The organism is Tissierella praeacuta (genome assembly GCF_040396155.1).
Lineage (GTDB): Bacteria > Bacillota > Clostridia > Tissierellales > Tissierellaceae > Tissierella > Tissierella praeacuta_A.
This window is the reverse complement of record NZ_JBEBOY010000011.1, coordinates 57672-98066: the sequence shown is the minus strand read 5'-3', so window position 1 is coordinate 98066 and position 40395 is coordinate 57672. Positions and strand designations below refer to the sequence as shown.

Below are 40395 nucleotides of genomic sequence, written 5' to 3'. Positions count from 1 at the left end.
TCTCTTTTCCAAGAGTTGTCAACTGTTTTTTTGAACTTTTTTCAAATCTTTATTTCCTATCAAATCTTCTATTATATAAGCTAAAAAACAAGTAAAAAATTCTAACACTGACAATATATAACTATATATCATTTTTATATCTTTGTCAATAATTATTTTCTCATTTTATAATATAAAATATATAGTATATTGTTTAAATCAATAGTTGAACTTTGCTTCATAGATATTTTATATTGTAATTTTTTTTATATCTTTGTTAGAATAATTGTAGATTTATATGTATTATTTGTTACAATAGAGTTGGAGTAATAATTTAAAAGAGGTGATGGAATGGATTTTAGGCAATTAGAAACATTTGTTGAAGTCACAAAACTAAAGAGTTTTTCTAAAGCAGCTGAAAAGCTTTTTATTACTCAGCCTACTGTGACTAATCATATTCAAAATTTAGAGAAAGAGCTTGGTACTATATTGATAAATAGATTTGGAAAGAAAATCACATTAACAGACGCAGGTAATTTATTATATAAATATGCTATAAACATATTAAACTCCTGCGAAATGGCAAAATTTGATTTAGCTTCCTATCAGGGTAAGATACAGGGACACTTACATATCTATTCAAGTTCTGTTCCTAGAAAGTATTTACTTCCTATTATAATCAAAAACTTTTTAAATACTTACCCTGATGTATCATTTACTATAGGAGATAAAGATTCTAAAAAAGTTATACGGGGAATATTAGATGGAGAAACTGATTTTGGTATTCTAGGTGCAAAATTTCCTTCAAACAATATAAAGTATATTGATTTAATGGAGGATAGGTTAGTTTTAGTTACTCCTGACTCTCCAGATTTTCCTGGAGATAATTTTTCTTATATTAGCAAGGATATATTATTTAAAGAAAAAATCATATTTAGAGAAGAAGGATCTGGTACTAGATCTTTGGTTGAAAATATACTTGAGAAATCTAAGCTTCCTATGAACAAATTAAATATAGCTGCTTATGTAGAAGATACGGAAGCAATTAAAGAATTGGTTTCTCTTGGTATAGGCGTTAGTTTCTTATCTGAAAAGGCTGTAAAAACTGATATAGCACTTGGTAAGTACAAAGTTTTCTATGTTGAAGACTTGGATTTTATTAGAAAGTTTTACTTTGCTTTCCATAAAAATAGACAACTCTCTCCACTTAGTGAAGCTTTTAAAAATTATGTTTTAGAATTTATAAAAGACCAGAAGATTTAGTTCATCTGGTCTTTATAATTTTTTTATATTGTTTTTATATGCAAATATTGCTGCTTGAACTCTATCATTCAAATCAAGCTTTTTAAATATATTTGATACATGATTTTTTACAGTTTTTTCACTTATATATAAACTATCCGCAATATCTTTATTATTTAAACCCTCAGCTATTAAAATAAGTACTTCATACTCTCGCTTTGTAAGTGAATTAATTTTCTCAATGCTAACATTAAAATATTCATCGCAGTTGGAGGATTTACTGACTAATTCTGCAACACTTGATTGTATATATTTTTCCCCCCTTGCAACACTATGAATCCCTCTAATTAAACTATCTGCACTTGAATCCTTCAGCATATATCCATTTGCACCTAGTTTCAATGTATTTAAAATGTATTCTTTGTCTTCATGTATAGTAAGAATAATAACCTTTGATTTTATACCCATGTCCTTAAATTTCTTTAGAGTTTCTATTCCATTTAATTTAGGCATATTTATATCTAATAATATTATATCTGGATTTAATTCCATTGCCATAGTAAATGCCTCTTCACCATCGCCTGCTTGTCCAATGACCTCTATATCCTTTTCTAATTCTAATATTTGTTTTATTCCTTCTCTTATCAATGCATGGTCATCAGCAATTACAACCCTAATAATTTTTTCCTTCATTATCTAGTCCTCCCCATCTAAAGGTATGAATAAGCTTATTTTAGTTCCTAAATTTAAAGAAGATGTTATGTGGAGGCTTCCATTTAATAATTCGACTCTTTCTTTTATATTCATTAATCCAAATCCGCCTGACACTACATTTGGTCTCTGTCTATAATCTTCTATATCAAATCCTATCCCATCATCCTTGATAGAGACATTAACTTTAGATAGGCATTTTTCAATTATAATGGAAGCAGATTTCGCTTTCGCATGCTTTCTAATATTACTCAAAGATTCTTGAATAATTCTGAAAATAGCTATTTGTATAACCGGCTCTAAATCATCAAATTTTCCACTTGTCTTAAGAATCACATCTATTCCAGTGTCTTCTTCAAATAAAGATATATATCTTTCCAATGTTGGAATAAGTCCCAGATCATCTAAAGACATAGGCCTTAAATCATATATTATCTTTCTAACATCTTTTAAAGTCCACCTAATTACCTCTTTTAAGTTATGAATTTCATTTTTTGATCTATCTTTATCTATGTCTAAGAGTTTTTCGCATAATTCAGCCTTTACTATAACATTTGCTAAGGATTGCGCTGGTCCATCATGAATATCTCTGGCCAATCTACTTCTTTCTTCTTCTTGAGCTTCTAAGATTTTAATATTCAAATAATGTTTCTTACTTAATTCATCTACAGTTACTGCAATATTTCCTGCATTGCCCATTAAATATTCTACAGCAACAGCTATTTGTTTATTAATATTTTCTGCTTTATTATATACTTCGTAAGAGTTCTTTAATCTCATTTCGATTTCTTTTCTTCTCTCTATAAGATTTTTTTCCTCTTCTCTCTTTAATAAAAGCTCTATCCTAATTCCATTAGCTAAGTCATAAGCATCTCTCATATCATTTTCATCAAACAATTGAAAATTCTTGTTCTTATGAGATAAATTCATACGACTTTTTTTATCGAGTTCCTCTAATCTCTCCACTTGGTTGAACACAGCTTTAATCTTAATTTGTAGAGATTTATGCTCATCTTCTAATCTTTTATATTCTGATCTTAAATGATTGACAATCTCAAACACTTCATCTTTAGTTCCATTTATGGCATCAATAGTAGATTCTAATATTTCATTTAATCTTTGTATACTCATTTGCTTTGATTCCATACTGTACTAAACCTCTAGGTTCTGTATTTCCTCTATCTCATCCTCTGATAAAATCTTTTTAAGATCTATTAGAATCAAAAGTCTTTTTTCATCTAATTTTCCAACACCTGTTATATATTTCTTATCCACCCCACTAATAAATGAAGGAGCTGGATCTATTTGCTCATCATTTACCCTAACAGTTTGAGATGCTTCATCTACTATAAAGCCAATTTCTTTTTCATCTAAATTGATAACTATAATTCTAGTGTCTTTTGTTACCTCAAATTCTCCTAATAATAATCTTTTTTTTAAGTTAATAATAGGGATAACATTTCCCCTATAATTTATAACACCTTCAATAAATGATGGTGTATTAGGTAAAGAAATAGATTCCTCATAGGAGCCAATCTCCTTTACATTCATTATATCAATACCAAATTCACCTTTACCCAATTTAAAAACCACATATTGATTTTCAGCCACTAATTATACCTCCCTTTATTTTATAAATGTATTTTTCTTGAATTGTATTTATATCGTCGATAGATATAAAATACTATTTAAAACTTATCCACTCATTAAATCCACTATTATCTATCATATACTTTTTTGACTAAAGAGTCCATATTTTTCATGCCGTTTCAATAATGATTTGAGATTAAATTGAATCTAATAATTAGTATATTACAATATTTTCCATATTCATATAGTCTTTTAGAATTGAATTTAAAAGAAAAAGACCCCTAACTTGTAATTATAATTGCAAGTTAAAGGTCTTGATAGCTTAATTTAATTTAAACAATAATCTTTTTATCCCTATATACGATTTTTCCGTTTTTAACTACTGTATCCACATGGTTTACTCCAAAGTGATATAGAATATATTCTAAATTTGGTGCATCGAAAACTACTATATCACCTTTTTTTCCTATTTCTAAACTGCCAATTTTCTTCTCTAATCCAAGAGCTGCAGCTCCATTAATAGTTACACCAGTTATTACTTCCTCTGGAGTTAATTTCATAATTAAGGATGCAAAACTCATTATAAGTTGTAAGTTTTCCGTTGGACAGCTGCCTGGATTATAGTCTGTAGATAAAGATACTGGTACTCCTTTCTCTATCATATATCTAGCCCTAGCAAATTTCCCAGTTTGTAAGTTAAAACTAGTACCTGGAAGCAAATTTGCTATAACACCTTTTTCAGCCATTTTTTCAATTCCTATATCACTGGCAGCTATCAAATGATCTGCTGTAATACAGCCTATTTCAGCTGCCAATTCTGCTCCACCTAAAGGCTCAATTTCGTCAGCATGTAATTTAGGCTCCATGTCATATTCCCTAGCAGCAAGTAAAATTTTTCTAGATTGTTCTATAGTAAATACTCCTTCTTCACAAAATACATCGCAGAACTTTGCTAATTTTCTTTTAGCTACTTCTGGAAGCATATCTCTAATAATAATTTCTACAAAATCATCTGGATTATCTTTATAATCTTTAGGTATAGCATGAGCTGCCATAAATGTTGAAACAATATCAATAGGATGATTGTCATTTAATTTATCAGCGACTTCCAATTGTTTTAATTCAGTGCCAAAATCCTCTATTCCATATCCACTCTTTGATTCTACTGTTGTTACTCCAAATCCAAGCATAGTATCTAAACTTTTCTTTGCCTTATTATATAGTTGCTCAAATGTTGCCTCTCTAGTTGATTTAACTGTAGAATGAATGCCTCCACCTGCTGCCAATATATCTAAATAAGGTACTCCCTTTAACCTCATAGCTAACTCATTTTCTCGTGAACCACCATGGACTAAATGAGTATGAGAGTCTACTAATCCTGGAGTTACTGTCTTACCAGTGCCATCTAAAACCACTGTATTTTCATCTAATATAATATCTGATGGCAGTTCTCCCTCACCTACATAAATTATCTTCTCACCATTTAAGGCTAGTGTCCCATTTTTTATTATGCCGATGTCTTTTAAAGATTCCTTAACTCTAGGTTTATTATCTCCTTTTAAGGTTATTAAATTATCTATATTTTTTATAACTAATGTAGCTTTCATTATATCACCTTATTCCATCATTCTTTTTTCTAAAATCTGACTATGGTCAAAATTCTCTACTCTTAAATAATAGTCTGCTACATCTATCATTGCTGCCATAGGCAATAATCCTATTATTTCACTACCTATAACATTTACTCCATATCTTCTAGCTTCTCTCTCTATTGTATCAAACACTCTAAACAGTGGAGTTTTAGTGTAATCTACCATGTTCATAGTAACTTGAACTATTCCTCTTTCTTTTATTTCTATACCAAGTGCCTTACAATATTTAAATCCTCCACTACTTGCTCTTACAGATTTCGCAATATTTTTAGCCACACTAATATCATCTGTTCCTAAATTTACATTAAATGCTACTAAAGGCATTCTAGCTCCAACTGCTGTTACTCCTGCCTTTTCGTTTAATTCTACTGGTCCGAAATCTGGAGTCCATTCTTTTCCCTTTAATTTAGCTGCCATTCCTTCATATTGTCCACGTCTTACATCAGCTAGATTCTCACGACTTAAAGATGCCGCTGATTTCTCATATAAATATACTGATATATTAAGTTCTTCTCCTATTTTCTTACCCAATTTTTTTGATAGTTCAACACATTCTTCCATTGTAACATCTGATATTGGAATCAATGGTATAACATCTGTTGCACCCATTCTAGGATGTTCTCCTGTATGATTTCTCATATCTACTAATTGTGATGCCATTTTACATGCATTAAAAGCTGCTTCGATTACCTTTTCAGGTTCACCTATAAAAGTAACAACTGTACGATTATGATCCTTGTCCATAGAATAATCTAATAGTTTTACATCTTCAACCACTCTAACTTCTTCAACTATTTTCTCAATAATTGATTTATCTCTTCCTTCACTAAAATTAGGTACACATTGAATAATTCTAGCCATATATATCCCCCTATAATTATTTTTTCAATTTATCTTCAACTAATTTTTTAACTAAATCATCATCTGCTACATATGGAATCGTAATATGGTCAGTATCTTTAAACTTATTGTTATATTCGATACAAGTAGATATTGAGTTTTCATTTCTAGCCCATGCTCTTCTTGCTACTCCACCCATTACATCCCATGGCATTGAGGTTTTAAGAATATTATCTACTCTTTCAGAACCATCTAACACCATTCCGAAACCACCATTAATAGATTTACCTATGCCTACTCCTCCACCATTATGAAGCGCAATAAGACTCATACCTCTAGCTGCATTACCAGCAAAACATTGTGTAGCCATATCTGCCATAATATTGCTACCATCTTTAATATTAGCAGTCTCTCTAAATGGTGAATCTGTACCTCCAGTATCGTGATGGTCTCTACCTAACATTATAGGACCTACCTCTTTGTTTCTTACCATTTCATTAAATTTTAATGCTATTTCCGTTCTACCTAATGCATCTTGGTATAAAATTCTAGCTTGAGTACCTACTACAAGTCCATTAGCCTCTGCATCCCTTATCCAAATATAATTATCCCTATCTTGACCTCTTCTATTTGGATCTATACAATCCATAGCTGCCTTATCTGTTTTAATTAAATCTTCCTGTTTTCCACTTAAGCAAACCCATCTAAAAGGTCCATATCCATAATCAAATAACATAGGTCCCATAATATCCTCTACATAAGATGGGAATATAAATCCTTCTGATTCGTCTATTCCATTTTTAGAAATATCCTTTGCTCCTGCATCATAAACAGCTTTCATAAAGCTATTTCCATAATCAAAGAAATAAGTTCCTCTTTCTACTAATTTTCTAATTAATTCAAAATGATGTATTAAAGATTCATTTACTCGTTTAATAAATCCTTGCTTATCTTTTTCTATCATTTCAGTTCTTTCTTCAAAGCTTAATCCCTGTGGACAATATCCTCCATCATAAGGAGCATGACATGAAGTCTGATCTGATAATAATTCAATTTTAATATTATTATTTACTGCATATTCTAGTAAGTCTACAATATTACCGTGGTATGCAATTGCTACTGCTTCTTTTTTAGCCATTGCTTCATCTGTATATTCAAATAGTTCTTTTAGATCATCAAAGCATTTATCTATCCACCCTTGATCTAATCTAGTTTTTATCCTGGAAAAATCTACTTCCGCTATAATTCCTACTCCGTTAGCTATCTTACTTGCTTTACCTTGCGCTCCACTCATACCGCCTAACCCGGAACTTACAAATAAATGTCCTCTTAAATCACCTTCACTCTTTATTCCAAGTTTCATCCTTCCTGCATTTAAAATCGTATTATATGTTCCATGAACAATTCCTTGAGGTCCAATATACATCCAGCCACCCGCTGTCATTTGTCCATAGTTTGCAACTCCCATAGCTTGTGCCTTTATCCAATGTTCTTGATCATCAAAAGCACCTACCATAAGTGCATTAGTAATAATTACTCTAGGACTTGTAAGGGATGATCTAAATAACCCAACTGGATGACCTGATGCTACTACTAAAGTTTGATCATCTGTTAATTCCTCCAAGTATTTTTTAATCAGTCTATATTGCATCCAGTTCTGACAAACTTGACCTGTTTCTCCATAAGTAACTAGTTCATATGGATATAATGCCACATCGAAATCAAGATTATTATCAATCATTACTTGAAATGCTTTTCCTTCTATACATTTACTTTTATATTCGTCAATTGATCTTCCTTTAATTCTACCTTCTGGTCTATATCTATATCCATAAATCCTTCCATGAGTAAATAATTCGTCTAGAAACTCTGGTGCCAATTTCTCATGCAGTTCTTCAGGTATATACCTTAGGGCATTTTTAAGTGCAATTTCTATTTCTCTTTGAGATAGGTTTAATTCTCGCTTTGGAGCTCTTCTTATGCCAGCTTCAAATTTAGGTGCTGGTGGCAATTCATTTCCCAGCTTAATAGTCATAGCTTCAGAAATTTGAAAATTCTTATTCATAAAATCTCCCCCTTATAGTAATATTCCTATTTCCTCTTCAATCTTATTTACTATTTTCTCAGATTTAATTATATCCTCACATTTATTAATATCTAAATACATCACTCTATCATCTTCGATAAATTCAACATTATCTCTTATTATATTGTAAGCTATTTTGCTTCCCTTCCCTAATCCTTTATTACCTCTTAAATCAATTGCTTGGCAAGCAGCTAAAATTTCCATAGCAATAACTTTTCTAACATTTCCCATTATTTCTCTAGCTTTTCTTGCTGCAATAGTCCCCATGGATACATGGTCTTCTTGATTAGCAGATGACGGTATAGAATCTACACTAGCTGGATGTGCTAATACTTTATTTTCTGATACTAAGGATGCTGCTGAATACTGAACTATCATAAATCCTGAATTAAGTCCTCCTTTATTCACCAAGAATGCAGGTAAACCGTTACTTAATGAAGGATTCACTAATCTCTCAAGTCTTCTTTCAGATAAGTTAGCTAATTCAGATAATCCTATGCCTAAAAAATCGAAGCTTAAAGCCATTGGCTGCCCATGGAAATTTCCACCTGAAATAACTTCTTCCTCATTAACAAAAATTAAAGGATTATCAGTTGCAGAATTCATTTCAATTTCAATTTTTTCTTTTACATATTTAAAACAATCTTTACTTCCACCATGTATTTGAGGTATACACCTTAGTGAATAAGCATCTTGTACCCTAATTTCTCCCTGTCTAGTAGTCATTGAACTGTCTTCTAATAATGCTAGTAGGTTCTTACCTGTATTAATTTGGCCTTCATGAGCTCTTACATTATGAACTCTAGAATCAAAGGCATCAGTTATTCCATTTAAGGCTTCAATTGTTAACGATGCAGCAATATCAGCTGTTTTACTAAGCATCATAGCATCATATATTGTTAACGCACCTACTGAAGTCATAACCTGAGTTCCATTAATTAATGCTAATCCTTCTTTAGAAGTTAGTTCAATAGTTGGGATATTTGCTTTTTCCATTGCTTCTTTCCCTGACATTCTTTTTCCTTGATATATAGCTTCTCCTTCTCCTATCATAACCAACACCATATGAGACAATGGCGCTAAGTCACCGCTAGAACCTAATGAGCCTTTTTCTGGAATAATCGGATGAACTTTTTTATTTAACATTTCAACTAAAGTATTTAAGGTAGATAGTCTTATTCCTGAAAAGCCCTTAGATAGAGCATTTGCTCTAAGGAGCATAATACCTCTAACTATATCTTCATCTAAAGGATTACCTACTCCACAGGAGTGACTCATTATAAGATTTCTTTGCAATATCTTTGTTTCCTCACCAGTTATAACTACATCACTAAATTTTCCAAATCCAGTAGTTATACCATAAACAACCTTATTTTCATCTACAAACTTATCTACTAATGCTCTAGCTTTTTTTACTTTTGACACTGCCTCTTGACATAATTCAACTTCTGCGCCTAACCTAGTTACTTTTATAAATTCATCTAAAGTTAAACTGTTACCGTCAATAAATACTTTTTCCATAAACAGCCCTCCATTCAATTTCATTAATATATTCCATTACTTAATTAAAGTGTATTTAAAAAACCACAGAATTATCTGTGGTTTTTAAATTTAATAAATTTTCTTAAAGTGTATAAACTTTTAGACATAATCTCCCCTACTTTTTCAAATTATGGAAATTTTTCTAAACCTTTTATCTATTATATCATATTATAAAATAAAATAGTAAACATTTTTATTTATAATTATGACTATAAATATATTTCTGAAATCTTTAGAGAAATTAAAACTATTAGAAGCAAATCCTTTATTTTTTTAGAGAATTGCTTATCCATAGACTTTCCTAGTATTTTTATAATTCATCTTTCATAGCTTCGTATAAAGCCTTTAATCCTAGATTTAACTTATTTTTATCCTCATCACTAAAATCACTTAATTTGCCCAATAAAAAACCAATCCGTTTATTAAGTACCTTCTCCAAAATATCATAGCCCTTAGGCAACACTTCTACCCTTACAACTCTCTTATCTTTTTCATCCTTTTTTCTTACTACCAAATCGGCTTTTTCCATTCTATCTATAAGATCTGTAATAGTACTACATGCAAGGGCCATCTTTTGGCTAAGTTCTCCAATAGTCATATCTCCATAATGTATCAGAATCTGTAAAGCTGAAAACTGTGGCACAGTAATATTGAAATCAGACAATATTTCCCTACCTTTTATCCTTATAATATAATCTACCTTCCTTAGGTGTTTTTCTATATTCGCTACATTTTCACAGCTTACATTTTCATCCATTAAAATCCTCCTCTTTGTCTTACAAAGATTATAGTCTAACTTATACTATAATCCTAAATGCTTTTGGTACAATCTCAAAAGTTGCAGGAAGTTTACCTCCATATTCTCCATCTATATCAATAGGTACATCCTGCTTAGTAGTTAATTTTACCCGCCTTGATTTAAAATATAAAACATTTTGATGATTAACATGATCTCCACTAAATATATTGATAAATATATTTGCTAAATCTTGTACACCTGATTTTTTTATAATTACTATATCTAATAATCCATCCTCAACATCTGCCTTTGGTGCTAATTTCTTAAATCCTCCAATTGAAGAACTATTTGATATTATAAATAACAATACTTCCTCATCTAAAGAATATTCTTCACTTTCTATATTTAATTCTATAGGCTCAAAATTTTGAAGAGTTATTTCTTTTAATCCTTCTTTCAATCCTTCTATATAATAGGCCATTCTCCCTAATACCATTTTAGTCTCTGGTAAAACCTGATATCCTACATTTGATAAAATTCCGCCTGCTGCCACATTTACAAAATACTCATCATTGACTTTACCCAAATCTACATCTACGAACTTTTCTTCTTTAATCATATTATAAAAGTCTGTAATGTTTTTAGGAATCTTCATATAATTAGCAAAATCATTTACAGTTCCTGAAGACAAAATAGCCACTGGCACTTTTCTTTCGCTTTTTACCATGCCTTTTGCTACTTCGTTAACCGTACCATCACCACCACTGACAATTATAATATCCCAATCTCCCTTACATGCTTTCATAGTTTCATACATAGCGTCATCTTTTTTTCGTGTAATAAATTTATTTACTAGATATCCATCATCTAATAATAATTTACACAAACGGTCTACTCTTCTTTCTGTAGATTGTCGTCCAGAAGACGGATTATAAATTACTTTTACTTTCTTCACAAATATCAACCTTTCATTAAACATAGTAATTATATTATGCAACCTCAACATTAAGACGATTAATTATATTTTATTATAACAATAATTCAATAATTTTAAAACCATTTTAAGCTTAAATCTAAAATCTAAAGGATTATAAAAAATAAGAACCCTTCATTTGGATTCTTATTTTTTCTTTATAATATTTCTAATTGCTTCTATTATATCCACAACTAGTTTTATATAATTATCTATATTTTTTACATTATATTGAAAAGCATAGGCCGTTTCAGAGATACTATCAGAAACTACATCAAATGTCTCAGATACCTTATGGGTTGTACTATCAATAGAATCTGTGATAGAGTCTACTTTTCCAGATATATCATTTATATTACTAACTAAATTATTTATTTCTGGAGTTAAATCTTTTAAAGCCATATCAGTACTTTTAGTAATGGAAGAAATATTTTCACTTATTGATGGCAGCTGCTTAAATGTACCATCTATATTTTCTTTATTGGATTCCATGATAAAATTAATCTGAGTTATTAATTTACTTATATTCCTTAAAACCAAAATCAAGTACGTTAGTCCACCAATTCCAAGTAAAAAAAGTATTAGTTTAAATAAATCCTGAACTGTAAGGGTAGCAGTCATTACTACACCTCCTTAATAGGACTCATCTTCGTCTTTATCTATATCCTCTTCTTCCTTGGATTCTTTCTCGTCTTTTAATTCTTCAATTTCTATCTCAATCTCGTCAACTATATCATCTTTTTTCTCTTTTATTCCATTATATACATTTTTTATCTCTGACTTCACTTTCTCTTGGAAGCCTTTTGTTGCCTCAATCTGTTCATTTACTGTGTTCCTAACATTTTCAGCTACATCCTTTGATTTTTGGGATATATCTTCTCTTGTTTCTTTCCCTGATTTTGGAGCAAATAATATACCAGCAACAGCTCCTATAGCCGTACCAATGGCTGTACCAACTGCAAGGTTCTTCGCGTTTTCAGTCTTTCTTGCTTTTTCAACTCTTCTTCTTTTTTCTTCCATAAACTTATTTATCATGTCTAAACTCCCCTTTACATTTTTATAATTCTAATATTGAATTTTTACCCCAAAACACATTTTATAATCAATATATCTTAAATATATCCAAATAATGGTTAATTGAACTTAAAACTTATCTTTTAATATCTTTTGCAACTCTGAAGCTTGATATCCACACTCTTCTGCAAACTTTTTAAAAATATCAGCTACTTCACTATCATTTACTTTCTTTGAATGTACTTCGTAGTCTCTTACCATTTCCTGTGAATCTAATATCATCTTTTTTACAATTTCCTTTGTAGTTAGTTCCAACACAATCCCTCCTATTAAAATCTATAATATTATATATAAGTAATTGTCCCACAGTCTTATAAAATTTATACTTTATTTATGACGAATATTTTATTTAATTTCTCCTTTTTATATAATCTATTTACATAAAAAAGATTTCATGTATTCTCCTTTACTATTTAGCAGATTTCTAGTAAAATATCTTAAACAATAATTTTTTAGGAGTGTTAAATAAATGTATGATTTTCATCTTCATAGCGAATATTCCATTGATTCAAAAACATCTATGGAAGATATGGTATTAGCAGCAATTGATAAAAATATGAAGTCTATATGCTTTACCGACCATGTTGACTTTGACTCTACATCACAGAGAATTGATTTTGTATTTAGAACTTCTGATTATTTTAAAAATATCAGACAAGTAAAATATAAATACATAAAAGATATTGAGGTACTAGCTGGAGTAGAGATTGGAATTCAACCTCATTTAATTGAACGATACAATAAATTTATAGAAGATAACAATTTTGATTTTGTATTAATGTCAATCCATTCAGTAAATAAATTAGATATACATGCTGATAATTTTACAAAGGGAATTGCACCTATAACTGCCCTAGAGGAATATTATAAAGACATGTCTTACTGTGTAAAACATTTTAGTAATTTTGATGTTTTAAGCCATATTGATTATATAGATAGATACTTTGAAGACCATACTTCTATACCGAGGTATGATGATTATTATCTTCTTGTAGAATGTATTTTAAAGCTTTTAATTGATAATGGTAAAGGTATTGAAATAAACACCGCTGGAATGAGATACGGATTGGGTTATTTCCATCCTAAAATTCAAATTTTAAAACTATATAAAGAATTAGGTGGCGAAATAATAACTATAGGCTCAGATTCTCATACACCTGAAAATATAGGATATGAATATAGAACTGTAGAAAAAATGTTAAAAGAATTAGGTTTTAAATATATTCATATATTTAAAGAAAGAAAAAAATATCCTATAAATATTATCTAAAAAACCCTCTTAAGTATATACTTAAGAGGGTTTTTGCCCGCAATGCCGTCAACTCAGCTAATTCATACCCGCCTTATTAAAAGGGGGGTTTCCTGTTAACATTTTCTAACTTCCCCTCAAGGAGGCATGTTATACGATGTTAAACGCAGACTCCCATGTCTGTTATGTCGGTTGAATTATCAAAGGCAACGCGCACCGCAGAATTTTTTTCTATATTCATTATACATCTTTTTATATGATTTTTCAAGTAAACCTAAGATTTTATTATTTATTACGATGCTTGGCATAATATACTATTAATTTCTTCTTCATATAACACTTCTTTTTCCATAAGTTTTTCTGATATAGCATTTAATTCATTCCTATGATTATTCAATAGATTAATAGTATCTAAATAAAGATCATTTAATATATCTTTAGCCCTATTTAACAATGTCCCATCATCAATATTTTTACTAGATAAAACATTGTAGTTTAATAAACCTACTATCTCATCCATACCAAATATACCAATCATTGATAAAGTCATATCTGTAGCTTTCTCCAAATCTGAAGAAGCTCCGGTTGTTATTTGCTCTTTACCATATATTATTTCCTCTGCTGCTCTTCCCCCAAGGGAAATCATTATATTAGATAATATATCTTTTTTCGTTTGATACATTTTATCCGGAGGAATATTTAAACTAAATCCTCCCATACCTTTTGTGCTAGGTATTATGCTTACTTTAGTTACCCTATTTTCTTTTGCTATTAATTTAGCCACTAGAGCATGTCCTGCCTCATGATATGCAGTTATTTCTTTATCCTTATGATCTATTCCAGATCTGTCCTTCTTCTCATCTCCTACTAAAACTGAATAGTATGCCCTATTTACATGGTCCATGGAGATTTCTTTTGACTTCTCTTTTACTGCAATAATAGCAGATTCATTCATTAAATTTTCAAGCTTAGCACCACTAAAATAAATGGTTTCTAATGCAACTTTTTTCAAATCTACATCTTTAGAAATAGGCTTATTTTTACTGTGTAGTTTAAGTATCTCATACCTTCCATTTACATCTGGCAGACAAACTTCCACCTGTCTATCAAATCTTCCTGGTCTAAGTAATGCCTCATCTAATATATCTATTCTATTTGTAGCTGCCACTACAATAATTCCTTCATTGTCTTTAAAACCAGACATCTCAGTCAAAAGTGCATTTAATGTCCTATCCCCTTCTTCACTACCGGAAGGATTGTTACCTGATTTTCTCTTTTTTCCAAGGGAATCAATCTCATCAATAAATATAACAGACTTCCCTGCTTCTTTAGCCTTTTTAAATAATTCCCTTATACGGCTAGCTCCAAGTCCTGCATATACTTGTACAAAATCCGAACCTGATACAGCATAAAATGGAACATCAGCCTCCCCAGCCATCGCCTTTGCTAGAAGTGTTTTTCCTGTACCTGGATCACCATATAAAAGTACTCCTCTAGGTAATCTAGCGCCGAATTTATTATATATTTCTGGATTTTTTATAAAATCTACCATATCCATTAAAGATTCTTTTGCTTCTTCATTGCCAGCAACATCATCAAAAGTGATTCTTTTAGAAGAAGACTCAGTATCCATTCTTGACATATTATTCATTTCTTTTTCTGCTTGCTTAGACATATTTTTATTTAAGTAAAATAAAGTAAATCCCATAGCAGAAATCAATAATAATATAGGTACTGCCTGATTTAAACTTCCATTTTTTTCTACTACTTTTACATCATATAATAATAATTCTTCCTTAAAATTTTCCGTTCTTGGATTATCAGTAATCGCAATCTCACCATTTCTAAGTTTTACTTTTATCTTTCCATTATTTGATAACTCTACTTCTTCCACCAAATTCTTATGCACATGAGTTAAAAATAAAGTATAAGGTATCTCCTCCACCTTATTCCTATTTCTCATATAAACCAATCCTGTAGATAATATAACAATAGAAATCGCTATAGATAAAATAAACTTCATCTTCTTATTTATAATCATAAGATCTCTCCTTTAGTTTACATAATATCTATTAAATTATAACATCATCTTGTCCATATGTCCATTTCCTAGATTTGTAAATAAAAAATAGACTTCAAATATACATCTGAAGTCCACTTTTAATTTCCGTAACTTAATTCTTCTCTATCCTTTAATAATAAATCTGCACAATAATTTATAATATCACTTCTTTTTATAATTCCTATAAATATTCCTTGGTCATCTACAACTGGAACAAAGTTCTGATTTTTTGCAAGCAAAATTAAATCTTCCATATTTGCACTTATTGATACTGTATTGCTCTGTGTATGTCTATAAACATCTTTTATTGGTATATTATTTGTGCCTTCAATTGTAAGTCCACTAGTATTTTTAAGTTTCCAAAGTAAATCGCCTTCAGTAATAGCACCAACGTATTTACCCTCTTTATCAATAAGTGGTATTGCCGTATATCTGTGGTGCTCCATTTTCTCTAAGGCCTGTCTCATAGTTGCGTTTATTACTTCATATACAATTTCACTTTTGGGTGTTAGAAAAAATGCTATATTCATATTAATTCCTTTCTTACTAAAATATTTATCATTACTTTCATTCACTATTTTATAACCTATATATACAATAGTCAAGTTAAGGTTGCATATAGATGAACTTTAAGGGGGTATGTTTCCAATGGTAATCCTTCTAACAAACTTTTCAATGCAACAAAAGATAGACTATATTTTTCATCTGGAATAAGTCATGTAGCCTCCCAGTAATTTGCATGATTTTCATCTGCCCATTTAATCCATGTTTCTATATCCAAATCTTCGATGCATTTTAGGTTGTTGAAACAATCAATTCTAATATTTATATATTAAAACATAGGCATTAAGATTGTATCTTAATGCCTATGTTTTTTCTTATTTTAAATTTTCAAATAAAAGTTTATGTCGTATTAATACATAAATTTCATTCTTCTTAGCTTGTGTTTCGATTTACAATTGATGATTTATTTATCGATTAGCATATACAATTTACTATTTAATCATGACCCTACTTTTTTATTAAAACCTAATAAATCCATTTGTAACATAAAAATATCATTTGCAGTTAGGTTATTGAGGCTACCTAACATAAATTGAGATTCACCGGCAGATTTAACGCTATCTCTACGAACATCTCCTCCTGCAATTATTGTAGGCACTCCATCACCAGTATGATCTCTTACTTCACAAGGTGTTGAATGGTCAGCTGTAAATGTAATATAACATTTGTTAAGGTCAATTTTCTTTAAGATATATCCAATAGCATTATCTACTTTTTCAATCATCTCTTTTTTTGCATGAGGAAGATTATCATGTCCTGCTAAATCTGTAGCTTTAACATGAATTCCAACCCAATCATATTTCTTTTCATTGAGAAGTTCAATTGCCATGTCAGCCTTGCCTATAAGATTGGTATCAAAACTTCCTGTAAAACTCTCATGACTAAAATAGTCAATATCTGCAAGTTTAGCAATACCGCCAACTGTTAAATCACCTGCAACAAAAGCAGCTTTTAGATTATAAAGTTCCTTAATAGATGGTATAAATTTCTTTTGCCCTGCACCTCTAGTTATCACAACATTTGCCATATTTAATCCTTCAGCTTGACGTCTTATATTCATAGGATGATCCTTTAAAATTTCATAAGATCGTTGTGTAAACTCCCATAAATTTCTTGCAGTCTTTTCCGCTTCAATGCTATCATCTAATGGATTTGGAATGACAAGTTTTCTTCCTTCTTCTGCAGTACCTGGATCAGTGCAAACTATTTTATCATTTAATCCATTACTTCTAAGAACAATTGCAACTCTATGCTCAGTAAGTTCTTTAGCAAATACCTGTGTGCCATCTGATAGTGTTAAACTATTAATAGCAGATGCTAGTTCTTTTGTTCCTTCTCTAATTCTACCAGCACGTCTGTCTATAACAGTGTAATCCTCAGCAACAGTTGCAAAATTACCTCTAAAAGCTATATCCCCTGGTAACAATTCCATCCCACCACTAAATGCTTCAATCGGACCTCTTCCAGAATATACTTCGTCACTGTCATATCCAAATATATGAAGATGACCAACATCAGTACCAACTCTTATGCCTGGGGATATTGGATATACATTTCCACACATACCATGGGAAACAAGAAAATCTAAATTTGGAGTGTTAGCACTCTCAAGGGGAGTAAGCCCATTTAATTCAGGATTAGGACGATCTCCTAGTCCATCCATTATAATTAATAAACCTTGTTTTTTTCTCATCTGCCCATCTCCTATCTTGAAATCTTAGTTTTTTTCTGTTCTTCCAACTCTTTAGCTTTTTTAAGCATATCCCTATTTTTATATAGGAAGAATACTGATATTAGAATTACAGCTATCCAAAGGATAATATTAAAAGCATTATTAGGTTTTATAATGTTAATGGAAAGCTTTACATCTTTACCTACTGAAAGCTTTTCAAATTCAAAAGCTCCATATTTTGTATTAGCTATAGAAAATATATTATAAGGTTCTTCTGGATCATATCCTACAATATTATATAGTTCATAATTTTCTGGAATAGCCATTTCTAAATCATATTTTCCAATTTCTACAGGTGTATTATTTACCATATTAAATGTAACCATCTTCACATTACCTGGAAATGTACCTTTTTGCTTAGACTCAGCTAATTCAAAAGTATTTTCTTGAGTTTGAGTTATAACAAACTCAACATTACTTTCCCTTTCTTTGAATCTCACAACATGATATTTAAGACTTCCATTTTCAACCACTTCAAAATTACCTGTAAGACTACCAGCTTTTACATCAATATTTGTAATTTCCGCATCTTTATATTTAGGAATAACCAATTCACCATTACTATTTGTAATACCTATAATTGTAGTAGTAATAATGCCATTATCTTCACTTGGAATAACAACATCTTTAATAGAATTTAATTCACCCACATTATCTGCATAAACAATTGTTGAAAATGACATCATTAAAACTAGTAAAAAAATCAATTTTTTCATATTATTTGCCTCCTTACACTATTCCGATTACTTTAAACCATGTGAATGATGCAACTAACATGATTCCGCACTTTGCAAGTAATACAAATATTCCATAAGACATTTGTTCAAGAACTGTAAAATTCCCTGTACTGTAATATAGTACATTAACCTTGCTATGAGGTGGTAATGTAATTGTATCAGCTATCATAAAGGATGCTGGAAGAGCCAAAGATACTGGATTAACCCCTGCAACTTTAGCAATGGCAACAATGGTTGGAATTAATATTATTGTTCTAACAGTTTTACTTGTAAATACAAAATGTGAGAAACTTGCTATAAATATTACAATGGCATAAAGGGTGAAAAAACTTAAATTTTCTACACTTAAACTTTTAAATATTGAGTTTAATGCCCAAGATGCAACTCCTGATGAGTCAAGAGCCAATCCACCAGCATAAGCTCCACAACTAAATACTAATAAATCCCATTTTATATTTGCTTCTTTCCACTCTAAAATACCTATATGAGGTAAGAAAAAAAGAATTGCTGAAGCAATAGCTACCATAACAAGACTTAGTTGGAATCCAAACAATTTAATGTGAACACTATCAATAGCCCACAATACGATAGTAATTGCAAATATAATTAAGGCCTTAATTTCAGCTTGATTCATCTTACCTAGACTTTTATATTCACTTTCAAGAGCTGCTGTTTTTTCAGCTGATGCTGATTTATTGTCAGTTTTAAACATTAATTTACCAATAAGATATGATGCAACTAATGTGGCTATAGTAATTGGTGCGCAAGCTATAAACCAATCCATCCACGAAATATCTGTACCTGTAAGATCTTTGATAAAACTAATAGCAAGGATTTGTGATGATGTTGCTGTTACAATAGCAGCAGTAGATAAATTATTGGATTGAATTCCTTGGAGAGCCAAAAGTTTACCAAAGTTTCTATCATTAATATTTTCATTATTTATTTCAAATACATCAATTATTAACATAACAATTGGTAATAACATAGCTGCTCTTGCTGTAGTAGAAGGAACAACAAAAGAAACTAAAAAATTAGTAATCATTAATACAATAAGTACTGAATTAGTGCTTTTCCCCAACTTTGTAATAAGAAATAAAGCAAGTCTTCTAGCAAGTCCACTTTTTTCCATGCCGGACGCAATTACAAATGCTGCAATCATTAACCATATAACTTCATAACCAAATACTCCTAAAACTTTTGATTCTGTCCATGCCCCTGTAACTGGTAAAAGGACTAGAACAATAAGTGAAGTTATGTAGTTTGGAATTCCATTTGAAATCCAAAGAATTAATGCAAATGCAAAGATGCCCATTGCCATCTTTCCAGTATAAGTTAACTCTGACGGTGTATTCATAGTCCAAATAAGTGCTAAGACAATTAGTGCAATTGGTACGCCAAAGTAAGCCATTCTTATCTCAAATGGACTTTTAATCTTTTTAACTTTAACACTTGTGCTCATAATTACTCTCTCCTTTACTAAGATATAATTCTCTCAAAAGTTAACTATTTGATGATTAAATCTTATCAGGAATATTAATAAATAGCCAATCACAATTAATTATTATAATAATAAATATAATTTATAATTTAAAAATAATATCATTTTCATAATATATATTTATGATTTACTTCAAAACATGAGTACAAATACATTAATCATTCATTTTATATTAAATATGATATATAATAAGATAAATAGTATTTATCAATAAATAAACTTGAAATATTGTTTTTGGAAATGTTAATATTATAATAAGGAGGAGAAAAATGGATTTAGATACTCTTCAGACATTTTTGCTTATTACAAAAAATAATAGCTTTACAAAAACCTCAGAAGAATTATTTTGCACACAAGCTGCAATTTCCATGAGAATTCGACGATTGGAGAATAATCTTGACTGTACTTTATTCGATCGGAGCTCTAAAAGTGCTAAGTTAACAAAAGAGGGTCAACTATTTTTGCCCTATGCCCAGCAGATAGTCAATACATATGCCAATGCTAAAGAACATTTGCTTCAATCAAAGTTAATGGAGCAATCGGAGATATCTTTTACTTCGTCTCATACACCTGGAATATATTTATTGCCTAATATAATATTTAAATTTCGTCAAAAGTACCCTTATATTACACTTATTAATAATGTTCAATACACAAAAAATGTAATCGGCAGTGTCCTAGATAAAACCTATTCTCTCGGAATAATATCTCAGCCATATTTTTCAGACACTCAAGATATAATATGCGAGCATATATTGGACGACCCCCTTGTAGTAGTTGTAAATAACAAACATCCATGGGCTACAAAGAAAAGGATATTTATCCATGAAATAAAAAAAGAAGTTTTTCTAATATCTAACCCCCATACCTCAATAATTTCCTACTTAGAGAAAATAGGAAATTATAAATTTGATCCCCAAAAAATATGTGTAGTTGGAAATATTGAAGCAATAAAACAAAGTATATATGATAATTTAGGAATTTCAGTTTTATCAGAAAGTGCAGTAAAACAGGAAATTAAATTAAATTTGCTTAGTCAAATTGAAATAGCTGATGATATAAAACTGATGCGTCATATATACTATTTAAAACGTAAAGATGAAAAGCTACCATTTTCAACAGAGTTATTTATTAAATTTGCAAACGAATTTATAGATTTAAAAAATAAAGATTCATTGGATTTAAACTAGGAGATTAATATATATTCCTAGTAAACATGAAAAAAAGAATTACATAAAGGAGTTGTAACAAATGACTATAGAAAGTGTAAAAAAACATATAGAAGAATCAAAACTAAAACTTGAAGTTATTGAAATGAATACTAGTACCGCAACAGTAGAATTAGCAGCCAAGGCCCTTGGAGTTGAACCAGCTAGAATAGCTAAAACTATGGCCTTGAGACTTAAAGATAGAGATATATTGATTGTGGCTAAGGGAGATGTAAAAATAGATAACAGGAAGTTTAAGGATTATTTTTCTGAGAAGGCTAAATTTATTAGTTCCGAAGATTTAGGGGCATCCACCGGACATCCTGTAGGAGGCGTATGTCCATTTGGGCTAATAAAACCCTTGGATATCTACTTAGATACATCATTAAAAGTATTTGACTATGTATATCCAGCAGGTGGAGAAATTAATACCTGTATAAGAATTGATGTAGATTATCTAGAAGAAGTTACAAAGGGAACTTGGATTGATGTTTGTAAATAATATAATGAAAAAAGGCTATGTTCTTCGATATCGAAGAACATAGCCTTTTTTTTCAATTAGCAAATCAAACTAGATAGAAAGCCTTTTATTTTATTAAACTCAATCTTTTATCTTCTTTAAATGATTTTCTAGAAGGATTTCCCTCAACTCTAAAAATTGTACCTTCTGTTAAATCATAGATTGATGACCAAACAGTATCAAGTCCTTGTTTACGGTCATATTGACACATAAATCCCATCTTTCCAGACAAAAGATTTTTTGTGAAATCTAAGGAATAATCTTGGTCATTTTTAAATGCATTTATTAAGGTTTCATATCGCTCATGAGAACGTGCATCGTCAGCACCATCAAATTGGTATTCCTTCATTTCCTCAGACACAAAATGATTAGTTGTAAAAACATAGTCCTTTCCCTGCTTAGGTTTCAATACAATAACTTTATCACAATTACATTCCACAATTGCAATATTTCCATCCTTATCTGCCAATGTAATTGTTTGCGGGGAAGCTATGGGAATTTCCTTTAATGCTGAAATAGCTTCATCTGTTGTTTTACATTTCTCTAAAATATATCTAACAAGAATTCCTGCATTAATTCCCGGCTTTATTTTTATAGGGTAAATAAAAGTCAAACCAACTGCTAATCTATGTTCATTTATACCATCTTCCATCTCTGTCCATGCAGTTGTATTGCCAATAAATGAGTAAACATTGTTAAGCCTATAATAGGCACTATCACATAATTTTTCTATACTAACAGCAAAATCACTATTTCGAGCAAAAATAGTCTTTCCCTTATGATTAAAAGCTAAACAAGAACATTTATTATCAAATACAAAGCAATACATAGTAAAAAGAAAATTTGCTATATCCATATAATCAATTTGTAATCCCTCTGCCATACCCTTTATTTCCTCAATTATTTCTGGATAAAACTTTTCGTAAATAGGCAGACATTTTGCTGCAAATTCTTTTCTCTCATAACTTATAGGTATGTTATTCATAGGATTTACTCCATTTTTATGCAATATATTTCCATAACGCAGTCCTGCTTCATAGTGACTACCTTTCCATCTTGAATGATACATAATTTCACTCTCCTATTTAAAATTTGAGAGTCAACGTTAACTCATACTATAAGCCTAATTGAATAAAATTTTTATGTCAAGAACTATATTAATATTGTTTTGTATTATTAATTACAGAAGAATAATATAAGCTTCATAGACTTAATAAAATTTTTTTAGTTAATTCAAAACTCCAATATTCTTCTATTAATATGTAATAGAATTGTGTTTTGCCAGCATATAAGTAATATATGATGAAAAAGAAATAAAAAATAAAAAATTAAATAATACTCTTAATATAGAAAAACTTGCCATGTAAAAAAGGCAAGCTTTATATTCATTATCACCTTATACAATTTATAAAACAAGTTCTAACTAATAGCTTCCATAGGTTGATAAAACTCTTGGGCATATTCGTTAAGTATACGGACTGTGTTTCTCATATCACTCTCTGTTGTATATGGATTAATTGCACAAATCCTTAAAACTTTTTTGCCATTTAACTCAGTAGTAAAGACCCCAGCATAGCCGTCATCAATAATAGCTTGAGATATTTTCTGATTTATTTCATCTGTTTGCTCTTCTGTTAATCCATATGGAGCAAAGCGAAAATTTACAATAGCAAGCTGTGCATGAGAGATGATTTCCCAATTTTTCCTTTTATTTAATTCATTTTCAGCCCACTCCGCAAGTTGAAATCCATGTTCTATTGCAGCACTAATAGCATCTGAGCCCATTACTTGAAGAGTTAGCCATAATTTCAGACCACGGGCTGGTCGTGTAAGTTCAATTCCCATATCTCCAAAGTTCACCTGATCTCCTTTGGCCTCTATATCTTTAAGATATTCTGGATTAGCATGGAAACTATTGAGCAAGTTTAATCTATCTTTTACTAAAACCATACCACAACTATAGGTTTGAAATAGCCACTTATGTGCATCCCAACTAACGCTATCTGCTAATTCAATGCCTTTAAGAAGATGCTTATATTTCTTTGTCAACAATACAGAGGCTCCATATGCCCCATCTACATGCATCCATATGCCGTAACTATTACATAAAGAAGCGATTTCTTGTAATGGATCAACACTACCTGTGTTAGTGGTTCCGGCACTTCCAATTACAACAAAAGGAACTAACCCATTGGATATATCAGATTCAATGGCAACTTTTAATTCTTTTATATCCATACGGAATTTGTTATCAGTGGGTATTTTCCTTATTCTAGCATTTGGAATCCCTATAATACGCAAACCCTTTGCTACAGAACTATGAGTTTGATCTGAAACATATGCTACACCTAAATGTTGAGTTTCCTCTTTTAATATCGTATCACGAGCAGCAGTTAATGCTGTCATATTTGCCATAGAACCTCCAGATACAAAAAGTCCTCCTGACTTCTCATCATAACCTACTTGAGCACATAGCCAACTAATCAATTCTTGTTCAATACAACTTGCTGCAGAGCTTGTTGCCCAGCTTGCGGCATGAATATTATAAGCTGATGTTATAACATCACCAAGCCAAGATAGCATAGATGCAGGTCCTGGAACAAATCCAAAAAACCTTGGATGATTTGAATCAGCTCTGTATTTGTAAATATCCTCCATCATTTCGGTTACTACCATATCTACAGAACGTCCCTTAGTTGGTATGTCTATCTCTCTGAGTTTTTCAACTTGACCTTCATTGGCTTTATTCATAATTTTTTTAGCCGCTAATCCTTGTTTTTCTGAGCAAAATATCTGAACAAAGTCTTCTACTGCATGCTGAACTTCATTATTTAATGTACTTTCTCGTCTATTCATCATATCGTCACCCTATTTTAACTAATATAGTTTGGAAATATCCAGTTAAAAGCTTGACATTTCTCATTACCTATAGTACCATATGGCTATGTATTTGTAAAATTCATAGTTTTCATAATATATATTAAAAATACTAATAGGTGATGAATATGGAGATAAGAAATATTGCAACTTTTTTAAAGATGGCGGCAACACTGAATTTTTCAAAGGCAGCAGAACAGCTTGGGTACTCTCAGTCCACCGTTACAATTCAAATACAGCAACTGGAAAGAGAACTTGGAACACAACTTTTTGAAAGAATCGGCAAACAAGTAAATTTAACGGAACAAGGAAAAGCTTTTGTTTTTCATGCCAATAAGATCATGAGAGTTATTAACTCTGCAAAGACTTTTGCCTCAAATGCTGATATCCCTACTGGCTCACTTCGCATCGGAGGTGTAGAATCTCTCTGTACAGCTATACTTCCCGACTTATTGCTGAAATTCCATAACCTTTGTCCACAGGTAGAGACTGTTATAAAAACTGCTACTACAAACGAATTAATAGAAATGATTAAATATAATGATATTGACCTACTCTTTACTTTGGATCAAAAAATATATGGTTCAGAGTGGATACGGGTTCTACAGCAAGATGAGGACATTGTTTTTGTGGCATCAAAAAATCACTCCTTTACATACGAAGAAAACACATATGGAGAAAAAATTAACCTACAAGCCCTTCTAAAAGAACCCTTTATATTGACAGAAAAAGGTGGAAGTTATCGCTATGAACTAGAAAAATTGTTAGCTGAAAAGGATATGGATATCAATCCTATATTAGAAATAGGAAATACTGAAACTATAATACACCTTCTAGAGAAAGGAATGGGCATTTCCTTTTTACCTTTATTTTCTGTAAAGAAAGCTATAAAACAAGGAACTTTATCTTTGATTCAAACAAATATCCCTAATATTCAAATGTGCAGTCAATTACTATATCATAAGGACAAATGGGTGACTCCTCAGATGCAGTTATTTATTTCAATAGTTCAAGACTTTTATAATATACCTATCTATGGCGGCTAGAAATTATTCTAGCTGTCATTTTCAATATAAAGCAAAAAAGATTTTAATCTAGTCTAAAAACATTTTTCCAAATTATATCATTAATTTCTTTTGTAAAAAACATAATATTTTATATTAAAATTTATCACCAAAACTAGTTATTTTACTGCATAACACAAAATGATTTTGGTAAATATAAAATTAAGATAATTAAATTATAGCTTTTATGAAATTCAATATTTATTATCAAATTAAAAAGTAAATCTTGTTTATAATGCACAAATTTATTTACATTCCTTAAGTTGAAAAGTGGATAACTTTATGCTAATATAAGTTTATATTTAAGTCCTTTAAATGATTATAGAAGATTATAAATCTAAATTAAATGTCTTGATTATTAGGATTCAAGATATTTTTTTATCTTAAATATAAAAAAATTGAATTTAGATGAATTTAAAGGCAATAATCTCACTACAAGGGTTATCACCTTAGCTATTATATTGATTCTATTAGGTTGTCTTATGGAAATTACTTTAAGGGAGGAACATTAAATTGCAGAAAAGTTGGAATACTATTTTTAAATATACATTGAATTTGGTTTTAGCCATATGTCTAGTTTTAGGCATGCCGATTTCCACGACGGCCATTTCTAATGAAACTGAAGGGAAAAAAGCCATTGTATTAATATTAGATGAAGTAAGTTTAGAAGAAATACTTAATAGTAATACTCCAAATATTAATCTATTATTAGAAAATGGTGCTATCGGTTTTATGAATACACGCGCAAAGTCCAGTTTATCCAATAGAGGAAGCACCTATCTTAGCTTAGGCATGGGCGTAAGAACTTTAGCATCAACTCAAGGCGGATTAGCTTTTGAAAGAAATAGAATTTATCCTGTGTCAGACTATGATCTATTATCAGAATATGTTACAGCTAGTGACCTTTATAAATTATATACAGGTAAAACCCCTCCTGATGGTGAGATAATAAATGTAGCTATTGGAGATATAGAGAGAACTGCCTTAGATATTACACCTAATAACCAAGTTGGACTTCTAGGTAGAATTGCTAAGGAAAAAGGTCTTGTAATTGGAGTAGCAGGAAATAGTGATTTAAATACACCATCCAGAGAAGTCACTATGTTAGCTATGGATGAAAACGGAGTGATACCTTTTGGTTCTATAGACTCTGATTTATTAAGTTCTGATTCTAATGTCTTAGGCGGAATCAGATTAAATCAGGAAAAATTATTAGAAGAAGTAGAACGTATTTTACCAAATGTTGATATGCTATTTATAGATTATGGGGATACTGCAAGAATACAAAAAACTGATAGATTGACTATTGATCCTATTAGAAAAGAACAAAAAATTAAAGCCATTGAGCGAGCAGATTCATTCCTTGGTAAGGTTATTAATAAAGTTGATTTAGGAAAAACATTATTTATGGTAATAACCCCTAATCCTTCAAGAGAATCTTCTAATCAAGGAAATTTTGCTTTAACTCCTGTTATTATGTCAGGCACTAATACTGAAAAGGGATTGTTAACTTCAAGTACAACTCGTAGGGAAGGATTGGTCACTAATTTTGATTTTGGACCTACTCTCCTTAATTTTTTTGGTATTACTGAATATAAAAGCTTTATTGGAGAGCCAATGCAAACAGTAAGTAATGAAAATCCTGTAGAAATTTTACTTAACAATCAATCTCAATTTTTATATTTAAGAAAGTATCGAAGTGTTTTTCACTGGTCCTTTATTATTTTAGTAGGTATAGCTTTAGTCGGATTTTACTTGCCTAGATTTACAAAGTGGAAAGGTTTACCTCATAAGATTCTTAATTATCTAAGTCTGACAATAATGGCAGTACCATTAACAATGATGACTGTTTCACTATTTGGGTATAAGTCCATAATTTTTGACATTCTTTATGTTTTTGGTGGTGCTTTTATTATAACCTATGTTTTAAATAAAATCTTTAGAAAGAATTTAATAACCATAGCTATTCTAGGATTGGCAACCAGTATATTGCTGCTAATAGATATTTATTTTGTACAAAAATTGATGATTATTTCTCCTTTAGGATCTGATGCTATTGCAGGTGGTAGGTTTTACGGTATAGGTAATGACTATATGGGCATATTATTAGGCTCTACTTTATTAGGATTCTTTACATTATTTCATTTATATAAAATTAATAAGTCTATTATGGCTGCACTTATGACTTCTTATATGTGTTTAATCATAGTATCCCTTAGCCCTTTCTTCGGAGCTAATATGGGTGGAACATTATCAGCCATGTTAATTACTTTATTAACTTTATTGACAGTTTTGGATAAAAAGTTTTCATTTAAAAAGGTAGCCATAATAGTTATTGGGGTTCTTGTGGGAATCATTCTATTAGCTGGATTAGATGCTTTATTCAATCCAAATCCTACTCATGCTGGAAAAGCATTGGAATCTTTAATAACAGGTGGCTTTAGTAAATTCTTTGAAATAATTAACTCAAAGCTTCGCCAAGTATTTTGGAATTTACTCCATGCTTCATGGAATATTATCCTGTTTTTACAAATCATTTTAACAGTTTTATTATATAGACATAAAAAGGACATTTTAAAGAAAATCCGTAAAAACTATAGAAACATATCTAAAGGATTTATTGTAATTTTACTAGGGGCAGTAGCTATCTTCTCATTTAATGATACAGGTACCATAGCCGCAGCTCTGATACTAATTTACTTATTTATACCTTTAGGAATGTTAGCAAATGACATAGTGTAATCTTAATAATATTAAAAGGTTCGTATCTTCTCTTATATCGATACGAACCTTTTAATATCTACACTTTTATCAAATGTAGTATCCTATAATTCTAACATTCTAATGGTAGAATTTTTTATTTTGCTCTTTATAACAAATTTCATAGTAAAAATCTATTTTATTTAGATTAGTATATTTCATTAAATAATATAAAAGACACATCTTTTTTAGATGTATCAAGATAAAATTTAAGTCATGAGAATGATAACTTGCTAACTCTTATTAATATCCTCATTTAAAGAACATTTCTTATATTATTTATAAACCCTTTTCACCTAATATCTTTTCAAATTTTTTCTCTGAAAGTATTTCATTTGTAATGAATTCCCCATTATAAAACAGACTATAGGTAGTGAAAGGAGATGGAGCATTTTGTGCCTCTTCTGCTGTTTTAAGGCAAATACTTCTAAATAATACGGACCTTTCTCTAGCTAAATTTTCTATTAGTGGAACATATTTATCTGTATAGGGGCATTGATTAGTATAGTACAAAACAAAACCTTTTCCCTCACTATCTGATTTATTTATATGACTTTTAAACTGTGGTTTTAGCATATCTTTATCAAAGGGTAAATACATCAGTTCATAATAAGGAACTGCTGTATCAACTGATATAAATCCTTTATAGCTTAGATACTTATAATCAGAAAGAAATGGTCTTTTCTTTTTTGATGATAAAATAACAAGTCCATTTTTATCTTTATTCTTACTATCTCTTATACATTCTTCTAGAAGTAAATTGGATAATCCTCGTCCCTTTAATTTTCCCGACACCCACAAGCAATTAATATACATATATCCATCGGCATCAATGGGTGCCCACGCCTTTTCTGCAGGAATATATTCAATAAAACACTTTCCAAGGACATCACATTTCTTAAAAATAAGACCATCATCAAATCTTTCTGAAAGCCATTGTTTTTTTGATATTACTTGAGGATCGTTATTATTTGCTATGCCACAGCAAATGTGTTCCTTTTCTAAATTGTCTTTTGTAATAGTTATAATGTTCATATGTTCACCTACTCTTACCTATTTACTATGTTATAGATTTTATCTTAGTCCAATATAAATATCAATATCAGCATTATCAAAATCACTATTTAAATATTCTTCAAAATCACCTGTAAAACTACGATTTAAATTCATCCTCCAAATTTCCTCCCAAGCCTTTCCTACTGCCTTTTCCATATTGCCATGTACAGAAAACTTTGCATATTTTCCAGCAGGAATAATTTTTACATTTAACTTATCATTTTCTGCCTTTGAAACTTCATTACCTACAGTTACGCAATACTTATCCCTCTGGTAATCAGAGTATAAACCAATAGCATATTCATTTTTCTTGTTTTTTATAGTTTCATTTATATTATCACCATATAGTTTTTGCCAAAGTCCCCCAATAACTTCTCTCATTTTAGGATCGCTATTACTTGTAACTGCACTAATTCCTACAACTATTTTTTTCTCTAAATTTACAATTTCATAATTCATTTAAATAAACCTCCATATATATTTTATATATCTATTATATATGGTGTAATATGACAACTGTATGTCATATTATAAAAAAGCACCAAGATTTTTTATTAATCTCGGCGCATTATATATCTGCAACCCTATTAAATTCTATATTGTTCCATAGCATCTTCTACACATATCTCAAAACTCTCTGAAGCTCCCCAGTCAAAACGTAATAGTCCTTTACCTCCACCTCCAGATATGGAATGTACTTTTGTGATACCTTCCATATTATCAATTATTACTGTAAGGGTAAGTCTATTTCCTGCTCTATAATAATGCTTTTCATAAACAGAAACAATACATATCCTACCATTTTCACCATGTACTACATGAGAATCTATAAGCTCTCCTGTAATACTTCCATCTACAATTTCATTATTAATAATTTCAGCAGCTTGTTCAGGGTCAATATTCACTCGTAAGTCCAACGCCATATTTAACACCTCCCAAGATTTATTTAATTTTTATTTTTATTTTTTATAATCTGTTTATCAATTATTTATTCTAATTATATAAGATATGAAATCTAGACATTAGTCATTTTATTTCTTTATAATTAAAGTTTTCTATAAATAAGTATTTATAAGTATTATATAATATCCTGTGAATTCGTGATATAGCAAATCTCATCTATTATTCTAATTAATATAAATCTAAAATTTATCTCTTAGTATTTTTAAAAAACTAAGTTCACTATCTTAATATTTTTCAGAAAAGCCTCTCTTTATTATTTAAAAATAGAAAACCATATACTAAAATAAAAAAGATGGAGTTTGGTTAAACTTCATCCCTTTTATACCATACATCATTATTTATTTTATACTTTGAGGAACTTCTGTTATATTTCTTTCTTCAACGTATAATTTTATACTATCTTCAAAAATATTATTGTACTCTCTTAGCTTTTCTTCTGCTTCTTCATTTGAATTGAATTGACCTAATTCATATAAATAAGTTCCTTTACTATCCTTCAATACTCTAAGGTCTTCTATTTCAAATAATATTTCTTCAAGAATAGCAAACTCCTCTCCTCTTTCATAAGAACCAGTTCTAATTGAATATACGTTTTGTTCTGAAACTCTTTCTATATCTTTTGAAATTTGTACTTTTAAATAAGCTGGATTCTTGTATTCCTCTATTTTAAAATCAACTGGCTGATTAAATACTATATTAAATCTTTGTGCAGAATCATCTAATGTCATTAGTTCATAAACATCTTCAATATATTTACTCTTTTTTAGTTCTTCAAAATATTCTCTAGCTGAAAAACCCCTTGCACCAGATATAGAAAATGTCATTGTAAAAGGTGATTTCTTATAATCCACATTAAAAGATGGTGCTATTTCTTGATTTTCTTCATCAAATCCACTGAAATTTATTGTAATAATATCATAATCTTTTTCTTGATTTAGAGATATAGTATTTACATTAATTCCATCGGTTATTTCACCACCTTGAGAACTTCCATTATTAAATTGAAGTATATTAACTAATGTTCCTAAGACAGGAACTTTTTCAAGACTATTTGCAAATGAAGGTGAAATATTTACACTCAAAGTAAATATACCAACTGCTGCAGCTACTGATATAACACCATTAATTATTTTTTTCTTATTCTTATTTTTATTCATGTAATTCTTCCCCCTTAATATTGAATTGCTAATTGTATCATCTAAAGCATCTGGTATTTTTATATCTGAATAAACCTTTTTTAAATCATCAGTGCTATTCTTCAAACTCTTCGCCCTCCTTAAGTTCTATTTTTAGAATTTCAATCGCTTTATAAAGTCGAGTTTTTACTGTACTTAAAGGAAGATTTAGAATTTCAGCTATCTCCTTCAATTTCAAATCCTGAGAGTACCTTAGTACTACTACAGCCTTATAGTTATAATCCAACTTTTCTAAGGCCTCTTCCAAATCTATATTTTCTAAAACATCATTATTTTTATAATGAACATTTTCTATAATTTCATTATCCAAATATAAAACTTTTTTAGATTTATTTATAAAATTTATTGAACAGTTGATTACTATACGAACAAGCCATGTATTAAAATATTCTGGTTGCTTTAATTTACCTATTCCTATATAGGCTTTATATACTGCATCTCCTACTATATCAAGTGCATCTTGTTCGTTATGCACATAACTATAGGCAATTCTATATAAATTTTCTTTTTTGCTATTTACAAGAATACCGAAACTTTCATCATCTCCTTTAATAGCTTTAAGAACTAATTTTTCCAGCAGAACCTCCTCCTTACAAATAAAATATGAGCTCATTTTTATTATTCATCTATTAGACAACTATATATTCGAAAAAGTTTTATTAAAATATTTATTTATTATTATTTTTATATAAATATGTAACCTATTTTAAAATAAAGAGAGTAGAATTTGATCAAATTCTACTCTCTTTATTTTAATTATTTAATAAATTCGACTATAATACTAAGATTAAAAGATGGAATTATTTTATTTTTCATATACAAATTCCCCATCTATCATGGTCTTTTCAACCTTAATATCCTTAATTTGTAATTTATCTATTGTAAATATGTCTTTATCTAACACAATTAAATCAGCCATATAATTTGGTTTTAGTCTTCCCTTAATATCCTCTTTAAATTCATTATAAGCACTACTTAGTGTATATGCATCAATAGCGTTTTCAACTTCCATCTTTTCATTAGGGTAAAATCCACCTATTGGTTTTTCATCTATTCCTAATCTTGTTACTGCGCAGTAAATATTAGGAAATGGATTACAATCTTCTACTGGAGAATCTGTTCCAAAACTTATTGGAGTTCCTAATTTATATAAGGTATTAAAAGCATAAGAAGTACTTGATAATTCTTTTCCAACACGTGATTCTACAATTTTAATATCATAATCTAAGAAAATAGGTTGGAACATAACAGGGATATTTAATTTAGCAATTCTATCTAATTGTTCTTTACTTGTAATCTGACAATGGACAATCCCATGGCGAATGGAACTTTTGCCATCTTCCATAGTTTTTTCATAGGCATTAATAACACTTTCTATAGCTCCATCACCAATTGCATGAGTCACTACAGTAATTCCATTTTCTGTTGCTAAATTACATAAATTTTCAAGTTGCTCATCACTTAATGCGGCTACACCTTTAGTACCAGGTGCATCTTTATAATCCTTTAACATCAAAGCAGTTCTTGCCCCTAAAGAGCCATCTTTAAATAACTTTAATGAACCCTTTGATAAGAACTTTTCATCATATTGTCCTACCTTATGTTCAGTTTCAAGATAGGCCTTAAAGTCGTTTATATCTTGAAAATTAAACTGATGTCTATATCTCAACTTTAATTTTTTGTTATCATAAATACTATGAATTATATTAAACATGCCTTTAAATTCTTTACCTGAAACATCACAGGATTGAACAGAGGTTATTCCGACACTTAAAGCATATTCTGCGGCTTTTAAAATTTCTTTCTCTATATCTTTATCATCTTTTTCTGGAACAACCGATTGAATTATACTAACTGCGTTTTCGTTGAATACACCATTTGGTTTCCCCTCATCTCCAAGTTCAATTGTTCCACCATCTACAACCATATTTTCATCTATATTTAAAATTTCCAGAGCCTTAGTATTTCCTACTGAAACATGCCCACATACTCTATCAAATACAATTGGAATTTCTGTAGATATTTTATCTAAATCAAATCGATTTAATATACGCTTTTCACCAGAAGTAAAATAATCCTGATTCCATCCTCTGCCAGTTAAAACCTTTAGCCCTTTATTTTTATTTATAAAATCTTTACTTAATCTAATAACATCATCAATTGATTTAGCAGGTACTAGATTACATGAGGACATAGCATCGCCTATCCATGAAAGATGAAGATGGCTATCATTAAGTCCTGGTAAAACTGTTTTTCCCTGAAGGTCTATTATATTGTCAGCATTGTTTTTTAGAATTTCTTCATTCTTTCCAACTTGTTGAATAATACCATTTTCAATAAAAATTGCTTCCTGAAAATTATTTTTTTCAACATAAATTTTGCCATTCTTTAAAATCGTTTTCAAAAGATCATCTCCTTATATTTTTTAAGCAGCTTTATTCTTTCTATCAAAATAGAAGTAAAATAATATACCCACAGCTGGAACTCCCAAGCCAATAATTGATGTTTGAGGATCCTCAATAAATGTATTTATCATTAACCCTACAAATATAAGAGTTGTCAAAATCACAGTAATAGGATATCCAATTACCTTATAAGGTCTTTCTACATTAGGAAATTTTTTCCTATATATCCTAACTGCATATACACCTAATGTATTGAACATCATTCCCGAGAATACAACTAAAGAAGTTAATTGATTTAAATTTCTAAGTAGTACCAATATCACTGATATTATACATTGAACTATTAAAGGAGCATAAGGTACTTTATATACAGGATGTAATCTTTTAAAGCTTTTAAAAAAATGGCCTTGTTCACTCATGGCATAATACATTCTCGGAAAGGCTAAAATACAACCATTTAAAGATCCAAACATAGCAATTACCATTCCTATTACAACTAAGGTACTGCCAGTACTTCCCATTAATTTCTCTGCTGCATAAGTTCCCAAATAATATTCATTATCAACTATTAGACTTTCAATTTCAGTAAATGGTATAACCTTATATATAGAATAGTTAAATAATGTATAAAGTGCTGTTATGGAAACGATAGAAATAATAATAGCAAGAGGTAAATTTCTCTTAGGATTTTTTACTTCTTCAGCTACAGTATTTAAATTAGTCCACCCTTCATATGCCCATAAACTTGCTACTACAGCAAATGCCACCATACTAATAATTGAGCCAAAGTTTACATCTACTGTTTTAGAAACTAAGCTTAAATCTGGTGATACTTTTCCAAATAAAAGTCCTAAAATCATTATGATTCCAATTGGAATTAATTTCGCAATCATAGATAAATTTTGTAATCTAGTTCCAAATTTAACGCCAAAGTAGTTGACTATGGTCAATCCTAGAATTAAAACTATGGCAAAAACTTTAATTGTCCAATCCCCCATAGGTATAATACCGGTTAAAGCACTGGGTAGAGCAATTGCTAAAGCAGCAATAGAACCAGGTCCACCAATTAACCAACTGTTAAATCCACTTAAAAAACCAACCATAGGAGAGTAAGCCTCGCTTAAATATACTGTTAATCCTCCGGCACGAGGATCTGAAGCCCCTAATTCAGCATAACATATGCCACCTAATAAAGAAACCACACCCCCAATAATCCAACTTAACAAAGCTAATCCAAGACTCATTCCAGTCCTCATTAATACATAGGAACCTAAATAAAAAATTCCTGACCCTATCATTATGCCACCTAGAATACTAACCCCACCAAACAAACTAATTTCTTTTTTAAAACCAGTGTCATCTATTTGGGTCACTTCATTTGAGTTATCAGTCATATATTTATCCTCCTTTTATTTAAAATCAAAAAATAAAAAAACACCTAACAGGCTTGTCAGGTGCTTATATGCATATAGCAAAGCTAAAGACATTCCTCTCCTTTCTTGCTCAATGTGAGATAGCACAACATCAAAGTATCGAGCAAATACGATGATGACAGTCCTGTATTTATTAGATACAGACCCAGTATCAGATTTTGGTATCTGATACTTCGGCGATAACTCCTTTCCCTATATGTCTTAGGCTTCCGGCCTCAATATAGTTACTATTAGTAATCGCGCCTCTACCTCACCCTTAAGGATGAGGATTTTTATAAATTTTTAACTTCCATCATGATAACATGATATCAATATATTGTCAACTTTTGTCAACTTCATATGATTTAAGCTTCTGTTAAAATCAAATCTAAAGGGATATCATTTAATATATCTATAGTATTATAAATAGAAACCTATTATACCAGATAGGATACCAGTCATAGCGCCAACAATCACATCTCTAGGAAAATGTACACCACCTAATACTCGTATTATTGCTAATATAATACCTATAACCATTAAAGCAATTCCTGTTGGAATTGAAATATAGTATAAAGTCATAGCAATTACAAAGATAGAAAACACATGACGACTTGGAAAAGATTTTCCCTTAGTAGTTTTATTGATGATTGGAACAATATCCAGCACTTCATAGGGACGAGGAAAATTAGTATAATTTCGAAATGCACTAACTAATACAAAAGAAACACCTGGTGTAAGTAAAACTCTCCAGAACCTTACATCACGATTAAATACCAGTATCAAAAGAAAAATAGGATATATGCAATATACCGATATAGTAATTATCTTGTCCATCGTCTTAATCATTTGTAATCCATATGGATGACTACACAATGGTCTTGTAATTTTTTCATATGTTTTTTCATTCATAGTTATCACCTTATTTTTTAATATTCTATCTATTATAGCATGGGAACCTTTCTGATGGCAAATTCTCTTGAGTAAAAGCTATAGTTCTTTAATAGATATAATCATAAATAGAATTTATAATAATAAATACTAAATCAAAGCTAAAGAAAAATCCTTTAGCTTTGATTTATATATTGTTTATCTACTTTCTAATATTAGCCTTTCTCATTAAAAAATACCCTATAGTATAACAGATGATAATTATAAGAAATTCTAAAATAAATATGGTGGAATTACCAAACTGTGATATCAACCATGAATATAACTCCGAAATCCCTGTTATTGGTCTTGTAATGAAATTAATAGACATTTGTAAAACAATAAAAATTAAAGCAAAACCTATCCAAAATTTATATCCAAACCTATAATGCAAGACTCCCAATAAATTAGTAACTGAAACTAAAGCCAGAAAAATTATAAATGAAACTAAAAATATAGATAATATATTATTTGTTGATGTATTAAACAATCCAAATTCAACCATAGGATTATGTCCTAAAGATTCAATAATATGTTTATCAACTATTTGTAAGATACATTGAATAGCTGCAAAACTCGATGTTACTATAATATTATCAACTATAACTGATTTATAGAAATCTTTTCTTGTAATTCCAAAGCTAAGGGCTAATGCAAAATCTTCATGATACATACTAATTCCATATACTATGAAGAATATAAATATAGGCATTAGATTTGCACCGGCAATAGAATATAGATCATCGTTGCCATTAAATAATCCTATTTTTACTTTCGGATTAAAATAAATGGATAATATATAGGTTAATATATTAATTGTTAGTATAACACTCCAAAATCCTAATATTGATTTTTTAGATCCATATTTCTGAAATCTGAAAGCTCTTTTAGCTGAATTCATTTTAATAATCTCCTTTCATAATATTTTCAGTAAGATATATAAATAGCTTTTGAAGCGGTATATTACTTATTTCAATATTATTATCCTTTATATATTTAATTTCTTTCTCTGTTAAATTACCATATATACCTACTATTTTAGTAGAGCCAAATTCTTCCTTATGAATTACCTTCTTATCTTTTATAATTAAATTAATTAAATCCTCACGTCCTGATAAGAAATATGATCTTTCTTTAAGAGCATTTACTTCATCCTTTAGTGTAATTCTTTCACCATTGAGAATAATTACTTCTTCAAATAGATTAGCTACCTCATCTATTAAATGGGTGGATACTATTATTGTCCGAGGATTTTTTTCATAATCTTCAAGAATTAGATTATAGAATTTATATCTCATTGCTGCATCAAGTCCCAAAGTCGGTTCATCAAACATAGTGAACTTGGATCTCGAGGCAAGACCTATGATTAATCCTACAATAGTTTGGTTTCCAGTTGATAATTTTAACAATTTCTTCTTAGTATTCAAATTAAACTCTTTCACTAAGTAATTTTTATACTCCTCGTCCCAATTTTTATATATAATCTTTGCTAGATCCAATATATCTTTTACTTTTCTTTCTTTAACTGAATTTGGAAAATCCTTTATCAAACAAATATTTTCCATTGCCTGTGAGTTTTCAAAAACTTCTCTATTATCCAGTTTAATTTCTCCAGTATCTCTTAATATTTGTCCCGATATTAAACTTAATAATGTGGTTTTCCCTGCTCCGTTTCTCCCCAACAATCCATAGATTTTATTCTCCTCAATATTTAAATTAATATCTGTTAATACTTTCTTTTTTCCATATGATTTACTCAAGTTTTTTATTTCAAGCATCCTATTCTCCTCCCTTGAATCCATTAAAATTTTCAACAAATTTTATGATTTCCTCTGTAGATATCTCTAGCCTATTGGCTTCTATCATTATTTCAGGTAATATTTCTTTGAAAAATGAAGACTGTCTCTTTTTAATTATTTGCTTTCTTGCTCCTTCTGCTACAAACATACCAATCCCTCTCTTCTTATAAAGAATACCTTCTTCTACCAAAATGTTTAGTCCCTTTCCAGCTGTTGCAGGATTTATCTGATAAACTTTTGCGAATTGATTTGTAGAAGGTGCTTGTTCCTCTTCCTTTAAGTTTTCTAAGAGGATATCATTTTCTATTATTTCTGCTATTTGCACATATATTGATTTATCTGACCTTAAATCTAACAAATTACCACCTCCACTAGTTGACTGGTTAGTTAGTTATGTAATTAAGTATATTGCCATTTATGTTTTTTGTCAATATATTTTTTAAATAACTCTAAAATAAAAATGAACAAAGAGTCACTAATAATAAAACACTCCCCATAGCATTATCTAAATTACTATGGGGAGTATTCTATATGAATATAAATTTAACTACTTTAAATATTTCAAAACAAGCTTAAAACAAATTAATGATCTGATTTCAGACCTGCTCCACACATTGTAATTAAGCAATCTGAAGTCTTTCCATATATATCACAATATTTAAGATAAGCCGCATAATTAGCTGCTGTAGTATGTTCACAATAAATGCCCTTTGCAGCTAATTTTTCTCTTGCTTCTAAAATTCGGTCTTCTGGAGCAGTAATAAGTTTAACATCATGCTTATAAATATACTCCAATATTTCTTTTCCACGCATAGGAACACCTATTGCAATACCTTCAGCTAATGTCTTTCTCGGTGTAATTTTTGCTAGAACTTTTTCCCCATTTGCAGCCGATACTACAAAAGGATCACAGTATTCACTCTGTAGTGCTATAATTTGGGGCATCTTAGAAATAACACCACTTTCTAATAATTCCTCAAGACCTTTGATTATACCAATAAACAATGTACCATTTCCGAGTGGAACAACCAAAAATTCAGGAATTCTATGTAACTGTTCATATACCTCATAGATATAAGTCTTTGTGCCTTCATAGAAGAAAGGATTATATACATGATTTGCGTAATACTTACCTTCTTCCTCTACTTTTGCCCGACAAACATCAGCACAATGGTCTCGAGTTCCCTGCACCACATTAACTTTTGAACCATGGGCTTTAATCATATCAATTTTTTTAGAAGAAGTACCTTCTGGCACAAAAATCTCACATTGAATTCCGCATTTACCACAGTAAGCAGCTACACTATTACCTGCATTCCCACTACTATCCTGTACAACTGAATCAACACCAATTGACTTACAATGAGAGATTAGCACTGCAGCACCTCTGTCTTTAAATGAAAGTGTTGGCATATAATAATCCATTTTTAGAAGAACATCTTCATCAAATTCAACTATTGGTGTCATTCCTTCTCCAAGAGTAACATCTCTCCATGTATCTCCTTCAAGAGCCATAAATGCTCTATAACGAAATAAACTCCATGTATCTTTTTCTATCAATGATTCATCAAACTTAGGTGGATGAAAATCTAATTTCCATAAGCCGCCACAATCACATTTAGCTTTCCTTGTATTAGTATCTACCATCTGACCACATTCAGAACAAATAAATTTCATCCTTTATTAACCTCCAATATTATTTCAATAAGATATTCAAAATTTAATGCAATAAAAGAAACTACAATTTATACTTGTATGTACTTTAGTAACTAATATGGATTTCACATTACACGATAGAGTAATTTTCTACATATCATGTAATTTTATACATTATATAAAAATTTATATATCATGTCAAATAGAAATATAGCTTTATATCTCCTTAAAATAATGAATTTTGGGTTAGATTAAACCTTCTCATTAAAAATCTAA

37 protein-coding genes, 1 other RNA gene and 1 riboswitch are annotated in these 40395 nt (G+C 30.0%); of the genes, 6 read left to right on the top strand and 32 right to left on the bottom strand.

The window, feature by feature from the left end; genetic code table 11:
- The first annotated feature begins 330 nt into the window (after positions 1–330).
- On the top strand, positions 331–1242 hold the full coding sequence (locus tag ABWP20_RS07805) for a selenium metabolism-associated LysR family transcriptional regulator (protein WP_353095228.1): 912 nt from the start codon (positions 331–333) through the stop codon (positions 1240–1242).
- A 12-nt stretch (positions 1243–1254) separates the two neighbouring features.
- On the opposite strand, the gene ABWP20_RS07800 is transcribed toward ABWP20_RS07805, so the two are convergent.
- The 12 genes from ABWP20_RS07800 to ABWP20_RS07745 all read right to left on the bottom strand — a co-directional run bounded on the left by ABWP20_RS07800 (position 1255) and on the right by ABWP20_RS07745 (position 12683).
- Positions 1255–1914: a response regulator gene (locus ABWP20_RS07800; RefSeq protein WP_353095227.1), complete on the bottom strand. Its 660-nt coding sequence runs from the start codon at positions 1912–1914 to the stop codon at positions 1255–1257.
- A gap of 3 nt (positions 1915–1917) precedes the next feature.
- Positions 1918–3078, bottom strand: coding sequence for a sensor histidine kinase (locus tag ABWP20_RS07795; RefSeq protein WP_353095226.1), 1161 nt, complete (start codon positions 3076–3078; stop codon positions 1918–1920).
- A gap of 6 nt (positions 3079–3084) precedes the next feature.
- Positions 3085–3543 (bottom strand): chemotaxis protein CheW, encoded by a 459-nt coding sequence (locus ABWP20_RS07790; RefSeq protein ID WP_353095225.1) that lies wholly within the window; start codon positions 3541–3543, stop codon positions 3085–3087.
- Between the two features lie 311 nt (positions 3544–3854).
- Positions 3855–5129 carry an imidazolonepropionase gene (hutI, locus tag ABWP20_RS07785; protein WP_353095224.1) on the bottom strand — a complete coding sequence of 425 codons (1275 nt, stop codon included), beginning with the start codon at positions 5127–5129 and terminating at the stop codon, positions 3855–3857.
- 9 nt (positions 5130–5138) lie between these two features.
- Entirely contained in the window at positions 5139–6035 is an 897-nt protein-coding gene (gene ftcD, locus ABWP20_RS07780) for a glutamate formimidoyltransferase (RefSeq protein WP_353095223.1), read from the bottom strand.
- Positions 6036–6051: 16 nt separating this feature from the next.
- Positions 6052–8079 (bottom strand): urocanate hydratase, encoded by a 2028-nt coding sequence (gene hutU, locus ABWP20_RS07775; RefSeq protein ID WP_353095222.1) that lies wholly within the window; start codon positions 8077–8079, stop codon positions 6052–6054.
- A gap of 12 nt (positions 8080–8091) precedes the next feature.
- Entirely contained in the window at positions 8092–9621 is a 1530-nt protein-coding gene (hutH, locus tag ABWP20_RS07770) for a histidine ammonia-lyase (protein ID WP_353095221.1), read from the bottom strand.
- Between the two features lie 331 nt (positions 9622–9952).
- Entirely contained in the window at positions 9953–10399 is a 447-nt protein-coding gene (locus ABWP20_RS07765) for a MarR family winged helix-turn-helix transcriptional regulator (protein WP_353095220.1), read from the bottom strand.
- A gap of 40 nt (positions 10400–10439) precedes the next feature.
- Positions 10440–11336, bottom strand: coding sequence for a diacylglycerol/lipid kinase family protein (locus tag ABWP20_RS07760; protein ID WP_353095219.1), 897 nt, complete (start codon positions 11334–11336; stop codon positions 10440–10442).
- Between the two features lie 165 nt (positions 11337–11501).
- Entirely contained in the window at positions 11502–11975 is a 474-nt protein-coding gene (locus ABWP20_RS07755) for a hypothetical protein (protein WP_353095218.1), read from the bottom strand.
- Positions 11976–11987: 12 nt separating this feature from the next.
- A complete protein-coding gene (locus tag ABWP20_RS07750; protein WP_353095217.1) occupies positions 11988–12389 on the bottom strand; it encodes a YtxH domain-containing protein in 402 nt (133 codons plus the stop codon).
- A gap of 108 nt (positions 12390–12497) precedes the next feature.
- Positions 12498–12683: a ferritin family protein gene (locus ABWP20_RS07745; protein ID WP_353095216.1), complete on the bottom strand. Its 186-nt coding sequence runs from the start codon at positions 12681–12683 to the stop codon at positions 12498–12500.
- A gap of 214 nt (positions 12684–12897) precedes the next feature.
- Here ABWP20_RS07745 and ABWP20_RS07740 point away from each other — a divergent pair, with 214 nt between their 5' ends.
- Complete coding sequence (locus ABWP20_RS07740; RefSeq protein ID WP_353095215.1) at positions 12898–13698, top strand: histidinol-phosphatase HisJ family protein; 801 nt, start codon at positions 12898–12900, stop codon at positions 13696–13698.
- Between the two features lie 30 nt (positions 13699–13728).
- Here ABWP20_RS07740 and ssrS read toward each other — a convergent pair.
- From ssrS to ABWP20_RS07710, 6 genes are all read right to left on the bottom strand, one after another.
- Positions 13729–13905: non-coding RNA, 6S RNA (gene ssrS, locus ABWP20_RS07735), on the bottom strand.
- A gap of 64 nt (positions 13906–13969) precedes the next feature.
- Positions 13970–15718: an ATP-dependent metallopeptidase FtsH/Yme1/Tma family protein gene (locus ABWP20_RS07730; RefSeq protein WP_353095214.1), complete on the bottom strand. Its 1749-nt coding sequence runs from the start codon at positions 15716–15718 to the stop codon at positions 13970–13972.
- A gap of 119 nt (positions 15719–15837) precedes the next feature.
- The gene (locus ABWP20_RS07725) at positions 15838–16314 is read right to left on the bottom strand and encodes a CBS domain-containing protein (protein ID WP_353095213.1); all 477 of its coding nucleotides are present in this window, start codon (positions 16312–16314) and stop codon (positions 15838–15840) included.
- A gap of 428 nt (positions 16315–16742) precedes the next feature.
- Positions 16743–17996: a 2,3-bisphosphoglycerate-independent phosphoglycerate mutase gene (apgM, locus tag ABWP20_RS07720; RefSeq protein WP_353095212.1), complete on the bottom strand. Its 1254-nt coding sequence runs from the start codon at positions 17994–17996 to the stop codon at positions 16743–16745.
- 11 nt (positions 17997–18007) lie between these two features.
- Positions 18008–18751, bottom strand: a complete 744-nt coding sequence (locus ABWP20_RS07715) for a hypothetical protein (RefSeq protein ID WP_353095211.1) — start codon at positions 18749–18751, stop codon at positions 18008–18010.
- A 13-nt stretch (positions 18752–18764) separates the two neighbouring features.
- On the bottom strand, positions 18765–20234 hold the full coding sequence (locus ABWP20_RS07710) for an SLC13 family permease (protein ID WP_353095210.1): 1470 nt from the start codon (positions 20232–20234) through the stop codon (positions 18765–18767).
- Positions 20235–20542: 308 nt separating this feature from the next.
- Between ABWP20_RS07710 and ABWP20_RS07705 the strand changes: the two genes are divergently transcribed.
- Entirely contained in the window at positions 20543–21463 is a 921-nt protein-coding gene (locus ABWP20_RS07705; RefSeq protein ID WP_353095209.1) for a LysR substrate-binding domain-containing protein, read from the top strand.
- A gap of 61 nt (positions 21464–21524) precedes the next feature.
- Positions 21525–21983, top strand: coding sequence for a YbaK/EbsC family protein (locus ABWP20_RS07700; protein ID WP_353095208.1), 459 nt, complete (start codon positions 21525–21527; stop codon positions 21981–21983).
- An 85-nt stretch (positions 21984–22068) separates the two neighbouring features.
- Here ABWP20_RS07700 and ABWP20_RS07695 read toward each other — a convergent pair whose 3' ends face one another.
- Positions 22069–23070 (bottom strand): C45 family autoproteolytic acyltransferase/hydrolase, encoded by a 1002-nt coding sequence (locus ABWP20_RS07695; RefSeq protein ID WP_353095207.1) that lies wholly within the window; start codon positions 23068–23070, stop codon positions 22069–22071.
- 350 nt (positions 23071–23420) lie between these two features.
- Complete coding sequence (locus tag ABWP20_RS07690; protein ID WP_353095206.1) at positions 23421–24860, bottom strand: pyridoxal phosphate-dependent decarboxylase family protein; 1440 nt, start codon at positions 24858–24860, stop codon at positions 23421–23423.
- A gap of 146 nt (positions 24861–25006) precedes the next feature.
- Between ABWP20_RS07690 and ABWP20_RS07685 the strand changes: the two genes are divergently transcribed.
- On the top strand, positions 25007–25924 hold the full coding sequence (locus ABWP20_RS07685; RefSeq protein ID WP_353095205.1) for a LysR family transcriptional regulator: 918 nt from the start codon (positions 25007–25009) through the stop codon (positions 25922–25924).
- Between the two features lie 531 nt (positions 25925–26455).
- Positions 26456–28684 carry a hypothetical protein gene (locus ABWP20_RS07680; protein WP_353095204.1) on the top strand — a complete coding sequence of 743 codons (2229 nt, stop codon included), beginning with the start codon at positions 26456–26458 and terminating at the stop codon, positions 28682–28684.
- A gap of 297 nt (positions 28685–28981) precedes the next feature.
- On the opposite strand, the gene ABWP20_RS07675 is transcribed toward ABWP20_RS07680, so the two are convergent.
- The 12 genes from ABWP20_RS07675 to ABWP20_RS07620 form a co-directional block, all read right to left on the bottom strand.
- On the bottom strand, positions 28982–29737 hold the full coding sequence (locus tag ABWP20_RS07675; RefSeq protein WP_353095203.1) for a YoaP domain-containing protein: 756 nt from the start codon (positions 29735–29737) through the stop codon (positions 28982–28984).
- Between the two features lie 39 nt (positions 29738–29776).
- Entirely contained in the window at positions 29777–30217 is a 441-nt protein-coding gene (locus ABWP20_RS07670) for a GyrI-like domain-containing protein (protein ID WP_353095202.1), read from the bottom strand.
- Between the two features lie 128 nt (positions 30218–30345).
- Positions 30346–30681 carry a DUF6054 family protein gene (locus ABWP20_RS07665; RefSeq protein WP_353095201.1) on the bottom strand — a complete coding sequence of 112 codons (336 nt, stop codon included), beginning with the start codon at positions 30679–30681 and terminating at the stop codon, positions 30346–30348.
- Between the two features lie 378 nt (positions 30682–31059).
- Complete coding sequence (locus ABWP20_RS07660) at positions 31060–31983, bottom strand: DUF4179 domain-containing protein (protein WP_353095200.1); 924 nt, start codon at positions 31981–31983, stop codon at positions 31060–31062.
- Positions 31973–32530 carry a sigma-70 family RNA polymerase sigma factor gene (locus ABWP20_RS07655; protein ID WP_353095199.1) on the bottom strand — a complete coding sequence of 186 codons (558 nt, stop codon included), beginning with the start codon at positions 32528–32530 and terminating at the stop codon, positions 31973–31975. Before ABWP20_RS07655 ends, ABWP20_RS07660 begins: the two co-directional genes overlap by 11 nt.
- Positions 32531–32722: 192 nt before the next feature.
- The gene (locus tag ABWP20_RS07650) at positions 32723–34321 is read right to left on the bottom strand and encodes an amidohydrolase (protein ID WP_353095198.1); all 1599 of its coding nucleotides are present in this window, start codon (positions 34319–34321) and stop codon (positions 32723–32725) included.
- Positions 34322–34342: 21 nt separating this feature from the next.
- Positions 34343–35716, bottom strand: coding sequence for an APC family permease (locus ABWP20_RS07645; protein ID WP_353095197.1), 1374 nt, complete (start codon positions 35714–35716; stop codon positions 34343–34345).
- Positions 35717–35828: 112 nt separating this feature from the next.
- A riboswitch (Lysine riboswitch) is annotated at positions 35829–36011 on the bottom strand.
- Positions 36012–36154: 143 nt separating this feature from the next.
- Positions 36155–36646, bottom strand: coding sequence for a phosphatase PAP2 family protein (locus ABWP20_RS07640; RefSeq protein ID WP_353095196.1), 492 nt, complete (start codon positions 36644–36646; stop codon positions 36155–36157).
- Positions 36647–36827: 181 nt separating this feature from the next.
- Entirely contained in the window at positions 36828–37565 is a 738-nt protein-coding gene (locus ABWP20_RS07635) for a hypothetical protein (protein WP_353095195.1), read from the bottom strand.
- A 1-nt stretch (position 37566) separates the two neighbouring features.
- Positions 37567–38442 carry an ATP-binding cassette domain-containing protein gene (locus ABWP20_RS07630; protein ID WP_353095194.1) on the bottom strand — a complete coding sequence of 292 codons (876 nt, stop codon included), beginning with the start codon at positions 38440–38442 and terminating at the stop codon, positions 37567–37569.
- A gap of 1 nt (position 38443) precedes the next feature.
- Complete coding sequence (locus ABWP20_RS07625) at positions 38444–38821, bottom strand: GntR family transcriptional regulator (RefSeq protein ID WP_353095193.1); 378 nt, start codon at positions 38819–38821, stop codon at positions 38444–38446.
- 224 nt (positions 38822–39045) lie between these two features.
- On the bottom strand, positions 39046–40140 hold the full coding sequence (locus tag ABWP20_RS07620; RefSeq protein ID WP_353095192.1) for a threonine synthase: 1095 nt from the start codon (positions 40138–40140) through the stop codon (positions 39046–39048).
- Positions 40141–40395: the final 255 nt, after the last annotated feature.

Coding starts and splice junctions, on each gene's coding strand:
- ABWP20_RS07805 (WP_353095228.1), top strand. CDS start 331: ATGGATTTTAGGCAATTAGAAACATTTGTTGAAGTCACAAAACTAAAG.
- ABWP20_RS07800 (WP_353095227.1), bottom strand. CDS start 1,914: ATGAAGGAAAAAATTATTAGGGTTGTAATTGCTGATGACCATGCATTG.
- ABWP20_RS07795 (WP_353095226.1), bottom strand. CDS start 3,078: ATGGAATCAAAGCAAATGAGTATACAAAGATTAAATGAAATATTAGAA.
- hutI (WP_353095224.1), bottom strand. CDS start 5,129: ATGAAAGCTACATTAGTTATAAAAAATATAGATAATTTAATAACCTTA.
- ftcD (WP_353095223.1), bottom strand. CDS start 6,035: ATGGCTAGAATTATTCAATGTGTACCTAATTTTAGTGAAGGAAGAGAT.
- hutU (WP_353095222.1), bottom strand. CDS start 8,079: ATGAATAAGAATTTTCAAATTTCTGAAGCTATGACTATTAAGCTGGGA.
- hutH (WP_353095221.1), bottom strand. CDS start 9,621: ATGGAAAAAGTATTTATTGACGGTAACAGTTTAACTTTAGATGAATTT.
- ABWP20_RS07765 (WP_353095220.1), bottom strand. CDS start 10,399: ATGGATGAAAATGTAAGCTGTGAAAATGTAGCGAATATAGAAAAACAC.
- ABWP20_RS07755 (WP_353095218.1), bottom strand. CDS start 11,975: ATGACTGCTACCCTTACAGTTCAGGATTTATTTAAACTAATACTTTTT.
- ABWP20_RS07750 (WP_353095217.1), bottom strand. CDS start 12,389: ATGATAAATAAGTTTATGGAAGAAAAAAGAAGAAGAGTTGAAAAAGCA.
- ABWP20_RS07740 (WP_353095215.1), top strand. CDS start 12,898: ATGTATGATTTTCATCTTCATAGCGAATATTCCATTGATTCAAAAACA.
- ABWP20_RS07730 (WP_353095214.1), bottom strand. CDS start 15,718: ATGATTATAAATAAGAAGATGAAGTTTATTTTATCTATAGCGATTTCT.
- apgM (WP_353095212.1), bottom strand. CDS start 17,996: ATGAGAAAAAAACAAGGTTTATTAATTATAATGGATGGACTAGGAGAT.
- ABWP20_RS07715 (WP_353095211.1), bottom strand. CDS start 18,751: ATGAAAAAATTGATTTTTTTACTAGTTTTAATGATGTCATTTTCAACA.
- ABWP20_RS07710 (WP_353095210.1), bottom strand. CDS start 20,234: ATGAGCACAAGTGTTAAAGTTAAAAAGATTAAAAGTCCATTTGAGATA.
- ABWP20_RS07705 (WP_353095209.1), top strand. CDS start 20,543: ATGGATTTAGATACTCTTCAGACATTTTTGCTTATTACAAAAAATAAT.
- ABWP20_RS07700 (WP_353095208.1), top strand. CDS start 21,525: ATGACTATAGAAAGTGTAAAAAAACATATAGAAGAATCAAAACTAAAA.
- ABWP20_RS07695 (WP_353095207.1), bottom strand. CDS start 23,070: ATGTATCATTCAAGATGGAAAGGTAGTCACTATGAAGCAGGACTGCGT.
- ABWP20_RS07690 (WP_353095206.1), bottom strand. CDS start 24,860: ATGATGAATAGACGAGAAAGTACATTAAATAATGAAGTTCAGCATGCA.
- ABWP20_RS07685 (WP_353095205.1), top strand. CDS start 25,007: ATGGAGATAAGAAATATTGCAACTTTTTTAAAGATGGCGGCAACACTG.
- ABWP20_RS07675 (WP_353095203.1), bottom strand. CDS start 29,737: ATGAACATTATAACTATTACAAAAGACAATTTAGAAAAGGAACACATT.
- ABWP20_RS07670 (WP_353095202.1), bottom strand. CDS start 30,217: ATGAATTATGAAATTGTAAATTTAGAGAAAAAAATAGTTGTAGGAATT.
- ABWP20_RS07665 (WP_353095201.1), bottom strand. CDS start 30,681: ATGGCGTTGGACTTACGAGTGAATATTGACCCTGAACAAGCTGCTGAA.
- ABWP20_RS07655 (WP_353095199.1), bottom strand. CDS start 32,530: ATGAGCTCATATTTTATTTGTAAGGAGGAGGTTCTGCTGGAAAAATTA.
- ABWP20_RS07645 (WP_353095197.1), bottom strand. CDS start 35,716: ATGACTGATAACTCAAATGAAGTGACCCAAATAGATGACACTGGTTTT.
- ABWP20_RS07640 (WP_353095196.1), bottom strand. CDS start 36,646: ATGAATGAAAAAACATATGAAAAAATTACAAGACCATTGTGTAGTCAT.
- ABWP20_RS07635 (WP_353095195.1), bottom strand. CDS start 37,565: ATGAATTCAGCTAAAAGAGCTTTCAGATTTCAGAAATATGGATCTAAA.
- ABWP20_RS07630 (WP_353095194.1), bottom strand. CDS start 38,442: ATGCTTGAAATAAAAAACTTGAGTAAATCATATGGAAAAAAGAAAGTA.
- ABWP20_RS07620 (WP_353095192.1), bottom strand. CDS start 40,140: ATGAAATTTATTTGTTCTGAATGTGGTCAGATGGTAGATACTAATACA.